The following is a 57,671-nucleotide window of genomic DNA, read 5'->3' as shown; positions in this document are numbered from 1 at the left end:
ATGGAAATCGAAATGAAGGCCAAAATACCGGCGTACCGGAGGCCTTCCGGAGGCTGACTGCGCCTGAAGTTGACCACAAAAAAAGGTAAGAAGCAGAACGGCAATAACTCTCATTGCTGACGTATTGGTTTGTATAGACAACGCCCGGACCACCCGGAACCTCACACCCTCTGTCAACAATTCGCGCTTACCCGATCAGACCCGGCTGCTATTCTAAAGCAAAATCGAGCCATAACTAACTATGCTTCAGCTGCTTATTTTTCCCGGAAAACAGAAAGTTTTTTTAACGAATCAGCGCCATAAACGGAGCGAGGTGGCACGACCCAACGGCATGCCACCTCGCTCCCCAGCGGATACGGTCGGTCACCTAATACTCCTGCTCCAGGGGGTGAACCATGAACTCGTCGATCACGACATGGGCGGGGCGGCTGATGATGAACAGCATCGACTCCGCCATGTCTTCGTTTTTGAGCCAGTTGGTCGAGGTTTCGTGACCGTGCCCTTTGGCGTGGAAGTGCGAATCGACCAGGCCCGAATAAACCCCTGACACTTTGATACCAAACGGACGAACTTCCTTCCGCAGTGCGCCCATGAACGCTTCCTGCGCGTACTTGCTGGCCGTATACAGCGATCCACCCGCAAACGTTCGCTTGGCCACATCGGACGCTACGATGACGATATGGCCCGATCCCTGCGCCTTCAGCGTAGGCAGAGCCGCTTTGGTCAGTACGAACGTGCCTTTTACGTTGGTAGCCATCAGCGCATCCCACTCCTCAACCGTCAGCTCGTCCACGTTTTTGAAGACACCGTACCCGGCGTTGTTGATCACCACATCGATCCGGCCGAACCGGTCGAGGGCAGTTTGTACAACGGCGGCCATGTCGGCCTCGCTGGCTACATCACCGGCAACGGCAACAATATTGGTATGTTCGGCTTCCAGCGTTTTCAGGTCATCGGCATTGCGGGCGGTTACGACTACGTTCGCGCCGTTTTTAGCAAGCAGCAGCGCCGTGGCCCGGCCAATACCGCGCGAGGCCCCCGACAGAATGATGGTTTTGTTTTCGACAGTCATACGTTAGAATTTTGACTGCAAAGAACGCAAAGGTTGGCGCAACCGTCGCAAAGAAGTTCGGGACTGACGACCTTTGTGGCCTAAACCAATCCTTCATCCGACCCCTATGCACGATTCCTTATCCGATAAACTCACGCAGCTGGAGCAAAAATTTGCGGCCATGGGGCAGGACATGAGCGCCTACCTCGAAGGCCTCCTCCAGGCCGATTACCTGACCTATTGGGATTATATACACCTCGACACGCTGCTATCGCTGCAAAACCCCAAAACGGCCTATCCGGATGAGCTGATCTTCGTGACCTACCACCAGATTACCGAACTGTACTTTAAGCTGATCCTGCACGAGATCGCGCAGATTGCCAATGCCGCCCCGCTGACGGCCGACTTTTTCACGGCACGCATCCAGCGCATCAACCGCTACTTCGGCCTGCTCGAAGAATCGTTTGGTGTCATGATTACGGGTATGGAACGCGAACAGTTTTTGAAGTTCCGCATGGCCCTGCTCCCCTCAAGCGGCTTTCAGTCGGTCCAGTTCCGCGAGATCGAGATTGTATCGACCACGTTCTGGAACCTGCTGATGGACCCACCCGCCAACGCTACCACCTTTAGCGAACAGTACGACGCTATCTACTGGAAACGGGGCGCCACCGAACTGGCTACGCAGCAAAAGACGCTGACACTAAAACAGTTCGATCAGCAATACAGCGGTCGGCTCATCCGGCTGGCCGAAGCCTATCAGTCGAGAAACCTGAACCAGCGCCTGCTCGATCTGGAACAGGCCGGCGACGCCACCGACGAGTTGCGGTCGGCCCTGCGCGAGTACGACCAGCGGGTGAACGTCCGCTGGAAACTGGCTCACCTGCGGTCGGCGGTGCAATACCTGCAGAAAGCCCCCGACGACATCCGGGCTACGGGCGGCACCAACTGGCAAACCTACCTGCCACCGGCGCAGCAGCAGCGCATGTTTTTCCCGACCTTGTGGCCGGCTGATGCGCTACAGACCTGGGGTAAGCACCTCCCTTGATCAGTCGTTGCGTAGCTTCTTGAAATACCGGACCATCTCGCCGTAGCCCAACCCCATCGACAGGCCCGTTACGGCCTGGGCAATGCGTTTGGTTTTGGTGTCGACAGTTTTAGCGTCCTCGATCCAGTTGCTGAAATAAGTCTGGTGGCCTTTGGGTAAGGTATTGAAGAACGCCAGGGCAGCTGGCTCATCGTCCAGGCAAGCCAGCAGGTCGGGCGAGAGCGGCATGGAGTCGGTATCCAGCGCCAGTTCGACCCGTACCGTAGCACCTTCTTCCTTGCGGATACCGCGTCGCATGTCGGCGTTGACGGGCATGATAAAAGCGCTGTCGGCACCGCCAGCCTGCCCCATTGGCAGCAGGGCGACGAATTTGATAACCAGCGCGTCGAGTGTGCCTTTCACCCGAAACGAGGTTCGCTGCCCCGGGCTGAGGGCGTCCGATACGTGGTTGGGGATCTCGATATAGGTCCAGCCGGTTTTTTCGCCTTTCTGCTCGAACCGCTGGAGCAGGGCGGTAAAGGTACAAGTCATAGAAAAATGGGGTGGGCAGCAGGGCCAACACCGATCACAAAAATAGGTCGCCAGCGCTACCACCCTACCCACTTCGGCGGTAAAGTGTCAGTAGTGTAAATGACTGACGGGGTTGATCCCGATGGCTGGCTGAAGAGCAGGCACCGGAATTAACCCCGTCAGTCGACGAAGCCAGTAAACCATACGATAGGCTACAGACCTGACCCGTCGGCCTTACCGCGCGATACGGCATAGGCGCCAATGTTTTTCCCGCAGATCAGCCCCGACTCACAGTCGGATCGAAAATGGATCATTCCATAAATACGCGACACGGAGGCTTCCTGCGCTTTGGCCATGAACTCGTTGGTTCGCTCCGGAAACACGTAGGAAAGCACCGCAGCCGCAGCCCCCGAAAAGGTCGAGTGGCCCGAGGTATAGCTGGGGAAGTTGGGTAATCCTACCGATGTTTTCACGCCAAACTGCTGCGGGCGGGGGGTGTAATAATAGAACTTGGTTTCCCAGCAGCACACGCCCGCATCCTGAAGCGCCGTACTGACCAGAGCCAGCGTTCGGGCCATCCGTATCTCACTGAAGCGTGCTTCGTGGGCCGCATCGGCAGCGGTGCGGGCCCAGTGACCGGGCGGAGTATAGCTACCGGCTCCGTCGGCCCAGAAGTTGGCGATGCGGGCCTGCTCACGCGTCTGGTTTTTCTGGATAGCCTGTAGCTCGGCCAGTTCTTTCTTGAACTGGTCGCTGCCCGGCAGCGGAGCCGGACCGGGCCGTAGCTTCACGAGCGTAGCGCGGTCAAAGTTCCAGAGCGATACAGCGCCGTAGTTGGGCAGCATCGGCGGCCGGGCCGGAGACTCCTGGCTGACCCATACGTCGGCCAGACCCCGTGCTTTGGCCGCTTCGATCATCGCAGCCGTTACGGTCTGGTTATTCGACGCACTCATGCCATCGGTCCGGGCGCGGGCCATTACCTTAGCACCCACCTGACTGCCGAGGTCAGCACCAGCGGCCAGGTCGCTCTGCACGTTCATGCCCGCCCACAGCCGACTCTCGCGGTGTTCGGCCAGTTTGGCATCCAGAAAAGGCCCTTCGCCCGGAAACATGGCCTTCAGAATAGTATAGGACGCCGTCGCCACAACCGCGTCTTCAGACGGGTAGGCAGGCAGCGCCGATACCGGCAGGGCTACCCGCACCGAAGCGTCTGTCTTCGAAGGGGCTGTCCGTTTAAAGGCGTATTTATAATGCCAGGCTGCTACCAGCGCGTCGTACTGGGCTACGCTCAGGTACGCCAGGGCGCGGGCTGTATAGGGCGGGTTGGCAAACGGAAATTTCGGATCGGCCAGCGGATTGGCTGCGTCCGGAATGGGATACTTACCGTCGGCGTTCGACGCGGGCGGCACGTTGTAGCGGGCCGCGAGTTCGCGGGCTATTTCGTTCCACCGGTATACCGCACCGGCGCCCCAGTATACTACCGCTTCCTGCTGCTGCCGGGTCAGGCTGGCTGATTTGGTTTTCAGATCATTCAGCTCGGCCAGATAGGCGGCCGACGAGGTAGAGGCCGGAGCCGCCACGGTAACGTCGGTTGGCGCGGTCAGGATGTATGTTTTCCAGCTACCCGCTTTGGCATCAACATCGGCAGGCGTGTAGGCCACCCGTTGTGGTTCTTCAATGGTTTTATCGCAGGAGGTCAGCACAGACGACAGTCCCAGCACCGACAGACCGGCTATCAATAGAATACGCGTACTAGATTTCATGATGTTTACTGTTAATTACTTACCGTTCAACTGAAAAAGGAGACCGAGCATGTAGCTGGTACTTTGGCCAGCGTTCAGGCCATCGGTGACGTAAGCCACCCGCGCGTTCACCCCGATGTTGCGCGGCTGAATTTTACCGTACCAGCCGACCTGTGTCATCTGCATCTTGTTGGTTGGGAAAGGCATGTCGTTCCGGCGAATGTTGTCGCCATTGACACAAGCGAACCGCTCGGCAAACACTTCTGTCTGCCAGGCCCGGCGTACTACCCCCAGCCGAACAGCGGCATCATAGGCGTTCGGCACGCTGACCTCATCGGTATTGTACACCCGGTTGTCGGCCTGGTAAGCGTCGCGGTCGATCCGGATGGTACCTCGCCAGATATACGAGCCATGCGTCGTTACGTACAGTCCCGTATGCGGATGGGTGTAGTTGAGCAGGAGCCGTCCCGTAACGCTGCGGGCCTGCATACCAATCGACATCGGCAAAAAGTCGGGTACGTAGTTACCGACCGGTATCGACCCACCGATAATGGGGTTGACCGATAAGCCTTTGTACTCGACAGCCTTAATCTTCAGCCAGGCCGACAGGTCCTGAAATCCCTTTTGCCCCATGAGGTTTCCGGCGCTGGTGCTGGTCCAGATATAAGGCAGATTCAGAATCAGGTTGACCCGGTTACTAACCCCAATGGCGGGCATGATGGCGGCCGTACGGGTGGTATGGCGACCAATATTCAGGTTTTCCCGTTTAAGCGTCCCTTCCCAGTATTCGGTCCAGGTGCTTTGTCCGTACATACCGGCAATACAGACGGTTTTCCGGGGCATGTAAATAGCGTCATGGGGCATCTGCGCCCAGATGGGTGCGCTCAGCAACGATAGCAAAGCGACTAGTATCAGGTAGGTAATTCGTTTCATACAGGAAGCTATTAAGCTAGTTTAGAACCAGCGGGATACGGTGAACGAGACCAGGTAATCGGCAAAGGCCGCGTCGCCATGCCGAACGCCGGTTGGGTCGAGCCGGTCGGCGTAGCTTTTGATTCGGTTGCGGTACAGCGCGACCGGCACCGTGAGGGCGGCTGACGTTTTGTGGCGCATATAGGCTAAACCCGGCTCAACGGATACGATATAACCCGGCCGCCGAAAGCCGCTGCTTCCGCCAAACGCGTCGATAGCGGGAACGCCTTCAACCCGCCCACCCAGCATCACGGCCAGTCCGGGTATGGCCGAAATCGACTGACTCAGCCCGACACGGGCGGCAAACTGATCGGCTACCGAGAACTCGCCAGCAACGAGGTCGATGGTCGTAGCCAGTGGATTGCGCCGAACACCGTTGGTTTCGCGGGGATTGAACAGGTAAAACCCGTTGCCATAGGCCGTCAGCCCCTTTGTCAGCTGCCAGTACCCCTGCAGTTCGACACTGGCGCCCACGCCCCCGTCGCCGAGCTGAATCGACTGGTCAACGGGCAGGGTAACGGTATAATCCTGTCCTTCTTTATTGAGCTTGTGGAAACTATCCGTGGCCCGGTAGTTACCGGTCGGCAGCTTCACCCCTACCCCAATGGATATGTTGGCTTTGGGCAGACTGACCGGGTTCACCAGCCAGTAGCTACCCGACAGCCGCAGATCGCCAATGCCTTTCGAACTCGTAGCGAAGCGTTTCTGAGCCGGGTTAGCCGTCAGGGCGTTGCCATAATGTTCGTAGAGCGAGGAGCGATCGTTGGTCTGCACCGGCAGGTTCACCGATACCGACCACCGCAGCGCAGGCATGTAGGTGATGCCCAGGTCGAGGGCATGCGATACGTTGATGACCTCGGTGCCCTGTTCGACGCGCTGCTTCTGTTCCTCGTCGCCCACGAAGTGTTTGTACGACCGGAAGAAGCGGTACCCGGCCGATACCTGCCAGTGGCCGGTGCGTTGTTTAAAAAAATCGGCCGAGTTGGTACCTGCCGGAGCCGCGCAGCTCATATGACGAACCGCCACGCAGCCCTGCGCCCGGGTAAGGGTTGTAGAAAATAGCGTGCAGGCAACTGCCAACACGATTGTATAAATCGGTTTCATAGAAACGAATAGCTGAGATTGGAGAATGGAAAACAGGCTTAGCCAATAGCCAGACAGGCGTACGTCGAAGGCCGAACCAGTCACTGATTATACCCCAGTCGTATGTCTGCGTATACACTGCATCGCAAAGCCGCGCTTCACGACCTGCGCAAGACAGTCAGACAGGTTATTTATACCAGAGCTTTATAGCTGAACACTCAGCCATCAAAGCCACCCGGTACAAAACAGGGAAATCAGTAAAACTGGCTCAGGCAATTGACGCATACAGCCTCAACAGCGAACCCATACGGGACGCTTGGCCATCGGTGAGCAATACTAGCGTAAGCACCTCAGCTTTCGGGCGGGGGAGAATGGATAGGCAGCGCGCGGGAAGTAATAACGAAGACCAGATCGGGAATCCGGATCGCATCGTGCCAGTTGGGAGGTAAGAATTCAAAACGAACCCGCGGAACGGGTGAGTACTCCTTCAGCAGCAGTTTCAGCAGCTGACTGGCTTTCTGGCGGGAGTTGGTAGCTCCGCTCACGTGATCGTTCAGGAACGAGAGCAGATCGCTGCTCCAGAACGAACGGCTCTCGGTTTCGAGGGCGGCAATGTGAAGCCGGTCGCCCCGCACTTCCATGCTGACAACATCGTAATAATGCCCTTTGTAGGTGAAGCCCTCGGACGTAGTGCGGGTCAGAGCAACCGCCCTTTGGGTGTCGTTCATCGGAATCTGAAATTCGACGATGCTATCGACAGAACGGTAAACGAGTAACTCTTTCGACAGGTCGTGTTCAGCCTGCCACCATGCCCCCACAGCCACCAGCACAGAGGCCAGCGTGTGGTAGAGGAGCAACCCAAAAAGACCAACCGATACAAGTTTCTTCACTATTCCCAGAAAAAGTAGACCTCAAAATTAAGCACAAAACAGAGACAAAAGCAAATCTCTACCGTAAGCCTGCAATTTTATTGCCAAAGTAACCTAAATAACCACCCTCATCTGTTTCCGTATCTGCTTTGGGAAACTGATAATCATGTTTTCGAAGCAAACAAACGGCTCATCAGGACGTATATAACCACAGCGAATCTCCGCCAAACAGACGTTTTCGGCCCGGATTGTCGACAACAGCTACCAATTATCTTTGGCCCTGTTTCAGGGTACGGCTGAGGTTCGGCCCTATACCTGACAGGTCGGGCCATCAACGAATAATGGCGTGGCCACCGATGGCGAAACTAGCTGGCGTAAAGATCAATTATGGGCTCACCGACTAGTATGCCAAACCAATTACTGGAAGCTGCAATCAAAATCGGTAGCTTTGTGTTAAGCTCGTACGTATGATTGTCGATAACCATAACCGCCCCATCACCTACCTTCGGCTAGCCGTAACGGACCGCTGTAACCTGCGGTGCTTCTATTGCATGCCTGAAGAAGGGATCAGGTACCTGCCCAAACAGCAGCTGCTGACTTACGAAGAAATGGAACGGCTGGTGCGGGTACTGGCACGGCTGGGTGTCAGTAAGGTCCGGATTACGGGCGGAGAGCCTTTTGTCCGCTCGGGACTGATGGCGTTCATGCATCGGCTGGCCGAGGTGCCGGGCCTGACCGATCTGTCAATGACGACGAACGGGGTGCTTACTGCCCCGCACGTAACGGCCCTGGCTGCGCTGGGGGTGAAATCGGTCAATCTGAGTATCGACACCCTCGACCGGGAGCGGTTCCGGCAGATTACCCGGCGCGATGAGCTACCCGCCGTGCTGCATACGCTGGATGCGCTGTTGGCGGCCGGTATACAAACCAAGCTCAATGCAGTCGTGATGGACGGGCAAAACACGCAGGACATTATTCCCCTGGCCGAACTGACCCGTCAGCTGCCCGTCGATGTGCGCTTTATAGAAGAAATGCCGTTCAACGGCGAAGGCAGCCACTACCCGGTGCTCCACTGGACCCACCGGCGTATCGTTGATCACCTCCTGAATCATTTTCCGGACCTGCAACGCCTGCCCGATTCGCCCTTCTCGACGGCCAGTACTTACCAGATTCCCGGTCATCAGGGCACGATCGGGGTAATTGCGGCCTTTAGCCGGACGTTCTGCGGCACCTGCAACCGCATCCGCCTGACCGCCCAGGGTACGCTGAAAACCTGCCTGTACGACAACGGCGTACTCGACGCACGGGCGCTGCTCCGCAGCGGGGCTACCGACGACGAACTGACGGCTGCTTTCCTGCAGGCTTTCTCGCACCGACCTGCCAACGGATTCGAAGCCGAATCCCGGCGCGACACCGTAACGGAGTCGATGTCGACCATCGGCGGTTGATGGTCGGGTAATTCTTGCTCGCAGCCGTACTTAGTTCGCGCAGAGCGAAGCCGCGGGCGGTAGGTCGGGCCATTCTTACCGGCGCCCATAATCCTGCCAAGGCTACACTATGAACATGATGCTTCTGACGGAGTTACGGGCAGCATCGGGCCACAAAGCCGCAACGGGTGCTTCTGGTAATGAATCGATGCTTACGACCTGAAATACCCGGTTTGATGGTTGCGACCCACCGGCCGGATCTGGGCAAGGGCCGCGGTAGCCGCTAGAGCTTTACGGCTTCGGGAACGCCTTCCAGATACGCATTGGTAAACAAGGTAGCCGCATCCACGCGCTGAATCAGTTCGCCATCGGCATCGGTCAGCAGGTGGTTCCGAATAAGCCAGTTGGCAAACGAAGCCCACACGTTGCGGTGCATATAGCCCCAGTGCCCATCGGCATCGAGGTAATACCCGGAAGCCGACAGCTGGCTCTGCTCCACGAAGTTGCGATTGGTTAGGGTCGGATGTTTCGAGGTATCGATCAGGAGCCGGGCCGCTTCGTCGGGGTTGTCGACTGCAAACCGGAATCCGGCGGCCGTAGCCGTCAGGAACCGATGCATCAGGTCGGCGTTTTGCTCGGCCCAGTCGCGGTTAGCGGCCAGTACGGGGCTGTAGCCGTAAGGAATCTCGTAGTCGTCGAGCAGGAATTGGTTCAGCTCGATACCGCGGATATCGGCCTCTACGCCCTCCCAGGGCAGAAAAATCCAGGTGGCATCGGCTTCGCCTGTCAGCAGCGAGTTCCAGATGTCGAGCCGGGCGGGCTGGTGTGATACAAACTGACCATTGCCGCCGTCGTTCTGAATCATCTGCCGGATAATGTCGTCTTCGTAGCGGGCAGCATAGGATGCATAAACCTTGCCGTCGAGCTGCCGGGGGCGGGTGATGCCGCTCTGGCGCAGCGTAACAACGGCACTGGCATCGCGGGCCAGCACGGCGGCTACGGCTACGAGGGGAACCCCCTTGGCCTGATAACTGAAAATACTTTCGGATGGCGTGATGGCGAGGTCGGCTTCACCCTGCGCCACCCGTTTGGCAGGAGTTGTCTCGTAATTATCCTGATCGGGTGTGCTGATTTCGACCGTCAGACCGGCCCGTTCGTAATCGCCCCGGGCCAGGGCTACGTAAAATCCGGTATGATTGGTATTGGGGGTCCAGTCCAGGGCTAAGCGAATGTGGCTGCTCATACAATTCGATGGAGATATGGCAAGCTTAACCCGCCACCGGACCGAAAGTTTTCGGCCCGCGCCAATCGTCCCGATATTTAGAATTGACTGCAATTTCTTACCGGAATCGTCCTAATCACATCAGGCGGGTACCCGCGCCGACACGGGCTTACGGGCGGGTTTGGCAGCCGCTTTCCGGGCCAGCTTCCGTTTATTCCACCAGATCAGAAAGCCCGACACGGGGAGCGACGCCGAAAACAGGCTCACCATAAAGGCCAGAAATTTACCCGGCAAGCCCAGCCAGCCCCCCGTATGAATATCGTAAGCGGCCCCGCGCGCCCTGTCGCCCCGCGAAAAATCCTGATACCGTTTGCCTTTCAGCACCGCGCCGGTATACTGGTCGAAGTTGTAAATGGTGTATTTCCGGTACAATGACCCTTCGTCGTACCGGACCTGCACCCGCAACGCCCCTACCGAATCGGCCGGAAAAATGACGTATGACTCAAACGCGTTCGGCTCCAGCGCCACGACCTGCGCGTAGGCCCGATCGACCGAGGCTGGACGAGCGTCGGGGCGGTAGACCGACTGTACTTTGGCACGGTCACGGGCGGGCGAGCCGGTGAGGGCATACAAGCCGTTTTCCCACCACTCGAACGACCAGATCAGCCCTGTCATAGGAATGAGCAGCAACAGCCAGGTCAGGTAAAATCCCCCCACGCTGTGCCAGTCGTAGTTGACTTTAGGCCAGCGGGCATCCCACTTCACGGTGAACTTCGACCGGATCATCCGCTTCGTCTGGGGCCACCACATAACCAGACCCGATACCATCATGAACAGGTAGATCAGCGCGGCCGTGCCGATAATGTAGCTGCCCGTTTTTCCCATCATCAGCGTCGTATGAATTTCGCGGTCGATGGCGAAAAAATCGCGCTTCAGGTCACGTATGCCGAGTACCGAGCCGGTATAGGGATTCACACTGACGAGCCGCTTGTCTTTAAGCAGTACCTGATAGGAGCGGTCAGCCTCGTGGCGCCGGAAAATACGCTGCAGCTTCGCCTTCGGAACGTCGCGCCGGACTACATCGGCCACCTGTCCAACGGTCAGTACAGGGCTCGTGCGCGGCTCCACAAACAGCTGATCCCGGTGAATAAGCGCCTGCAACTCTTCTTCAAAAACGAACAGACAACCTGTCAGACTACTAACGAACACAATCAGGCCCGATACCAGCCCAAGCCACAGGTGAAGTTTGCCGAACGTTTTTCTCATAAACCATCATGCGGGTAAGCACCCGGCCTTGTCAGTAAAAGGCGGGCACTTACCCGCATTACGGGCAAAGGTCTACGTACTTTAGAATTATTCCAAATTAAATCAATCAAAACTCCCGACCATATTCCGGTGCAGGGTGCGGGCGCTCCACTGTCCACCGGCAATGATCCGTCGAACGGTATAGAGCGGCATTTGATCGTCGCGTTTGTCGGCCAGGGTAAAAGCAGCTGCGTAGCCCCGCTTCTGCAGTTCGGGTAGGGCGGCTTTGTTCCAGAGCCCGAAGGGGTAGGCAAAGTACCGAACGGGTTTGCCCGTGATGCTTTGCAGTTTGGCATTGGGTTCGTCGATCTGAGTTTTCCAGTCGTCGCCCTGGTATTTCTTCACGTTATGGTGGTCCCAGGTATGGGCTCCGATCACGTGACCACGATCCGACAGATCTTTGATCTGGGTTTTATCCATGTAAGGCTGCTTACCCCGCCGGCCAATGGCTACAGTCATAATAAAAAACGTGCCTTTAAAGCCGTGTTTTTCCAGGATGGGCGTGGCCGTCTCGTACTGATCGAGGTCGCCATCGTCGAAGGTAAGCATGACCGGTTTGGGCGGCAGGGGCGCACCCGTGGTCAGGTAAGCGTAGAGCTGATCGGGCAGAATGGTATGGTAGCCGCTATCGGCCAGCATCTGCATCTGCTCCTGAAAAGCCGCCGTTGGGATGATGTAATCCCGAGCCGTTTTGGAATCCTTGGGCCGCCAGTCGCGAATCTGGTGGTAGCAGAGGATAGGCACCTGGGGCCGCGCCAGAATGGTAGCCGCATCGGCAATTTTGCCGGCCGGGATAGCGGTTGGGTCGGGCGCCGGACTGGCCGCAGGGGCAGCCGGTTTGGCCTCGGCAGCAGCCACCGGATGGTCGGTTGTAGCAGCTTCGTTCGTGTCGGAGCCTTTAGACTGGCAACCAGCCAAACCGGCAGCCACACATGCAGACAGGAAGAGGTTGGTTACGAGGGGTAAGTATTGACGAGTAAGCATAAAGAATTAGTATGTTCTCAAACATACGGAAAAGCGCCAGTGGAATATATACCCCATGGGGTTTTTAAGCAAAAAATCAATCCAACGCCCCACTTACCGCCTGCCTTCTTTTTCAACAATCTGATCATACAGAATCCGGGCGCGGTCGCGGGCGCGCTTGACCCGCATTTTTACCGCGCTGGCGGTGGTGTCGCGATCCAGGGCCATCTCTTTGAGTTTATTTCCCTGTTCGTATTTGATCAGTAGCAGATCGCGCTGGCGCTGGTTCAGCTGAGCCAGCACCCGGTTGGCCAGCAGCACCCGCCGATCTTCGGTATCGCCCGAAAAATCGTCCAGTTCGGCGCATTCGCGGGCGTAGTTATGGATATGCTGGCGGATACGCTGTTTTCGGCGGAGCTGGTCGATGCAGTAATTAACCGTCATGGTATGGAGCCAGGTCGAGAGCAGCGCTTCGCCTTTGTAGCCGTTGAGTTTCCGGCTCAGGCGCAAGAAAATCTCCTGCGCAAAGTCCTGCGCGTCGGCATGGTTTTCGGTGTACATCAGGCAGCGGTGGTAAACGCGCTGGTAATGTCGGGTATAAATTTCGGCAAAATAGAGGTTATGACCTGTTTGCAGATACAGGTCGACCAACTCCTGATCGGATACGTTTTTCATGGGTAGCGACGAGTACAAAAAAGCAGGGAGAACAACCGGCAGCCGTCCCTGGCGGGCGGGCGCAGCCGTAAAGCGGGCAAGGGGCACCGTATAGCGCTGCTAAGCAGCAGGCAATTATCGACCAGCTCATAGCTGTTGGCCTGTACCAGGGCTTCTGGGAAAACGGACTCTTGACGTAATACAATCTTGTTCTCGCCGGAGCAAACACCCAACCAGCACCGATAGAATATGCTGGTCAGTACGGCATACGACAGAATGATACGCCAGGGCATGTGCGAATCACGTTATAGTTGAGTAATTCTCCCTACTTAGTCAAATAGACAAAACAATATAGAGACAAAACCCAAAAAGAAAGCCCGGAGTTATTATTTGTGTGTAAACGGCATGACCACCTACCTGTTAAGGTCTGATCAGCATAGTGCGCTCGGCTACGGACTGAATCTTTTCCCGGGAGAAAAATACCGGAAAATACCCATTCTCGGCCCAGAGCGGAAAGAGGTCGCCGTAGTGCGGGCTATCGGGATCACCTGACTGACCGGGACTATTAATACCCAGCGTTTTGTCCCAATCTTCGGTATCGACCAGAATCCGGAACGAGGCTCCGTGGGTCTGGTTCAGGTCGTTGGCGGTAGCGTTGACGGTTTCGCCGTAGCCACCCCGCGCTACCGGCCCCAGGTTAATCCGCTGCTGCATAGCTTTGTCGACCAGATCGCTGAGCGGGTGGGTAATGGTGATGTGCTTGTTTTTACGCTGACCGTAGCTCCAGTCGTCCATGTCGTTGCCCAGGCGGGCGGTCAATTCGGCCACAGCCCGGTCGAGGCTGGTGAGCAACAAACTGTCGCGGGCGGGGGTCGGCACCAGCAACGCATCAATGATCCGTTTTGAGGGCAGGCTCCGCAGGTAGGGCCGCGCGTTCTGGGGCACCTGCGCTTCGTAGACGGCTTTTTTCAGTTGACCTTCCCAGGCTACGTAAATAGCGGCTGCCACCGACTCGGGGTTGAGTCGAAAATCCCATTTGCGGAGGTAGCTCAGGGCCTGCTCCGTGCGGTTTTCGGACGAAGCCAGATGGGTTAGCAGCGGCACCAGCGTACGGGCCGGAATGGACAGGTAATCGGCCTGGAGCGCCATAAAATCGACCAGGTTCTGCCGCTTGCCTTCGCCCAGCACCTCTTCGATCCGGTGGGCACGGCTGGGGGCGGCCCAGGTCCAGCCAATGGCGTTCCGGTTTGGAAAGTTGACCGGGGTCAGGTTGTTATTAGCCGTTACCACATAGCCTTCGGGCGGGTTGAGTTTGTTGGGCAGTTGCTGAATGGGCAGGTACCCGCCCCACTCGAACCGGCCGTCGCCTGGTACGGGCACCAGCCCGCTGAAGTTTTTCCGGATGGGCGATAGGCCTACGGCCTGCCAGCCAATGGTTCCGTTGGGTTCAGTTGCTTTACCGGCCAGAGGACGACCCGCCCAGATCATGTTCTCGCCCGGAATCCGGCTGTAGGTACAGGCCTGCCGGAACTCGGCCCACGACCGCGACTGGTTCATCCGCAGACTGGCCAGGTAAGGCGCACATCCCCGCTCGAGCCAGCCCGCCCGGATGGCGTAGGCCTTATGGGCGGCTTTGTCTTCGAACACCACCGGGCCGTGGCGCGTATATTTCAGCTCGACCGTAACGGGGGCTCCGCCTTTGACCGGAATCGTTTCGGTCCGGATCGTCAGGGGTGCCCACTTGCCTTTGTAGCGGTATTGATTGGGGTTCTTCGGATTGGTTTCGTACACCAGCAGGTCTTCGTTATCGGTTTCGAAGATGGTCAGTCCCCAGGCACCGTAGTCGTTATGACCGATCGACACGCCCGGCAGGGTTGGCTCGCCCGCGCCGATTACGTTCCAGCCCGGCGCGTGCAGATGCACCCAATACCGCAGCGAGGGCGTACTTTGGGCGCGGTGAGGGTCGTTGGCCAGCATGGGATATCCGCTAGACGATTTATTACCCGCCAGTACCCAGTTGTTCGAGCCAACGTATTGTTTTTCGGTGTCGAAATAGGCGTCTGTCTGCGCTTCGTCTTCGTCGGCTTTGGTAGCCCGCCCCTGAAACTTGAGCGGTAGCCGAAACGCTTCGTACAGACCCAGTATTGGTTGAAAGAGTTCATCGCCGTTCACGTGCAGCGTCAGATCAGGCTCGGCGGGGCTGGCCACCGGATGAAACCACTGGAGACTACGCAGCTTTTCGGGCCCGATCAGTTTGACCAGCCGCCCGTAGTTCAACTCGTCGCGAACATTTCCCAGCAGGCCCTGGTGACGGCTGATGACCACCTCAGGCGTCCAGAAACCGGGTTTGGTATTGAGCACCCGAAACTCGAACGGCAGCTTTTCGGGCGTTTTCAGGATCTCGGCAATGTAGGCGTTGATGCCTTCAACAAACGCCCGCACAATTTGCGGGCCGCGCGGGTGGTAATGGCTCAGCTCCTGGTCGAGCGTACCGTTTGCTCCGCCCGTGCGGTACCGGAACAGCCGCGTACCGATGTCGCGCTTTACTTCCTGCGGACCAAGCAGCTCGGCCACCGTTCCCGTTGCCTGCCGACGCCACATTTCCAGCTGAAAAAGCCGATCCTGCGCGGCCAGGTACCCCTGCGCAAAAAACAGATCGTGTTCGTTGCGGGCATAGATGTGGTTAACGCCCCAGCGGTCTTTGATTACCTCGACCGGTAGTTGAACCCGCTGCGCTGACAGCGGATGCAGCAAGGCCGTTGCGCAGAGAAACAGCAGTACAAATCGACGCATGTGTATAGGTTTGTAAGGCAAGATACCAAATCAACTGATTAGTTCAGTAACCAATATAACAGGCCAGTGCCCCACAGCGGACCACTCTTTTCTACAATTTCTATATCCTTAAACTAATAATCTAACAATCAGCACAGACTCAATACGTAGCTGTTTAGAGCGGCTCACAAGCCCTCGACCGAGAAAACGTCCAGGGTTTGCTGGCGGAAGTTGCGCACGCGGGCAAATACGGCCGTCCCGTTGGGCGAACCGGTCTGGTTGGTGTTACCCTCAACGGTCGAAAAGACGCCATCCCCTACGGCCGTGATGATACCGGTATGAAACCAGTCGGGCTTACTCTGAACGGTCCTACGTAGCAGAAACAGATCGCCGGGGCGCACCTGGGCGGGGTTTTGCCGAACCACTATGCTGCTCAGCAACCGGCCGCTGTCCTGGCCCGCCCGCGCTACTACATCGCAGCTGAGCGAGCGGGGCATCAGGCTCGTAAACACCCGCCCCACAGCCGACGCGGCCTGATCGAGTATGGCTTGCGCAAATCCCATGCACCACAGTATATCGGCCCCTTCCAGTCCCTCGCAGTAGCTGCGTACCCAGGGTCCCAGATTAGTCGTACGCGTACTGGTTTGCAGCTCGGCCGCGAACTGGCTCCGGTGCCGGGCCGCTGCTGCTACGATCAGCTCCCGCACCGACTGCCCTGGCGGGGGCTCGGCCATCGTGAAAGCGGTACGGAGTGGCCGGGTCAGCCGGTTGAATACCGCCGGGGTAACCACGCCCGTTGGCGATAGCTGCACCCGTTTTTGAAACCGTTTGACCGCCTGTTCGGTAGCGGGTCCGAAGTCATTGTCGATCGTTACGGCCAGGGCTACTGTCGGAAAAAAGGGGGCGTTCAGACAAAGCCACTCCTGCACCCGCCGGACATCGGCCCCTGTATGGCCCCGTTTTACCGGAGCGGGCGGTATCAGCTCCGTCTGAAAAGTTGTCTTCAACATGATCGGTTCGTTCTGGCTGGAAAGGAGATTATAGGAAGCGCTGGCGCGGATGGTGTTACTTATACAGGAGGGGCCAGGGCGGTGGCAAGGTGCAAAAAAATAGCACACCCCCTGCGCATCAGAAGCACCCGGTAATGAGCGGTTTGTCTGATCCCGACAGGCGCTTCCCGCCGAACGATCTACTGGCAGACTACCCTGTCGGCAACCGGACTGTATACGGGGAGCAGGCGGAAAAACGTATCTTCCGGCCCGAAACCGATGCCTTTACCCATGCGATTCCTGCCCGTTCTTTTATTTTTGCTTGTAGCTGTAGCTACTCACGCTCAACCGTTTCAGGCCCTCTGGCTCACCACCTCAACCGCCGACTCAACGGCTCCCAATAGCTGGCATTGCTATCGGCAAACGACCAGCCTGCGGGCCGTGCCCAACCAGGTCATAGCCCGAATTGCGGTCGATAGTAAGTACTGGTTGTGGGTCAATGGTCGGCAGGTGGTTTACGAGGGCGGGCTGAAACGCGGGCCTAATCCGCGCGACACCTACTACGACGAAATCAATCTGGCTCCTTACCTGAAACCCGGCTCCAACACCATAGCAGTACTGGTCTGGTTCTGGGGCGGCAAAGGCTTCTCCCACCGCAACAGCGGCCGTACCGGTCTGCTCTTCGACTGCGAGACCAGCGCCGGGCCTTTCCTCAACCGCTTCGGCTGGAAAGCCCGGCCCCACCCGGCCTACGAGCCTTCACAGCTATCGAAGCCCAACTTCCGGCTGTCGGAACCCAACATCCGCTTCAACGCCCAGAATGACCTGCCCGGCTGGTACACAGCCGACTACGACGATAGCGCATGGCCGCGCGCGTTTATTGTAGGGCGGGCGGGTAACGCGCCCTGGGGGCAGCTCACCAAACGCCCGATTCCGTTGTTTAAAGATCATGGGCTGAAAAACTACGTACGCACCCAGCGACGCATCGGCAAGGCTAACAAGCCTGACACGCTGGTCGGTACGTTGCCTTACGATTGCCATGTTTCGCCGGTGCTGACCGTTAAAGCTCCCGCTGGCCAGCGCATCATGATCGGCTCCGACACCTATTTCATGGGCGCATCGGGCAGCGACTCGCTGTACACCAACGGGGCCGAATACATTACCCGGGCGGGCCAGCAAACCTATGAATCGCTCGGCTGGTTGTCGGGGCACGAAATCCGGTACGCACTTCCCAAAAGCGTAACGGTCGTGACGGTGCAATACCGGGAAACGGGCTACAACAGCGCCTTTGCCGGGTCATTCCGATGCAATGACCCCATGCTGAACAAACTCTGGGACAAAGCCCAGCGAACACTCTATCTCAACATGCGCGATAACTTCATGGACTGCCCCGACCGCGAACGGGCCCAGTGGGCGGGCGACGCAGCCCTGCAGATGGGCCAGACGTTCTACGCCCTGGACTCGAACAGTACGGCGCTGGGGCGTAAGTTGTTCCTGAACCTGGCCGACTGGCAGCGCCCCGACAGTATCATCTACAATCCGGTGCCCGAAACCAACTGGAAACAGGAACTCCCGGCCCAGTCGCTGATGTCGATGGCCGAAAGCTGGCGGTACTTCCGGCATACGCACGACACCGCTACGATCCGGCATATCTACCCCGCCCTGCGCCGGTATCTGGCTCTCTGGAAAACCGACTCAACGGGCCAGCTCAACTACCGCAAGGGCGGCTGGGACTGGGGCGACTGGGGTACCAACCAGGATCAGGTACTGATTCAGCACGGCTGGTACGCCATTGCCCTGCAAACGGCCATCCGCATCGCCAGCCTGACCCGGCAACCCGACCACGCCCAACAGTACCAGCAGCGACTCGACAGCCTGCGTACGTTTCTCAACAGCCCCGTTTGCTGGAACGGCAGCGCTTACCGGCATGCGCAGTATACCCAGAAAACCGACGACCGCGCCAACGCGCTGATGGTACTGGCCGGTATAGCCGACTCTACCAAATACGACGCAATCGTACAGGTATTTTCGACCCAGCAGCACGCCAGTCCGTATATGGAAAAGTTCGTGCTCGAAAGCCTGATCCGGATGAATCGGTTGCCCATGGCCCTGGCCCGCATCAAAACCCGCTACCGCCCTATGATCACCAGCCGACTCTCTACGCTGTGGGAGTTATGGGCCTACGACGATCGGCCTGGTGTGGCGCATGGCAACAGTGGCTACAACCACGGCTGGTCGGGTGGGCCGCTACTGCTGATGGCCGAATACGTAGCGGGCATGCAACCGGGCGACCGGCTGGGCCAGTACCGGATTTTTCCGCAGCTGGCATCCCTGACCAGTATCGCGGCCTCCATGCCTACGGCGGGCGGCCCCCTGTCGGTGCAGATCGCCAAATTACCGGCGGCTCTCAACATGACCGTTACCATTCCGCCCAGGCAGTCGGCAACGGTTGGCCTGCCACTGACCGGAACGCCAGCAAAACGGGTGCTGTGCAACGGGAAACCGGTTGCGCAGGTGAGCGGCCTTCGGTTTGTCGAAAAAAACAGCCGGTACTACGTAGTCGAAGTACCGGCCGGAACCTATCGGTTTTCGGTCAATTAATCGTCGTCGTCATCATCGTCGGCTTTGGCTACGTTCAGGAAAGCGCCCCGGCGCGGAGCGGGCATAACGGCATGTTCACCCCTGACGGCCTTCCAGATGATTTCGTTGAACAGCCGGTCGTCGATTTTGTCGGCATAGCGCAAGTCGATTTTTTCCGACTGGCGGGCTGGTTCGGTCATGGCCGTGTTTTTGGCTTCGAGGTCTATGTTGGCCGGTTTGTGCTGGTATGGCGTCAGGTTGGGGGTGTTTGTAAAGCAGGCGAACATCGGTGTTGCGGCTGCGTCGTACTGGCTCATTGGCGGCAGGCCCAGAATCAGTTCCATAGTGCGGAGCATGCCCGAGGTCGAATACATACTGTGTTCTATGTGGTTTCGCTTCGTATAGGGGCTGATGACGAGCGCGGGGGAGCGGTGGGCGTCTACATGGTCGGCTCCGTTCTGCGCGTCATCTTCGAGCACAAACACGGCCGACTCTTTCCAGATTGGACTTTTGGACAGATGTTCGACAAAACGGCCCAGGGCCAGGTCATTGTCGGCCACGTGAGCCGCCGGGGTAGGCGCTCCGATACGGGCGCCACTAGTATGGTCGTTACCCAACCGGATGCTGCTGAAATGCGGCACCGCATCGAGGGCAATCAGCGAATCGAGGTCGCGCTTCCAGATCTCGACCCGTTCGATATCCTTGATCTTCAAGTCATAATCGGGATAGTTCGGTACAAACCGACCGTCTAGCGCCGAGCCTTTCCGTTTGGAGTAGGCTTCAAATTCGCCGTAGCTGCGGTATCGTAACCCGGCTCGCTGGCAGTAATCCCAGATAAATCCTTTTTTGGGATACGCAATGGGGCGGCTTCCTTCGTAGTCATAAGTACCGCCCCGCCCGCCGTAGCTGGTGGGCCACGTCTTTTCAACGTAGTCGTTAGCGTAGGCGGCCGTGCTCCAGTTATGCCCGTCGGCGCTCACCTCAGCATCGACATAGAAGTTGTCCAGCAGCACAAACTCCCGGGCCAGCGCGTGGTGGTTAGGAGTAACTTTCTCCGGAAAGATGCACAAAGACGTATCGCCATTGCCCTCGGGCATATCGCCAAATAGCTGATCGTAGGTGCGGTTTTCCTTGATGATGTAGAACACGTATTTAATCTGGGCCGACTTCTCTCCTACCCGCTTCGGAATGGGCGAGTTGGCTTCGCCGGCCGCCAGCTTCTCTTTTTCTTTGGTATAGGGCGTATTCTGGTAAACCTGTTTCGAGAGCGTTGCCATCGCTTTGGAAGCGGGCAGGGTAAAGATCGACAGGGTGCCTTTGAACAGACCGGCTATATATTCAGTACCCGACTCACGACGTTTATACGGGTTGGGTCCGTTGGGATTGGCCTTCGAGGAGAACCCTTTACCATTGGCTACCAGCACTTTCTTACCCACCACCTTCACGGCTGTTGGGTACCAGCCCGTTGGAATGAATCCCAGCGACCGGCTCCGCCCCGGCTTCGACACGTCGAACACCGCCAGACAGTTGTTATCGGCATTGGCTACCAGCAGCGTTTTACCGTCGGGGGTCAGCGCCAGTCCGTTGGGCGTACTGCCCGCCGGGGCATCGGGATAGAGCGCCGTCGTTACGGTTTCGAGCACCCGGCGCGTTTTCAGGTCAATGACTGATACGGCATTATCGTTAGCGTTGGCCACAAACAGATACTTGCCGTCGCGGCTGAAAGTCAGATCGTTCGGACGGCTTCCTACGGCTATCTCGCCGGTCAGCTTCTGCTGGCTGGGGTCGTAGATCAGCACCTTATCAGCGCCCCAGGCCGTAATATAAAGTTCATCCGAGACGGGAGACCGCTGGCAGGTATAGGCTTCAGCGGGCAGTTTAATGCGGCTGGTAATTTGCTTCGTGGCCAGGTTGCAGACGTACAGCATACTATCGTCTTTAGTGACGGCATAGAGCGTTTTGCCGCTCCGATCCGTCTCGACACCCGCCACCGAAATCCGGACCGGCCAGGGTTTTCCTAGTACGACCGAGTCGGTTTTGACCAGCTTATTGTCCGACACGTCGTAGATCAGTACCCGGTTGTCGTTCCCTCCCGACGCCAGCAGCCGTTTTCCATCGGGGGTGAAACGCAGACCGACCCACGACTTGGCGATCTCGACTTCGCTCAGCAGTTTTTCGCCCGCGATATCGATCAGCTGAATCGTTTGGGTACTCTGTCCGTTGTTGGTCACCGCCAGCCGTCGACCATCGGCCGAAACCGCCAGATTCAACGGCAGATCACCCAGCGGTAGTGAGCGACCATAGGGTGTCAGGCTCCAGCCGTTGGGCAGCGTCAAGCGCTGGGCTGATTGGGCAGTAGCCGCGTACATACCGAAGAGTGTACAACTGATAAGAAGCAGAAGTCGACGCATAAGAAAGACGTTTTCGTAAAAGTAGACGCAAATAATCACGGCCCTGTTACGCTTCTGTTAAGGTCTCGCCAACCGCTTATTGCTTCAGAAACATAAGCACCGCCTGCGCGAAAGCGGGCGTACTCATGGTCGTATTATGAGTACCCGGCACCGTAACCAGCCGCGCCCCCGGTACAATATCGATCAGCGACTGCGGATCGCCGTTGTCGTGATCCTGATCGCCGTTAACGACCAGCAGCGGCACCGTAATTCGCCCCAGTTCGGCCCGGCTGGCCGTCGGCTGAAACTCCTGCAGCCGGGCCAGCGCGAGGGTATCGGCTCCGCTCCGTTTGGCGTAGGCAACGGCCTCCTGCAACTCCGGATGCGAGCCGGGCTTGGTCAGCGCTTCGAAAAAGTTTTTGCGCCGGTACCAGTTGGGGTCGGTAAAGTCGGCACTCATGCCCCCCATAACCGCCCGCCGTACGGGGGCTTTCATCGTCAGCAGCTTAGCCGTCAGGATGGCCCCGCGCGAATAGCCGACCACATCGTAATTTGTCAGACCGAGGTGTTTCATCAGCGCCATGACGTCTTTCAGTTCGGCGTCGTACTGATAAGCCTCCGCCGTATGGGGGCGGTCGGAGCGGCCGTTACCCCGCAGGTCGAGCGTAACGACCCGAAACCCCGCGTCGGCCAGCGCCTGCCGAACGGGCGCGCGTTTCCAGCTTTCGCCATTGGTGATGAAGCCGTGCAGCAGCACAACGGGCTGGCCCGCGCCGATCACGTCGTAATGAATACGGGTTCCGTCGAAGGAAGTAAACAGCGGCTCACGGTCAGCCTGGGCATACAACCAGCCGGGCAGGAGTCCGCCAATGAGCATAAGAACGAATTTCATCACATGCAAGAGTCAGAAAATGAAATACATAGATCGATAAGTCTAACCTTTCCAGGTTCTACCGGGTTATTCAGCAAAGAACCATACTCAACGACCATGAATACATTAATCGACCATCTTACCCCCGGCGACGGCGATACCGAACTCATCGGCTCGCGCATCGGTCGCATCGATCCCGAGAACTTCCGTAACCAGAGTGGCGCAGCCATCGACGATGACGACGATGGCGATACTGAAGATGCAGCCCTGACCGACGATGAACCCGTTGATGAAGACGGCGACCCGACCGGCGAACACGATCACCACCAGGACGACAACTACGCCCTCGGCGGCCACGTAACCCGGTCCGGTAGCGTATAGAGCCTGCACCCGGAGTGAATAAGGTATTTAAAAAGTATATGCCTCTCCCACTGTCGGGGTCTGCGACCACCGACAAAAGGTAAAAAATCAAACCAACTACGCGATGAACCCCAACGACAACCAATCCTACAACCCTGCCGACGACGATAACCAGGGCGTAGCTCAACTGCTGGCGCAGGCTCAGGAAGCCAACACGGGCGAACCCCAGGCCGGGGGCATCAACCCCGTGCGGGACCAGGGACCGTTACCCATCAAAGAAGAAGTCAACGAGTCAGACGCCGATGCCAACGGAGTCAACGACGACCTGCTGGCCGAAGAAGATGTCGAAGCCGGACAGGTTGACATCGAGTACGAAGAAGGCGACAACTAAACCCGCTCCAATCCCCGACCAGACAGGCCTATCTCCATGACCAATACGCAGCTTGCTCAACTTGTTATTCGTTTAGGACTGGGCATCAACATGCTTATGCACGGTCTGGTGCGCATCCCTAAACTCAGCGCGTTCGTCACTAAAACCGGCGCCGGCTTCGCCAGTACCATTCTGCCTGCGATATTGACCAATGCCTTCCTGTACACGCTTCCTTTCGTGGAGTTTGCCAGTGGCGTGCTGATCCTGCTGGGCGGGCAGTTTAGTCGCTGGGGATACTTCATCGGCGGGCTTACGATTGCCGCTCTTCTGTTTGGTACAACTCTGAAAGAAGACTGGCAGAGCGCCGGTACCCAGCTCATCTACGTCATCGCCTTTTACCTGGCCCTGCGCGGCCTCGACGATCGGGGTCGACGGTAACCGCATGAACACAGTTACGCCATAGAGGCCCCAACCGAATACGATTTCAGCGGGCTGGGTTGATTCGGATACAGGCCCGGAATCGACCCAGCCCGCTGGTTTCTGGTCACGAACGCAGCGCCGGTCCGATCGTGCGCCGAGGCCGCATCGGCATTGAGCTCAACCGATTAGCGAAAGAAACCGGCCAACCACGACCCTCTTTTGGGCCAGACAGCAACCCGACTGGCCTAGGCCATCGGCTTACGCATTCCGCAATCAGACCGGCGTATAACGGGCTGAGTAGGCATATTCAGGGAAACTTTCCGATATTTGTTCTGTTTGCCCGGAACGCACCTACCCAACTGATTGTTAAAATTATACCGTAAGGACGCAACAAACTACGCGACCAACCGACACTATGAGCAAGGACGCTGCGATTTTAGAAAGCATCACTACTTCTGAGTATAAATACGGATTTGAGACTATCATTGAAGCCGACGAGGCTCCTGTAGGTCTCGATGAAAGTACCATCCGGTTTATCTCGGCCAAGAAGAACGAACCCGACTGGCTGCTCGAAAAGCGGCTCCAGGCGTTTCGGCTCTGGCAGGAGATGACTGAACCCCACTGGCCCAATGTCAAATACCCCAAAATCGACTACCAGGCCATCAAATATTACTCGGCTCCCAAGCAGAAGAAAACCGTAGGCAGCCTCGACGAGATCGACCCGGAACTGCTCGACACCTTTAATAAACTGGGCATCTCGCTCAGCGAACAGAAGCGGCTGGCCGGCGTTATCGACGAACCCCAGGGCGAACGGCCTCAAGTAGCCGTCGACGCCGTGATGGACTCGGTTTCGGTAGCCACCACGTTCAAGAAAGACCTGGCTGAGCGGGGCATTATTTTCTGCTCTATCTCCGAAGCGGTTCACGAGCATCCCGAGCTGGTGAAAAAATACATGGGCTCGGTAGTACCCGCCAAAGACAACTACTTCGCAGCGCTGAATGCAGCGGTGTTTACCGACGGTTCGTTCTGCTACATTCCGAAAGGGGTTCGCTGCCCAATGGAGCTGTCGACCTACTTCCGTATCAACGCAGCCGGAACGGGCCAGTTTGAACGGACGCTCATCATTGCTGACGAAGGATCGTACGTAAGCTACCTGGAAGGCTGCACGGCCCCCATGCGCGATGAAAATCAGCTCCACGCAGCCGTTGTTGAACTGATTGCGATGGGGAACGCCGAAATCAAATACTCGACCGTACAGAACTGGTATCCCGGCGACAAGGACGGCAAAGGCGGTATCTATAACTTCGTTACCAAACGCGGTATCTGCGACGGCCCGAACGCCAAAATCTCCTGGACTCAGGTTGAAACCGGTTCGGCCATTACCTGGAAATATCCCTCGGTTATCCTGAAAGGCGATAACTCAATCGGGGAGTTTTACTCGGTAGCCGTTACCAACAACATGCAGCAGGCCGATACAGGCACCAAGATGGTTCACATCGGTAAGAATACGAAGAGCCGCATTGTATCGAAAGGAATCTCGGCCGGCAAGAGCCAGAACTCATACCGCGGGCTGGTGCAGGTACTAAAGCGGGCCGAGAACGCCCGTAACTACTCGCAGTGCGACTCGCTGCTGCTGGGCGACAAATGTGGTGCGCATACGTTCCCGTATCTGGAAGTAAACAACCCATCGGCCACGGTCGAGCACGAGGCTACTACCTCAAAAATCGGAGAAGATCAGCTGTTCTATTGCAACCAGCGCGGCATCCCGACCGAGCAGGCCGTGGCGCTCATCATCAACGGGTACGCCAAAGAGGTGCTGAATCAGTTGCCCATGGAGTTTGCTGTGGAAGCGCAAAAGCTGCTCGCCATCAGCCTCGAAGGCAGCGTTGGGTAAACCAATTTGACGTTTTTTTATATCTTGAAGCCCCTGCCAAAACGCAGGGGCTTTTTTAATTCCAATCCATCCACCAAACTTGGAGAAAAACAAAGACTATTATGAGCAGTTTCTTCGTCAGAAAGAAACAGACGTTCTCGATTCAGTCGGCGACATCCTGCAAATAGAATTGCTTTTGTTCGATCTACGAAAACTTTATTTAAGAGCAGTGGATTTACGAGAAGAAGGCAACGAAGTGGCTCAACAGTTACGGAATCAAGATACAAGGCTACGGCAATTGCTTTCTGTTGAACAGGCCCGGCTCGCCGATTTGGAATTGGATGTGGCGCACGCTAAATTTATGTTGGACTTACTAAACCGCAACTTATGACATCCGCCGATAAACAGCAGCAGGCTCAGCAGTTAGCCACAGAAGGGCAGCAGTTGATCAGTCAGGCTGAAACGTTGCTGAAACGGGTGGTGCTGCGGAACACCCACCTGAGTCAGGAGCTCAGGCAGGTACGGCTAGAGCTGGAAGAGAAGCTGGCCTCCCAAAAGAAGTAACTTAAAACGTTATATCCTGAAGCCCCTGCCAAAACGCGGGGGCTTTTTTTCAGCTACGCTTATGAAACGATTCGAATACCTGACCCTCGAAGTAGACACCAGTGGTTTCTGGAACAATAAAATTGACTCCCAGCAACTGAACGACAAGCTGAACAAACTGGGCCGTGAGGGCTGGGAAGTCACCTCCACCGTTGATTTGAACTGGCAGCAGGGGGCCACCAAAGGACTGCTGGTTATCCTGAAACGGGAGATCGGCTAAGTAGTAAGCAGACCCAGTACCGCCAGGGCAATAACCAGCCCGCCCAGCATCAGGGCCACCAGTTCGCGGGGGGTAAAAGGCGGATGGTACGTATCCGGATTGGCCTGCTCGTAGATGTAGTTGAGCTGCTTTACGGTGGGCACCAGCCATACAAACGGCAGCAGGAGCAGATAAATCAGCACAACGTAGTTTGGCATGGTTCGATTCAGCACGCGCTGCAGGATCTCGAAAATCACGTAACCGGTTGCGTACCCGTTACTGCTGATGCCGGGATGCCCTTTCTCCACAGCCAGATCGTTAATGTGCTCCAGTAGCGTATGGACAAAAAATACGTTGAACACAGCGCGCCAGAATGGGTAAATATCCCACTCGTAGACATCCCTGAAGAAGCACCAGTTTCGATATAGCCAGTACATCGTGTACAGGCCAAACGTAAAAAAGGAGAGCAGGCAAAACACCCAGACTGGCTGTTTCCGTACGTATTGAACCTGCGAGTCTGGTTGATATCTATTGTCCATACCGGGGCGTGGCCATTGTAAAAAATGGCAATGTAAGCCCAGGTTCACACCAGGCTATTGCTATTCCTGCAAAAATAGGGCTAAGCTGATCACGGCACCGAAAATGCCTCTGTATCGCTTGTCGGTATTACCGGAAACAACCTTGCTATCACGGCCGTTTTTGCGTAAATTAGCCAGCGTTCTACAACGCTACGAATGAACTTCGAATTAACCTCTGAATTTCAGCCCACCGGCGATCAGCCAAAGGCGATTGAGCAACTGATTAAGGGTATACAGGAAGGCGAACCCGCGCAGGTGTTGCTGGGTGTTACCGGATCTGGAAAAACGTTTACTATAGCTAACCTGATTGCCCGGACCAACCGGCCAACGCTGGTGCTGAGCCACAACAAAACGCTGGCTGCCCAGCTGTATGGTGAGTTCAAGCAGTTTTTCCCCAACAATGCCGTCGAGTATTTTATCTCCTACTACGACTATTACCAGCCCGAAGCCTACATCGCCACGACCGGCACCTATATTGAGAAAGACCTGGCCATTAACGAGGAGATCGACAAGCTCCGGCTCTCGGCCACGTCGGCTCTGATGAGCGGTCGGCGCGATGTGATCGTAGTGGCCTCGGTATCGTGCATCTACGGTATGGGCAATCCCGATGAGTTTAAGCGCAACGTCGTTAACATCGGGGTTGGCGAGCAGATGAGCCGCAACGCGTTTCTTCACAAGCTGGTCGAGATTCTGTACAGCCGCACCGAAGGCGAGTTTCAGCGCGGCAACTTCCGCGTCAAAGGCGATACGGTCGATCTCTACGTGGCCTATGCCGACTTTGCTTACCGGGTCATTTTCTTCGGCGATGAAATCGAATCCATTCAGCGAATCGACCCCTCGACCGGCAAGAAAATTTCGAACGAGAACCTGGTGACTATCTTCCCGGCCAACCTGTTCGTGACAGGCCGCGATACGCTCAACAACGCCATCTATGAAATTCAGGACGATCTGGTCTCGCAGGTTCGCTACTTCGAGTCGGAGTTTCGCGAGCAGGAAGCGACCCGCATCAAGGAACGGACCGAGTTTGATCTTGAAATGATGCGCGAGCTGGGCTACTGCTCCGGTATCGAGAACTATTCGCGCTACTTCGACCGGCGCAAACCCGGCCAGCGCCCGTTCTGTCTGCTCGACTATTTTCCGGACGATTACCTGCTGGTTGTCGACGAGAGCCACGTAACGATTCCGCAGATTCGGGCCATGTGGGGAGGTGACCGATCCCGAAAAACGGCCCTGGTCGACTACGGATTCCGACTTCCCAGCGCCATGGACAACCGGCCCCTTACCTTCCAGGAATTCGAAGACCTGTCGGGCCAGACGATTTACGTATCGGCCACGCCGTCGGACTACGAACTCCGCAAAGCCGAAGGAGTTGTTGTGGAGCAGCTGATCCGCCCAACGGGTCTGCTCGACCCCGAAATTGACGTCCGGCCGAGCCTGAACCAGATCGACGACCTGCTCGAATCCATCGACGCCCGCGTTAAAGCCGGCGAGCGGGTACTGGTTACGACGCTGACCAAGCGCATGGCCGAAGAGCTGACCAAATACCTCGAACGGGTGGGCATCAAAACCCGATACATCCACTCCGAAGTAAAAACCCTCGATCGGGTGGAGATCCTGCGCGACCTGCGGCTTGGTAACTTCGACGTGCTCGTGGGCGTGAACCTGCTCCGCGAAGGTCTCGACTTACCCGAGGTATCGCTGGTGGCGATCATGGATGCCGACAAAGAAGGTTTTCTGCGCGACATCCGCTCGCTCATCCAGACCATTGGCCGGGCTGCCCGGAATGCGAACGGCAAGGTGATTATGTACGCCGATACCATTACGGGTTCCATGCAAAAGGCGATCGACGAGACGAACCGGCGCCGGGCCATCCAGATCGAGTACAATACCGACCACGGCATCACGCCAACAACGGTGCTGAAATCGCGCGAGTCAATTATGGGGCAGACCAAAGTGGCCGACTCAAAAGTCCGTCAGTTTTATGTCGAGCCCGAAGAGATTCGGATTGCCGCCGATCCTGTGGTTCAGTACATGGGCAAAAACGATCTCGAAAAGGTTATCAACGAAACCCAGTCCAAAATGGAGCGGGCCGCCAAAGACCTCGACTTCCTCGAAGCCGCCCGGCTCCGCGACGAGCTATTCCAGCTCCGCGACCGGCTGAAGAAAGAGACAGCGTAACGACCTGACCGGCCATGAACGAACCGGCAGTTACTATCTATAACCGTTTCGCACTGCCAGAATTATCGTTTTATTTTTTTGTTATGCTGCCGCCGAAAGCAACCATAAGATTTATAGCCCGGACGCTTTCGGCGGCAGCGTAACAAAATCATGTACAGAAGGGGCGTCAGATCAGCCTGTCTCGCCTACTTCAGGGGTCCCCACCGGTCGTATCGACTTCAAGAGCTCAGCAGGGCATAGTCGGGATGATCATGTCAAGTTAAAGATTACCACTAACTTGCGCGCATTCCGTTAAAAACCACCCTAACTATCATGAAACGCATTGGGATTATTCTGGCTATCATTGGGGCCGTGCTGCTCGTAGCCTTCTTTGCCCTGCGCACCTTTACCAAATCGGCCAGCCCCGAAGCCGTCGCTCAGTTCGATCAGAACGGCTTCACGCTGAAAGTCGATTATTGCCGCCCCGCCCGCAAAGGCCGACCAATCTTCGGCGGGCTGGTTCCCTACGGTGAGGTATGGCGCACCGGCGCGAACGAAGCAACCGTTATTCACCTGGGGCAGGACGTTATTCTGGCGGGGCAGTCGCTCAAGGCCGGCGACTACTCGCTCTGGACCATTCCGTCGCCACAGGGCTGGACGGTTATCATCAATGGCGAAACCGGGCAGTGGGGTACCAACTACGACCAAAAGCAGGACGTGATGCGCGTGCAGGTGAACACACGCCCGCATACCCCGCCGATGGAGCAGTTTCTGATCAGTTTTGTACCGGCCAGCAACGGCGCCGATATGCTGCTGACCTGGGATCAGACCGAAGCGATCGTGCCCATCCGCCAACCCTAGGGCCATAAAAAAAGGCCTTCAGGAAAGGCCTTTTCGGTGTACAACTCCATTCGGTTATTCTCGCTGAAAACTCCGCGCTATGAACGACAGAGCATCGGGCAAACCGGTTCGCCAGTAGGTCCAGGTATGGGCTCCGTCGCGGACGCGGTATTCGTGCGGAATTTTGCGCTTGAGCAGTTCGATATGGAGTTGTGCGTTGGCCGCACTCAGAAAGTCATCGTCGCCACAATCCATGTACCAGCGCACTTTTTTCAGATCGTTTTCGGGAGCCGAGCGGGCCAGGGTAAGTGGGCTGTTGCGTTTGAAATGGGTCGTGATCCGCTCTTCGCCTTTGACCGGACCGCTAAACAGGGCCGCAAATACCTGGTCATACTGCTCGTCGGGCGTAGTGGCAATGCCTTCTTCGGTAAAGACAGCCGCGCTGAGAGCTGCACACGAGCCAAACAGATCGGGATGATGCATGGCCAGCAGCAGCGACCCATGTCCGCCCATCGACAAGCCCGAAACGGCCCGATACTCGCGCTGGGTCCGGGTGCGGTACATGGAGTCGATGTGCGGAATAAACTCCTGAACAAACATATCTTCGTAGCGCACCTTGCCCAGGTAGTCGTTCATATACCACGTTACGCCCGCGTCGGGCATGACAATAATCATGGGTGGCAGCTCGCCCGACCTGATTTTTTCGTCGACGATGCGATTGGCTTCACCAAATTGTACCCAACCCGTTTCGTTGTCGGTATAGCCGTGGAGCAAATAAACGACCGGGTAGCGCCGGTTGGAAACGTAATAGTCGGGCGGCAGGTAGATTGAGTATTTGACGGCCTGGTTCAGCAACGAACTGTTCAGCCGCAAACTCTCGAGCAGGTGAGCTTCCGGTGCCGACACTACCGGTACCGGACCGTTGTTCTGCGGGGCCGTCAGTTGCGACCGCCGACGCGACTGCGCCTGGGCCGTTAGCACCCAGAGCAAAAACAGGGCACTCAGAAACAGACTACGTAGTTTCATAAGTAGTGAAACGAAATAAAATGGTTAAGTGAATATAGGGTTGCGGCTATTGGGTATCAGCCACCAGTAGCCTGTTTATTTACGGGTTGACTGGCGTACCCTTGTTCTGGTAACGAAAAAACACTCCTCCTATGCACAAACGTCTGCTATTCGCGCTTGTTTTATCGATTGGTACCACCCACGCGGGTTGGGCACAGACCCTGCCTGACTGGGAAGATCCACAGGTTATCAGCCGAAACACCGAGAAACCCCATGCCAACCTGATCCCGTTTGCCACCGAGCAACAGGCCCTGGCCACCCGCGACTGGCGCAGTTCGCCGTATGTCAGCCTGCTGAACGGCAGCTGGAAGTTTCGCTGGGTAAAGCACCCCAGCCAGGTACCCGCCGACTTTTATCAGCCCGCGCTGAATGACAACACCTGGGATAACATGCCGGTGCCCTCCAACTGGCAGGTTGTGGGTGCCCGCGAAGGTCGCCCCTACGACCGGCCCATTTTCACCAACATCAAACACCCGTTTCCGGCAACGCCCCCGCGCATCACCGCCGATACCAACGCGACCGGCCTCTACCGGCTGCGTTTTACCGTACCGGCCAACTTTCAGGGTCGGCATGTATTCCTGCATTTTGCGGGCGTACAGTCAACCTGCCGCGTATTTCTGAACGGGCAACCGGTGGGGTATCACGAAGACAGCATGACCCCGGCCGAGTTCATGATTACCGATAAGCTGAAGCCGGGCGAGAATCTGCTGGCTGTTGAAGTCATCAACTGGTCAGACGGCAGCTACCTCGAAGATCAGGATTTCTGGCGCCTGTCGGGCATTTTTCGGGATGTGTTCCTCTACGCGACGCCCAAAACGTACCTGCGCGATCTGTACGTCGTAACCGACCTCGACGAGCAGTACCGCGATGCCACCCTGAAAGTGACCGCCAACGTTCGGAACCTATCGGGCGAGTCGGCTCCGTATCGGCTCCGGCTAACGCTGTACGACCCGAAACAAACGGCAATTTTCACGGAAACGATCAACGCCAGCGATGCCGTCGAAACCGATCAGGAACGAATCTTCCGACTCACTAAAGCCATCAAAGCCCCGGCGCTCTGGAGTGCCGAAAGCCCGGCCCTTTATACCCTAACGGCCCAGCTGATTGGCTCCGACGGTCAACCCACCGAGGCTATTAGTCAGCGCCTTGGCTTTCGGGAAATGAACCTGACCGGTGGTCTGCTCCTGGTTAACGGGAAACCGGTTACCTACAAAGGCGTCAACCGCCACGAGTTCGACCCAGCAACAGGCCGGGTTGTTGACCGGGCCACGATGGAGAAAGATATCCGGCTCATGAAGCAGTTCAACATCAACGCCGTACGCACGTCGCACTATCCGAACGTCACCGACTGGTACGACCTCTGCGACGAATACGGCCTGTACGTCATCGACGAAGCGAACATCGAAAGCCACGAACTCTGGCAGAAAGGCCAGACTCCAGCCGCCCGACCCGAATGGCGCAATGCGTTCGTAGCCCGCGGCCGGGCTATGGTTGAGCGGGACAAAAACCACCCGAGTATCGTCATCTGGTCGCTGGGCAACGAGACTGACATGGGCCAGAACTTCGTAGACATGGCCAACATCATCCGGCTTGTCGACCCAACCCGCCCTATTCATTACGAAGGCCGCAACAATTACAACACCGATTTCGCATCGGCCACGCAGCCGCTTACCCAGTTCGACATCATATCGACCATGTATCCGTCCGTGGCCGGCATGGTGGCGCTCATGGAAAAAGACCCCTCACGTCCGCTCATCGTCTGCGAGTATGCCCATTCGATGGGTAACAGCGTCGGCAATCTGAAAGAATACTGGGCCGGCATCGACAAATATCCCCGCATGCAGGGTGGTTTTATCTGGGACTGGGTCGATCAGGGCCTGCAGCTCCGCAACAAGGCCGGGCAGCCGTTCATGGCGCATATCAACTACATCGACGGAGCCAACGCGGGCGACGGCCTCGTCAACGCCGACCGTACGCCCCAGCCTGAGCTAAACGAGGTTAAGCTGGTGTACCAGTATGTGAAGCTGACGGTACCCACCGCGCTATCGGTAGGCAGTCCGGCCCGGGTCAACGTGCGCAACACCTACGACTTCCAAACACTCGAACCATTCCGGCTGGTCTGGTCACTGATCCGAAACGGCGCGGTCGTTCAGCAGGGTGCGGAGACGAACCTGGTCGCCAAACCCGGCCAGACGCAGGTGCTCACCCTGCCCGTTACGTACCCCGGCTTTAACCCGACCGACGACGCCGAGTATTTCCTGAACGTAAGCGTCCGGCTCAAACAACCGGCCAGCTGGGCAGCCGCCGGTCATGAAGTAGCCTCGGCCCAGTTTCCGATAGCCGTCAGCGCAGGCGGTTTGGCAACAGCGGGGGTGCCGCCGGTTCCACCCGTTAAAGTGGCTTCAACGCCGACGGAGGTAACGATTCGCAGCAAAGACGTGGCGGTCGTTTTTGACAAACGCATCGGCGGGTTGAGCCAGCTTTTTTACCGGGGTCGCAACCTGCTGACCCAACCCCTGCAACCCAGCCTGTGGCGGGTACCGACTGACAATGACGAAGGCGGAGGAGACCAGTCGTACGCGGCCCGCTGGCGTCAGGCCGGTCTCGACACCGCCAAAGCCCGACCCGTCAGCCTGACGGTCAACGCCCGCCCGCAGCGCGTACTGGTCAGCTGCATCAATGAACTGAGCCTGAACGGCGGCAGCATCCGGCAGCAGACCGACTACCTCGTATACGGCACTGGCGACATTCAGGTAACGACCACCTACACGCCCAGCGGCAGTCTGCCCCCTCTGGCCCGAATCGGTCTCCAGCTGCACCTGCCCGCCAGCTTGAGGCAGCTAAAGTGGTACGGACGTGGTCCCTTCGAGAGCTATGCCGACCGGAAAGATGCCGCGCCGGTTGGGCTGTACGAAGCCCGCGTAGCCGACCAGTATTTCCCCTACCTGATGGCCCAGGAAAACGGCAACAAAACCGACGTCCGCTGGGCTGAACTGACCGATGATTCAGGCGTTGGCCTCCTCATCATTGGCGATAAAACTGCGGCTGGCCTGCTCAATATCAACGCCCGTGACTATACCGATGCCGCTTTACTAAAGGCAAAGCATCCGTATTCGCAGCAGCCCGAACGCGGACAAACTACGGTTGTTAACATCGATCTGGCGCAGATGGGGCTGGGGGGCGATGACAGCTGGACACCCCGGGTTCACGCTGAATACCAACTGCCCGCTACCAGACCTTATACGTATTCGTTCCGGCTCCGACCGGTTGATGGACGCACTGATGTTACGCGTGTTCTGAGCCTGCACTTACCCCGTTGAACCAGCCTGTCTGGATGGCTGTTCTGACAGAGTCTGCTAAAAATTAGCGATACGTTCTTGCGGTTAGTGGTATAAAACCTCTATTTTCGCCCAGGACCAACCCTTTAGTAAAAACCCACCCTGATTGTATGGCCAAGTTGATTATCGTGGACGACGAAAAACCAATTCGGGCGGCTCTGCGCGATATCTTAGAGTACGAAGGTTATGACGTGGACGAAGCGAAAGATGGTGAAGAAGGGTTAGATATGATTATGCGAACGAGTTACGACGTAGCTCTGTGCGATATTCGAATGCCCAAGCTCAACGGGCTTGAGCTCCTTCAGAAAGCCAACGAAGCCAGTCGTAGCACTCAGTTTGTAATGATTTCGGCCTTTGGTAATGTTGAGAACGCGGTAGAAGCAACCAAACGTGGCGCGTTCGATTTTATCACCAAACCACCCGATCTAAACCGCCTGCTGATTACGGTCCGTAACGCCATCGAACGGTCCAAACTGGTTCAGGAAACCAAAACCCTGAAAAAGAGAATTTACAAACTCAACGAGATTGTAGGCGAGTCGGAGCCAATCCGTAAGGTGAAGGATACCATCAACCGCGTGGCTGCTACCGAAGCCCGGGTTCTTATTACCGGGGCCAACGGTTCCGGTAAAGAGATGGTAGCCAAACAGATTCACGAAAAAGGCAGCCGTGCTTCCATGCCGCTCGTTGAGGTAAACTGCGCGGCCATTCCGAGTGAGCTGATCGAGAGCGAACTCTTCGGCCATGAAAAAGGCGCCTTCACGGGTGCTGCGGCCAAACGCGTCGGTAAGTTCGAACAAGCCGACGGCGGCACGCTCTTCCTCGACGAGATCGGCGACATGAGCCTGTCGGCCCAGGCCAAAGTGCTGCGGGCGTTGCAGGAAAACAAAATTACCCGCGTCGGTGGCGACAAGGAGATCAAAGTCAACGTGCGGGTTATTGCGGCTACCAACAAAGACCTGCGCCAGGAAATTGTTAACGGCAACTTCCGCGAAGACTTGTTCCACCGGCTCAGCGTAATCGTGATTCACGTTCCGCCCCTGGCCGAACGACGTATGGACATCCCGCTCCTGACCGACAAGTTCCTGCACGACATCGCTACCGAGTACGGCTCTACGCCGAAAGAGTTTACACCCGACGGTATGGCCTATCTGCAGTCGCTGCCCTGGACCGGTAATGTTCGGGAACTGCGCAACGTCATCGAACGCCTTATTATCATGTGTGGCGATGAGATCACGCTGGACGACGTGAAGCTGTACGCTTAAATCTGACGAACGACACATCGAGCCAGGCGCCCCCGGGAGTTGCCTGGCTCTTTTTATGGTCAGAGAACCATCAGATTACAGCCCCGCACGTCAGAATTGTCGAACCGGCCAATTACCCGGAAATGACCATCTGCACCGACGTACTGGCCCAGGTCCTGGGTCTCCAGAAACGAACAGGAGTCCAGGTTGGCCAAATCGATAACGTTGATACCGCCCGACTGCCGCGCCCCAGGGCCGGCCGGAGATGCGGCCGGATAGATCGTGAAGGGGTCATTGATGTCGCGCAGCAGCACACGCAGCGTTGGGCTCGGTCTAAACACCCCCTGCCCCAGCGAGTAGGCCTGCGACAGTAGCTCGGTCATGCCATATTCGGAGTGAACGATGGGTACCCCGGTTCGGCTCGTCAGTATGTCGTGGACTTCCTCGCGCAACAGCTCCTTCCGGCGCCCTTTCATGCCCCCCGTCTCCATCAGGATTAGATTCGGATAATCTGCCAGCGAAACATCCGTCCGCGACTCGGCCCAGTCGAGCAATCCGAACGTTACGCCGATCAGCAGGGTCTTATGCACAGAGCGTTGCAGCAGCTGATACAACCGGGTAGACAGGGCGTCGAAATCATTTAGAAAAAAACCACTCTGCGCCGAGTCAGCCTGCGCCATAAATCGCTGAACCATGTACACTAATGACGAGTTATTTCGTTCAAGGTACGAGGGTAACAGCGCCAGAATAGTGACGTTTTGGAGCGGTCCGTAGAGCTGCTCGAAAATTCGGGTACTGACGGCATCATACAGCGCCGGATCGGGTACATAATGACGGCTGGTAGCGGCTCCGGTCGTGCCGCTGCTGGCAAAGGTAAGCGTGTTGGCCAGCAGCTCGGGGCGGGGGTCAACGCCGGTCAGAATGGTATGGTTCCTGAAAAACCCGATCGGCATGAAGGGAACCTCGCGCAGGCTGGAGATCTGCTCGGGCCGAACGTGCAGATAATGCAGATATTGCCGGTAAATAGGGTTATGTTCGGCCTGGTATCGAAAAACGGCCAGCGCCAGCGACTCAAATGATGCCGGGGTTACGGTCAGGATCTGCTGCCTGAGCCTCGCGCGCCGGGTAGCCACATCGGCCGGAAGTGTTGATAAAAGAGACAAAACAAGAGCGTTTATTGCACAACGAGTACAACAGTATGCAGCGGCAACAAATTCAACCATACCTCCTTGTATTGGGCCTGGCCCTCACTCTGTCGAGTTGTTTTACCGAACCCAACTACTCTAATGTTCCCGAGATATCGTTCGAGCGCGTGGATCGGTACTCCATAGCAGGCGGGCAGGGAGTAGGTCGCTCCCGACGCGATTCGGTCATCGTGGTCATTAATTTCAAGGATGGCGACGGCAATCTGGGCAACGATATTCCCATCTCGAAACCAGACTCGGCCCGCTATGCATCCAACGGCGGCTGGGGCAACTACCGCATCCGTACGTTCCGGCTCATTAACCGCCAGTACGTTGAAGTGCCGCTGACTGTTAACCGGACCCTGTACTTCCCCGATCTGGCCAAAGGAAAACCCAGCGGAGCCATTGAGGGGCCGCTTGAATTCGATCAGATATTCCAGTACGGGACCAGTTTCCAGATCTACCCGACCAAATTTCAGATTCAGATTCGCGACCGCGACCTCAACGAGAGTAATGTCATCGAAACGGATACCGTCTGGCTGCCGTACCCAAGATGATCAGCTGTTATTCAGCACAATACGAAAGGTCGTTCCTTTGCCTACCTCCGAGCTTTTTACGTACAGGCGTCCGTTGTGATACTCTTCAACGATGCGCTTGGCCAGCGTCAGGCCGAGGCCCCAGCCGCGCTTCTTGGTGCTGAACCCGGGGTTGAACACCTTCTGCATGTTCTTCTTGGAAATGCCTTTGCCCGTATCGGCAATGTCGATGGCTACGCTTCGGTTGGGTAATGTCTGCATCGTGAGCCGCAGTTCCCCGGTGCCTTTCATGGCATCGACGGCGTTTTTGCAGATATTCTCGATGACCCACTCAAACAGAAGTCGGTTGATTTTAACGGTCTGTCCGGCCGGCAGCTGGCTGGCCACGCTCATTTTTACCTTCGTTGAGATGCGTTTCGAGAGGTAATCGGTAAACTGACGAACTACCTCGTTCAGGTTTTCTTCCTTCAGCGTCGGCACCGACCCAATGCTGGAAAAACGGGCCGTTATGGTTTCGAGCCGACGTACATCTTTCTCGATCTCGTCGGTTATCGATCCGTCGTACTGGTCCGGATCGGAACGCATATACTCTACCCAGGCCATCAGCGACGACATGGGCGTACCCAGCTGGTGAGCGGTTTCCTTCGCCAGCCCCACCCAGACCCGGTTCTGCTCCGCCCGGCGCGACGCACTAAACGACAGGTAAGCCAGTACCCCCAGGGCCGTCAGTATGGCCAGCAGCGCGTACGGGAAATAGGTCAGTTGCCGCAGCAGGCTCGAGTTTGCGTAATAGACCAGCCCCCGCTCATTATTACCCAGATCAACTACCAGGGGCGGGTGCCGATCCCGCATCTCGACAATCCGCTGACGAAGTAGTTTTTCGCGTTGCTCGGCATTGTACTCTTCCGGTATGTCAACATTGAGCGCCCCGCCCAGCTGGCCTTCCGGATCGACGTAAATGGCCGGAATTGTTTTGTTCGCTTTCAGGATTTCGTCGGTCACGAATGTCAGATCACCCGCGTTGGCCTGGCTGCTGCCAAACAGGTAACCGATACTTTTGGCGTAGAGCTGAACGTACTGTTCCTCGCGGGCTTCGAGCCGGGTAATTAGCCGGTTCGTGTACAGCAGCGAGCCCGTTCCAACCAGTAGCAGGTTCAGCGCTACAATAATCTTCAGAATATTATTCTGATTATATATATCGAATGACTTGAGCATGGATAATGAATTCCCCTTCGACTAAACGAAAAATTGCAAATGATGGTACAAAAGAGAACGTCTGCCGGGCCGGTTCTGTTTCTATTTAAATAGGACTCAAGAAAGAAGTTGGCCTACTTATCTGGACACATTCTAAATAAATAAACCGATTACGAAAGCTGTTTCAAGGTCCGGCGATTGTGTCGTAATTTTGTGTTGACCCGTGGTCATATAGCGTGTTTTTTCGGCAATGTTAGATACTTTCAACTCAATTAGTTTATCGCACAAAACGGCACCGCTTCATGTGCGCGAATTAATTGCACTCAGCGAAGAAGAAGCCAAGCGGCTCATGCTGCGGCTGCGCGACTTCTTCGGTTTGTCAGACCTGCTTATCATCTCAACCTGCAACCGCACCGAGGTTTACTACGCATCGGAGCAGGGCGGAGCGAACCTGAACGCCGACATTGTCAGGCTGTTGCTGATTGAGAAAGGACTGACCGATACAGATCAGTATTTGCCTTATTTTCAGTTTTTTGCCCGGCATGAGGAGGCCGTTCGGCATCTGTTCGAGGTATGCGTAGGGCTCCACTCGCAGGTGGTGGGCGACATGCAGATTCCGAATCAGGTGAAGCAGGCGTACCAGTGGTCGGCCGATCTGGACATGGCCGGCCCTTTCCTGCACCGGCTGATGCATACCATCTTCTTCACCAACAAGCGCGTGGCGCAGGAAACGGCCTTCCGCGATGGAGCCGCTTCAGTATCCTACGCAGCGGTTGAACTGATCGACGAACTGGTAGGCGACCGGCAGGACCCCAACGTACTCGTTATCGGCCTGGGCGAAATCGGTACCGACGTTTGCCGGAACCTGGCCGACCGGAACGTGAAGAACATTACGCTCTGCAACCGCACCCAGGCTAAAACGGAAGTGCTGGCCGAACAGTACGGGTTTCGCATTGCCGACTTCGCCAACCTGACCGACGAGATTCGCCAGGCCGATGTGATTATTTCGTCCGTCATGCGCGACGAGCCGCTCATTACGCCCACGCTGCTGCAGGGCGTAACGGTGCTTACCTACAAATACTTCCTCGATTTATCGGTTCCCCGCAGCGTCGATACCGCTGTTGAGCAGATTCCGGGTGTGCTGGTTTATAACATAGATCACATCCGCAACCGGGCCGACGAGGCTCTGAACCAGCGGCTGGCGGCCATCCCGAAAGTAGAAGCCATCATTGATCAGGCCGTAACCGAATTCGGCGACTGGTCGAAAGAAATGATCGTTTCGCCAACGATCAACAAACTGAAAAATGCCCTGGAGCAGATTCGCAAGGACGAAATTGCCCGCCACCTGAAGCACCTCACGCCCGACGAGTCGGAGAAGGTTGAAAAAATTACCCGGGGTATCATGCAGAAGATTATCAAGCTGCCGGTACTTCAGCTCAAAGCCGCCTGCAAACGCGGTGAGGCCGAGACCCTCATCGACGTGCTGAACGACTTGTTCGATCTGGAAAATCATACGGCCGACGAGCCGAGTCGGCTTCAGTAAGCCATATGTACCATTACCTAAACTCCCAGATCGGCAACGGTTTGGGAGTTTCCTTTTTCGAGCCAGCCAGGTGCTCTTTCCCTCACTACAGCGTACCGATCAGGCCAAGCCCACGCATACGCTTAACCCGCTTTACACTATGAAAACCATTCTTCGCCTGTTTGTTTTTGTTCTGTTGGTAGCGGGTCTGATCGCCGTCTGGGAGCAGATTCGCGGCAGTAGCGCGTTGAGCCGGTTTCGCCGGGGCGATCAGGCTACGCAAAGCATTGTCCTGAAAGAGGTAACAGCCCTGGGCAAGCTGGAGCTTGTGCGCTACACCTTCAAAGACATAATCGAATACGAGCAGCCCAATACGTTTTTGCCCAACGCCAACGCGGTTTTGATCGTCGAGGGCGAGGCCGTCGGCTGCATCGACCTCAGCCGGGTGGGTCCGTCCGACATCCTGACCAGCGAGGACTCTGTAACCATCCGGTTGCCTAAGCCCGAACTATGTGGCTGGAAAATCAACCATGACCGGTCGCGGGTCTACGATACCCGGTTTTCGTTTCTTGACCAGTCGCAGCTGGTGAGCGATGCGTACCGCAAAGCCGAACGGCAGATCCGGCAGTCGGCCCTGGACGGAGGCATACTGACTCAAACCCGCGAAAACGCCGACCGGATGCTGCGTCCCTTACTTACCCAGCTGTCGGGCCGGAGCGTAGGCATTACCTTTCACGACTAAGCGGGCCCGCTGCGAGTCGGGTTAGCCCGGCGCCTGCCGTATGGTAATCAAAAATGTTGATCGTTTTTACCCAATACGTTTATTTTTGAGTAACATAGGCCACTTTCCCGTCGTTTAGAGGATAAACCCCGTTAACGCACCAACTGCCTATGAACGCCAATATACCGTCTGTCGCCAACGGAAATCTCCTCATTGCCGAGCCTTTTATGGGCGATACAAACTTCGAGCGGAGCGTAGTACTGGTTTGCGAACATAGCCCGGCCGGTACGTTTGGACTCGTGCTGAATCAGCCCACCGATATTCACCTCAGCGATGTAATCGAAGACATTTCGGTCGACCTGCCTTTGTTTGTCGGCGGCCCTGTTCAGCACAACACCCTGCATTTCATCCATCGTCGACCCGACCTGATTGAGAACTCCATTCGGGTACTGAGCGGCCTGTACTGGAGTGGCGACTTTGAGCAGGTAAAGCAGGCCGTTAATCTGGGTACCCTCACCGATCGCGACGCCCGTTTCTTTATTGGCTACTCGGGCTGGAGCGAAGGTCAGCTGGATGCTGAGCTGAACCAGAAAGCCTGGATCGTCAGCCGTACTGATGCCGACTTCCTCTTCGACACACCCGCCAGCGAGTTCTGGCGGGGGGTTCTTAAGCGGATGGGGGGCGAGTATAAGTCGATTGCGCACTACCCCGTTGATCCCCGTCTGAATTAAGCGGCCTGATCTTAACTTTTTTTAACCAATTTTGTGGCCTGATCAACCGTTATAGGGTGGTTATACTCCATCCTCATTCCTGTATGCGCACGTACCGATTACTTTTTTTTGCTTTCACACTGCTCCTCCCCGCTCTTTCTCAGGCCCAAAGTAATAACCCCGTTGGCGGTCATTTCGGGCTCAAGGTAGGGGCTTCGTTAACGCGTGTCAACGTATCAGGAATCAGCGCCAATATTCCGAAACAGGCGTTACAGCCTCATTTCGGCGTCATGTATCGGTATCGGTATCAGCGGTTTGTGATTCAGCCCGAAGCGCTGCTGGCCATCAAAGGAGGCACTTTTCAAATCGAGCGGGTGGGCGGACGGTCAACCAGCCGCGCCCAGTACTACTACGCCAGCGTGCCAATTCTGCTGGGGTATATCCCAACCGAAGGTCTGACGCTTCAGGCCGGTCCTGAGTTCAGCTATGCCCTCAGCACCAACACCACAACCGGCCCCGGCCCCCGTAATGACCTGGGCCTTGTGGTCGGTGCTCACTACGATTTTCTGGACATGCTCGACAAGTTCAGCCTGCACGTTCGCTACGTCTACGGCCTGAGCGACGTATCGCCCGAGCCCCTGGCTACGTACCGGAACCGGAATCTTCAGGTGGCTATAGTGTATAATCTCTACAACAAGAAGAAAAAATAAGGGTCGATCATTGGCTTCGCGGCAACGCAGCCAGTCTTTCCAACCTGACCACATCGCCAACCGTCCGTTACTCTCCCTGCCATGCTCTCTGACTTCGGTGTGCTGCTGCTGTTCATCCTGGGTGCGTTTGCGTTCATAGCCGTTGTGCTGTTTGCGGCCCGGCTTCTTCGCCCGAACCGCCCGAACGTGGAGAAAAACAGCACCTACGAATCGGGCGAAGAACCCATCGGCAATGCGAATGTGCAGTTCAACATCCGGTTCTACGTGGTGGCGCTGGTTTTTGTACTATTCGATGTGGAACTGGTCTTTCTGTTTCCGTGGGCAACGGTATTCGGGCAGGCGAGCCTGATCCGGGCTTCTGGTGGGCTCTGGGGCTGGTTTGCACTCACCGAAGCGTTTCTGTTCGTGGCAATTCTGGGGCTGGGCCTTGCCTATGTCTGGGCCAAAGGGTATCTCGACTGGGTCAAACCCCAGCCTAAACTACCTACCGCCCCCACGCATATACCCCCGCATCTGTACGACCGGGTGAACGACAAGTACCGGTCGGCCTCGGCTCCCTCGCAGGCCTGACCAGCTCACCAACCGATCTCTAACCGATATGAGCGATAAATCCGGCGAAGCGAGTGTCATTCTGATGCACTCCGAAGAGCTCCTGAACTGGTCGCGCGAGAAATCGCTCTGGCCTATGAGTTTCGGGCTGGCCTGCTGCGCCATCGAGATGATGCAGGCGTTTGCGGCCAACTACGACCTCGACCGTTTTGGCATATTTCCGCGCCCGTCTCCCCGCCAGTCTGACATCATGATCGTGTCGGGAACGGTTACCTATAAAATGGCGGATCGGATCCGGCGTCTGTACGAACAGATGCCCGAACCCCGGTATGTACTCTCAATGGGCTCCTGCTCGAACTGTGGCGGTCCCTACTGGCAACACGGCTACCACGTCGTTAAAGGCGTAGACCGGATCATACCGGTCGATGTGTACATACCGGGCTGCCCACCCCGCCCCGAAGCACTGATCGACGGGTTTTTGAAGCTGCAGGAGAAAATCAGGACCGAGCACCCGCTGTCGGAGCCGAAATAAATGTACTTTTAGTTCAGATTAATTGCCCAATACCGGGTTGGCCGACGAACCGATTGCGGCTGGCCCGTTTACGCTTAACCTGAACCATTCGTGAACGCTTTACTCCTGTCGCTCCGCCACCTGCTCCGGTCGACCCGGCTCATCGGGTTGCTGTACGGCATTACGCTCGTGCTGGGGCTGCTGGTCGCCCTGCCGTTTTATAGTACCCTTCAGGCCGAAGATCAGGACTCGCGTGCCTTTCTAAACCTGCTCGACGGTTTCGATTATACCGTTTATGCTGATTTCATGCAGCGCAGCGAGCGGGTCATCGATCCACTATTGAGCGTTGGCCGCTGGCTTGGGGTTTTGTTTGTCTTTCTCAGCGTTTTTCTGGCGGGCGGCATCCTGAACATCTTTGCGCAGCCCTCGCGCCGGTTCGACGCCGGTCTGTTCTGGCAGGTATGTACGGCCTATTTTGGTCGTTTTCTACAGCTGCTGGGCGTAACAACCCTGTTTCTGCTGGTGGGGGCGGGCCTCTGGCTGGTTGCCGGTCTGCTGGTCGGCATCGTGCTCAGCGATACGCTGACTGAGCGGGGCTTATTCTGGGTAGGCCTGGGTTTCTTCAGCCTGTTTGCCCTCACCGCCACCCTGCTGTTCTGCATAGGCGATTATGCCAAAGTGATTATGTTCCGCGACGATGAGCCGAACGCGTTCCGGGCGTTTGGCCGGGCGGGGCGGCTGGTCATGCGGAACCTGCCCCGTACCTACGGTTTGTACTGGCTGTTTATTGGTATAGGGGCCGCGCTGTTCGGGCTCTACTTTTTGATCGATGGGCTAATTCCTATGCGGAATACGCCTACTATTCTGCTGATGTTTCTGGTACAGCAGGCGCTCGTGCTGGCCCGAACCGCGCTGAAGGCCTGGGCACTCGGTACCGCTTACCAGGTGTATCTGTCCCTCCCAGCACCGGTACGGACCGTTCTGCCGAGCCAGGCTGACCTGACCGTGATCCAGCCCGGCCAGCCTGATCCGTATTAGTACCGTGTTCCGAACCTGTCATCTGCCACCTAATCCAATTCTTACGAACCTGCCTTTCGGGCTTCTCGTCCTGCTATGAGGTAGTTGTCTGACATAGGCACCCCAGTCCGGATCAAGACGCGTGGAGTCGACTTATAACTACGACAAGGGGCGCATTATGGGAGGGCTCAACTCGTATCAGACTGGACAAACCGTAAGTCGGCTCTCCCACCCTCATTATCATCTATTTGCCAATACTGCCAGCAGGCGTTAATCTTCTTTGGCCATTTCGTATTATTGCAGAATCAATCTCTCTGCTTTCGCCGTATGGCTGTTCCAACCCTTCCTAAAGAAACGCAGGCTGCTCCGGCAGGCCTCTTCAGTCTACCCGTCATCGTTGCTGCCCTCGGTTACTTCGTTGACATTTATGACCTGCTACTATTCGGCATTGTTCGCGTGCCCAGCCTGAAAGACCTTGGCCTAACTCCAGATGAAATCTCGACGGTTGGCGCCAGTATTCTGAACTGGCAGATGGGTGGTTTATTACTAGGCGGCATCCTGTGGGGCGTACTGGGCGACAAACGGGGGCGGCTGTCGGTCTTGTTCGGCAGTATCATTACCTACTCTATTGCCAACGTAGCCTGCGGATTTGTCGATAACGTCACCTTCATGGAGCCGACGCTGTATTATGCACTCATGCGGTTCATTGCCGGCATCGGCCTGGCGGGCGAACTGGGCGCGGGCATCACCCTGGTCAGTGAGGTGCTTCCGAAAGAAAAACGCGCGATCGGTACGTCGCTGGTGGCCGGCATTGGCCTCTTTGGGGCCGTAGTAGCCTACTTTACGGTTAAACTGTTCGACTGGCAAACAGCCTTCTTCGTGGGGGGGGGCCTGGGGTTCGGGCTGCTACTGCTGCGGGTAGGTGTTGTGGAGTCGGGTATGTTCACTACTGTTACGGAGCAGACGCACGTAAACCGGGGCGATTTTCTGTCGTTTTTCACAAACGCCAACCGGCTCAGCCGCTACCTGAAATGCATCGGTATTGGACTGCCCACCTGGTTTGTCATCGGTATTCTGGCTACGTTCAGCAACGAATTCGGGAAAGCATTCGGCATAGCGGAAGAAATACAGCCGGGGCTGGCCATCATGTGGTGTTATGTGGGTCTGGCGGCCGGCGATCTGGCCAGCGGCTTCATCAGTCAGGCGCTGGCATCCCGCAAAAAAGGGGTTGCGCTGCTGATGGGCATAGCGCTGCTGTTCAGCCTGGTTTATCTCTACACCGGCATCACGTCGGCAACGGCCCTGTATGGGCTCTGCCTGGCCATGGGGTTCGGCATTGGTTACTGGGCCATGTTCGTGACTATTGGCGCCGAACAGTTTGGTACGAACTTGCGGGCCACGGCGGCCACGACGGTTCCCAATATGGTGCGTGGTCTGGTTATTCCGATGACACTTACCTACCAGGCCCTGAAGCCTTCGCTGGAGACGATCAACGCGGGGGCCGTTGTCGGGCTGATCAGCTTCGTGATTGGGTTCTATTCCATCCTGACCATTCCGGAGACGCACGGTAAAGACCTCGATTACCTGGAGGAGTAACGGCCTGCCCGAACGATACCCACCTTATGCAAACGCTCACGCCCCTGCCCGCAGCGCGCCCGTCGCTGCGGCCCTTACTGGCATTACCGGTCATTGTATCGGCCCTCGGCTTCTTCGTCGACGTCTATGACATGCTGATTTTCAGCATCGTGCGGGTGCCGAGTCTGCAATCGTTAGGGCTGACCGAAGGCGCCGTATCAACGGCAGGAACGTTCATCCTCAACTGCCAGCAGGCCGGTCTGGTGCTGGGCGGTATCCTGTGGGGCGTACTGGGCGACAAACGAGGTCGTATGTCGGTCTTATTTGGCAGCATTGTTACCTACTCCCTGACCAACATTGCCTGTGGATTCGTACAGGATGTCAACACATACGCGGTGCTGCGCTTTCTGGCGGGTATCGGCCTGTCGGGCGAGATCGGGGCGGCTATGGTGCTGGTAGCCGAAATACTACCGAAAGAAATTCGGGGCTACGGCTCGGCGGTTGTGGCCGGTATCGGCTACCTTGGCGCGGGCGTGGCGTACCTAACCGTTGAGTACTTCAACTGGCGAACGGCCTTCTTCGTAGGGGGCGGCATGGGCCTGGCGCTGCTGCTGCTGCGGGTCAGTGTTTTCGAATCGGGACTGTTCAGCCGCTTCAAAGCTGAGCACAAAGGCGTTAGTCGGGGCAATTTTGGGCAGTTTTTTCGAACATGGGCCTCTACCCGCAAATACCTCCAGTGCGTAGCGGTTGGCATGCCTACCTGGTTCGTTGTCGGTATTCTGGCCACGTTTGCCAACGAATTTGGTCAGGCACTGGGACTGACAGAACTGGTCAAGCCCGGCCGCTGCGTTATGCTGCTCTACGTGGGGCTGGCCGGTGGCGACCTGCTAAGCGGTCCGCTGAGCCAGTGGCTTCGGTCGCGTATAAAGGCTATTACGAGTCTGCTCCTGCTCAGCATGACCCTCTGCGGAATTCTGCTGTTCGGCGGCATTGACACAGCCGAGGGGGTGTATACCGTTTTTCTGCTGGCGGGTTTCTGCACCGGCTACATTGCTATGTACCTCACTACGGTAGCCGAACGGTACGGAACCAACCTCCGCAACACAGCCACGACGTCCGTACCGAGCGTGGTACGCGGTACGCTGATTCCGATGACCCTCGCGTTTCAGGCCATCAAGCCCGCCGTTGGTACGCTGGTGGGGGCCGGCCTGCTCGGCCTCGTTGTGTATGGACTGGCGTTTTGGTCGCTGAGCCGTCTGGACGAAACGTTCGGCAAAGACCTCGATTTTGTCGAGTAAGCTGCGCTGCTGCCATTCATCCTTTTTCTAAGCCGCTGCTCCAGAACCGCAGCGGCCCGGCCGTCTGCCTGCATCATTGGGTTGATTATTCACTTAATCCATTCGACTCAATGAAAACTCGCATCACCCTGATTGTCAGCCTAATATTGCTGACACTGACCGCATCGATATCGCTTGCGGAAACGATCCAGACCGGCAATCCAGAGAAGAGAGCTTTCCAGGCCGCTATGTATCCGGCCGCGGCCTCTTCCAAAGTGTGGCTCGCTCTGGAAAAATCATTACCCCAGTTTAAGGTAAACGTAGAACTGATCGATCAGAAAGGCAATGTTCTGTTCCGGGAGACTCTGCCGGGTAAGGGCGGCAAAAGCAACCGGTTCAGACAGATGTTCGACCTGAGCGATGTAGAAGATGGAAACTACACCTTCCGGGTCTATACGGCCGGATTTCAGTCCGAGGAGTTCTCGTTCCGCCTGTCGACGCCAACCGTTACCCAGCGGCTACCGACCCGACTTGTTTCCATGAAATGATAGTTGTTTTATCCGCTTTATAGGGGCACAAAGCATGACTTTGTGCCTTTTCTGTTATTTGTGCAATGATTTTATGTAAACGATAAAGCCTATTTCAAGAATAAATTGCTTTTTTACGCGCTAATCAGCTAACCCTTTTCACTGCGTGCCGTAATGAACCAGCTAAACCAGTTAGATTACATTATCTTCCTCCTGTACTTCATTGGTGTCTCCTCCTACGGATACTGGATTTACAAGCGAAAACAAAAGACCAATCTCGACACCAAAGACTTTTTCCTGGCCGAAGGGTCCCTCACCTGGTGGGCCATTGGCGCGTCATTAATCGCATCGAACATCTCGGCCGAGCAGTTTATCGGGATGTCGGGAAACGGCTTCCAGTTCGGGGTGGCCATTGCCGTATACGAGTGGCTGGCCGCCATCTCGCTGATTATTGTGGCAGTCTGGTTCATGCCCATCTACCTCAAGAATCATATCTACACCATGCCGCAGTTTCTGAAGACGCGGTATAATGAAACGGTCTCCCTGATCATGGCCGTTTTCTGGTTGTTCCTGTACATTTTCGTTAACCTGACCTCTATTCTGTTCCTGGGCGCGCTGGCCATCAGCACGCTGGTCGGTGCCGATTACTTCCATGCTATCATTATTGGCCTGTGTTTGTTCGCGCTGGTTATCACCCTGGGTGGTATGAAGGTGATCGGGTATACTGACGTTATCCAGGTAGTAGTCTTGATCATTGGTGGGCTGGTTACGACCTACCTGGCGCTGACGCTGGTAAGCCAGAAGTTCGGCCTGGGCAACGACGTACTGGCGGGTTTCGGCGCCATGATGCGCGACGCGGATGACCACTTCCACCTGATCTTCGAGAAGCCGGGCCCCAACGCGTCGCAGGTAGAGATCAACAAGTACCTGACCCTCCCAGGTATTGCCATGTATTTTGCCGGTCAGTGGATCGTAAACCTGAACTACTGGGGTTGTAACCAGTACATCACACAGCGCGCGCTCGGCGCTGACCTGCACACCGCCCGCACCGGTATCCTGTTTGCTGCGCTGCTGAAAATTTTCATGCCGCTGATCGTTATGCTGCCGGGTATTGCGGCCTACGTCCTTTATAAGAACGGCAGTCTACAAAGCGAGATGGCTCCGGGTGGCCGGCTCCTGGCCGACAACGCCTACTCGGCTATTCTGTCTTTTCTGCCTAACGGGCTGAAAGGACTATCGATGGCGGCTCTGACCGCAGCTATCGTAGCCTCCCTGGCCGGTAAAGCCAACTCCATTTCGACTATTTTCACCCTGGATATCTACCAGAAGTACATCAAGAAAGACGCCAACGAAGGGCAGCTGGTCTGGGTAGGCCGTATCGCTATTTTCATGGCTATGGCGCTGGCTATTGCCCTGACCTGGCAGGATACGCTCGGTATCGGTCGCGAAGGTGGCTTTACATTTATCCAGAAGTATACGGGTTACATCAGCCCCGGTATCTTTGCCGTCTTCCTGCTGGGCTTCTTCTGGAAACGGACAACGGGTACGGCAGCGGTGGTCGGTATTCTGCTGGGTTTTGCCCTGGCCGTATTCTTTAACCACTACGCGCCTACGGTACTAGGCAACGAAACGCTGATCTACACGGCTTTCCCGAACGGAAACGGCGGCTACGAGATCCCATTCCTGATCTGTATGGGCTGGTCGTTCTTCTTTACGGTAGTGGTCATGGTTGCTATCAGCCTGGCCGGTCCGGCCGTTAGCCCGAAAGCGTTCGAGATCGACTCCAAAATGTTCCGCCTGGCTCCGTCGACTACAGCCCTGATCGCGGTTATTGTGCTGCTGATTTCAGCCATTTACGTCCGGTTCTGGTAATCCTTTTCGGCAGGTAGCGTGGTCCGTCGTGACGACACAGCGAGTAAAGAGGTAACTATTGTTTTCTCTGTGCTTTTTGTGTCATCAGGACGGACCACGCTTCGTTTTGATGGCAATAGATGCTGACCCACCCTCCCCTATGACGACTACTCCACCTTCTCCTGTTTCGCTCCGCCCCCTGTTCACCCTGCCGGTCATTGTGGCTGCGCTGGGGTATTTTGTCGATGTATATGACCTGCTGTTGTTCAACATTGTCCGGGTGCCCAGCCTGAAGGATCTGGGGCTGTCGGAAACCGAAATTTCGCTGACGGGTGGCCAGATTCTGAACGTGCAACAGGCGGGGTTGCTGCTGGGTGGCATTCTGTGGGGTATTCTCGGCGACAAACGCGGTCGGTTGTCGGTCCTGTTCGGCAGCATCCTCACCTACTCATTGGCCAACATAGCCTGCGGATTCGTTGAAAGCCCCACCACCTACGCTCTTCTCCGGTTTGTGGCGGGGCTGGGCCTGGCGGGGGAGCTGGGGGCGGGCATTACGCTCGTCAGCGAAATTCTGCCCAAAGAACTGCGGGGTTATGGCTCGTCGCTGGTAGCCGGTGTGGGACTGCTGGGTGCCGTAGTCGCTTATTTCACGGTAACGCTGTTCGACTGGCGTACGACCTACTTCATCGGTGGAGCATTAGGACTAGGACTGTTGATTTTGCGGGTGAGCGCACTGGAGTCGGGTATGTTCCGGCGCGTGCAGCAAACGGGCGTAAGCCGTGGCAACTTCTGGGCGCTGTTCAGCCATAGTGAGCGCTTGTCGCGCTACATCCGCTGTATGGGCCTGGCCGTACCGACCTACCTGGTCATTGGCATCCTGGCGACGTTTGCCAACGAGTTTGGGAAGGCGCTGGGCATTGCCGAACCAATCCAGCCCGGTCAGTGCGTCATGTTCACCTACGTCGGTATGGTTGTGGGGGATTTGTTCAGTGGACCGCTCAGCCAGTGGCTGAAATCCCGTCGCCAGGCTATCGGGCTCATGATGGGTCTGAACTTTCTGTTCGTGGGCATCTATCTGTTTGGCGGGTTACGTAGTGCGGATGCCTTTTATTCGGTTTGCGTCGGCATGGGGTTCAGCATCGGGTATATAGCCATGTTCCTGACCGTCACTGCCGAAACGTTCGGCACCAACCTCCGGGCTACGGCAACTACCTCCGTAGCCAACAACGTGCGGGCCACAACGCTGCTGACCATTCCGGCATTCCAGCTGCTGAAGCCCAGCCTGGGCGTAATCGGCTCGGCAGCCGTAGTAGCCGCCGTCTGTTTCGCCCTCGGCTTCTGGGCCGTTCTCACCATCGACGAAACATTCGGCAAAGACCTCGATTACGCCGAGTAGAGACGCAACCCATTGCGTCTCACATGCGCCAGCCATTGCGTCTCACATGCGCCAGCCATTACCTCTCACATGCGCCAGCAGAAAGTCCACACTACCCGGCCATTGCGTCTCTACAGGGGAGGCCGTTTCATGAACCAGGGCTGGGCCTGTTCGAGCTGCCCCGCCAGCCTGAAGAGGGTGGCCTCGTCGCCGAGCCGGGCCGCCAGCATAACGCCGACCGGTAACCCATCGGCCGACCAGTGCAACGGCACCGACATAGACGGCTGCCCGGTCATATTTGTGATGACAGTGTACGAAATATAACCCAGCGAGCGTTCGGCGAGATCGTCGATGGTTCTGCTGCCTTTCAGGTATTTCAGCCCTCCCACGGCGTCGACCAGCTTCAGGAGTCGCTCTTCTGACGCCCTATTCTGAAACGTACCGATTTCGATGGGCAGCCGGGGCAGCGTTGGCGTCAGAAACAGGTCATACGTTTCGTGCAGCTGCCCCATAGCCCGGTTCAGCGTATTCCAGCGTCGTTTCTGGTAAGCGACATCAGCGGCCGAAAACCCGTCTGCCAGGCGGGCCAGCGCCCAGGTGTTCAGCTCTACATCGCCCGACCGAACCGGCCGACCCAGGTAACTACTCAGTTCGCGCAGGGTAGCTGCCGTCTCGCTCAGCACCGACACAAAGAACGCTTCAGTCAGGATGGTTTTCTCGTACGGCAGGGGCACCTCCTCTACCGTATGGCCAAGTCGTTCGAGCAGGCGTACCGTTTCCTGAACCGCTTTGATACATTCCGGGTCAATCGTCATCGAGGGCATGAGCGAGGCTGCGGAGAAAGCAATACGAAGCCGACCCGGATCGCGACCCACTTCATCGGCAAACGGACGTTCGGGCGGGGTAATCAGGTACGGATCGCCCGCCATAGGGCCTGCTACCGCATCCAGCAGTCCCGCACTGTCGCGCACAGAGCGGGTCAGCGCGTGCCCAATTACGGCCCCGTTCCAAAGCTCACCATAGCGCGGCCCGAGCGTCATCCGTCCGCGCGATGGCTTCAGCCCAAACAACCCACAGCAGGAGGCCGGAATCCGGATCGAGCCCCCCCCGTCGGAGGCCGTGGCTGCCGGTACGATACCAGCCGCTACCGCTACCGCCGACCCACCGCTGCTGCCACCGGGCGAATGCGTCGGTTTCCAGGGATTTCGGGCCGGGCCATATAGCTTCGATTCGGTATACGGCGTCAGGCCAAACTCCGGCGTGTTGGTTTTGCCGAAGAACACCAAACCGGCCGCCTTCAGGCGGCTGATCACCTCACTGTCTATCGGGGATACGTAGCTGGCGTAGGCCCGGCAGCCCGACTTCATCGGGGTACCGGCCCATTCCAGCTCCAGATCCTTGATCAAAAACGGGACACCCCGAAACGGTCCAGCTTCAGGAAGCCGACTGGTCAGGGTGCGCCCCTGCTCATACAGGGGTGTTACGATAGCATTGAGGGACGGATTGACCGCTTCAGCGCGGGCAATTGCTGTCTCCAGCAGTTCGACGGGTGACACCTCGGACCGACGGACCAGCTCGGCCAGTCCCGTGGCGTCGTATCGGGCGTAATCGCTGAATGGTATAGATTGGGTTGCGGGAGTGGGCATAGCCATGATTCATTTCGTCAAATATAGTACGGTTCCGGACCCAACCAATTCCGCTCATCCGCAAACACTTACCCCACATGACGGTTAGTTTCCTGATTACTCAGCCATATGCATCGTACCTTCCAGATTCAGCTCCCTGCCGATAAAACAACCGCCCTGATGGCCGACCTCCTCCAGTTCGATGAGGTAATCGGCGTGGCGCTCTACCCCGACAACTCCCACAAACCCGTTGGCGACGCTCTTTCCGTTCAACTGCTCAACAAAGGGTCGGACCGAGTTTTAAAAGCCATTGCCAACCGCTGTGGCGATGCCCCCTACCTGGTCAGCACGTCGCTTACCGAGAGTATCATCGAACCTGATCAGGCCGACAAACTCGAAAATGATGCCGACGAAGCCATTTGGGAAGAAATAGAGACTGGCATGCGGCACCAGGGACGGATAACCCCCAACTTTGTCCTGCTCATGGCGCTGGGGGGCGTTATGGCAACCATCGGCCTCGTATCGGCACCAACGCGTCAGATCATGCCATTTGTAGCAGCCGCCGTTATCGCCCCGGGTTTCGAGCCACTGGCTGGTATTGCCCTGTCGGTCGTGCTGCGCCGATGGCAGGTGCTCTGGCGGGCTATTCAATCGTCGGTAGTTGGCTACATAACCCTGATTCTGACTTCAGCACTTACCTACTGGTTCCTGCAAACTACCGGCGAGGTCAGCTTAACCGATTTTACCCGCAGTGAAGAGGTCTATCACCTGGCGAACCCCAGCACGAGCGACACCCTGCTGTCTGTGTGCGGAACCCTGGCCGGGGCTATCATTATGTCTTCGTTCCGGAAGAGTATTATTGCCGGTGCTCTTATTGCTATGGTTATCATCAACGCAGCGGCAATGATCGGGATCGGGCTGGCTAGTGGCCGGTATGATCTGGCGGAACAGGGACTTCAGCGGTTCGGCTTCGATATTCTGTTGATTCTGGTCTCGTGCCTGCTGGTTTTCGGCAGCAAACAGCGTTTTTTCCACCACCGCCGACCGGTAGCCTGACCCCCTGGCTACTGCTCCGCTACGGCTACCCCGATCTTGGAATCAGCCGTGCCGTAATACAGAAACCACCGCCCCCGAAACGGCACCATCCCTTCCAGAAAAACCACCTGGTTGACCTGTCCTTCGAGTTCGTAGGGTTGATCGGGACGGATGAAGTACGTCTCCGAGCGATCGATCAGCCGGGCCGGGTCGCTGGCGTCGAACAGCAGCTGACCGCCGGTATACGCATGATCGGGCAGGTTGGGATCGCCGGTTTTGGGTTCGTTCATACCATTGTAGATCAGCAGGATGCCAGCTGGCGTCAGCAGGGCGTACGGGCCGGGTTCGATCAGGCGGGCGTCGTAGGTACCCCGGCGCGACTCGGCGGCTGGTATCGGTTTCCCCTGCCTGTTCTCGAGCGGTGTCCAGTGAAGGAGATCCGTCGATACGGCCAGGCGCAGGTCGGGCTGGTCGCCCCAGTACATCCAGTAGGTTCCGTTGATTCGCTGGGCCACGATCCGGTCTCCAACGCGTTTGCACACGATAGCGCCCGACTTCGACCAGGCATTGCGGTATTTTCCGTTGGCATACTGATCGAAGGCCAATCCGTGTTTTTTCCAGCTTAGCAGGTCTTTCGAGGTAGCCACGCAGAGCCGGGCTTTGTCGCCGTCGTAGGCCGTATAGGTCATCACGTAAACGCCGTTGGGGCTTTCAACGACCCTCGGGTCTTCGCAGCCCCCGGCCCATTCGTAGGTTTTCATCGCGTCCTGATCGGGATAAAATACCGGCTTCGGCAGCCGTTTAAAATGCAGCCCATCCCGGCTGACGGCCAGCCCCAGCCGCGAGGTTCCGCCCACCCGCCGAACCGTATCTTCGGCCCGGTAGAGCATATATACCCGCTTGTTGCGCACGACAGTAGCCGGGTTATACACGTCTTTTTCTTCCCAGCGTACCGTTTTTCGGGAGACGGGGCAGAGAAAGGTAGTCGTAGCCTGAGCATTCAGAATCGGGTTAACGGCATTCTGTTTGACGAAAGGGCCCAGCATCCACGGCTTTTCGGGCACCGACTGCGCCCCAGCCAGCGCAGATAATCCCCACATAACGAGGACAATGGCAACAAAACGACAATGGTAAGTCAACACCATAGATGAGTAGATTTGGCCCGGCAGGACAGTTTGATCAGCAATGCAATCCGGTAAAGAAAGCAGCAGGTGGTTGGTTTGTACTGACGCAGTCTGCTCACTACATTGTTCGCATGCGTATCCTGCCCCTTTCGCCTACCGCTGCCTGGTCTGACGCCATGCCCGCCCTGTTTGGTCGCATGGCAACGCTGAACGTAGGCGTCATCGGCGATTTTGCGCTCGACCTGTATTACCAGCTCAACACCGAAACGGGCGAGTACTCACTCGAAACCAACCGGCCGGTTTACTGGGGCAGTCGGCCCAAAGCGTCGCTCGGAGCCGCGGGCAATGTTATACAGAACCTGCTGGCGCTGGGCGTCGGCCAGGTCTGGGCCGTCGGTGTAGTTGGCGCCGATCTGTTTGGCCATGCCATGCGACAGCTGATGCAGGAACGGGGTGTCAACACCGATCACCTGCTGACGGCCCCGACCGGCTGGGATACCTGTGTGTATACGAAGCCGATGCAGCAACAGGCTGAAGCGAACCGGATCGATTTTGGCAGCCAGAACAAACTACCTGACCATGACTTCGACCAGCTGCTCAACGGCCTGGCTCAGCTCCTGCCCCAGCTCGATGTGCTGGTCATCAACCAGCAGTTTCCGTGTCCGCTCCTGACCGAAGCCCGGCTTCCGGCTCTGAATGAACGCATTCGTCAGCACCCGGCGGTGTGTTGTCTGGCCGATCTGCGGCATTCGGGACTGCTGATTCGGGGAGCCACGCTCAAAGTAAATACGGCCGAGCTGGCCCGTTGCCGAAAGGTGACTCTCCCCAGCCATCCCGACCTCGACTGGTGTATTGAACACGCCCGGCTACTAAACCAGGAGTTGGGCGGACCGCTGGTCGTTACGCGGGGCGAGGCCGGTATGCTCTACGTCCGGGATGACGACATCTGGTCGATCGACGGCCTTGAGGTATCGGGTCCGCTCGATACGGTGGGAGCGGGCGATACGGTTGTAGCGGCTCTGGCGGCCAGCCTGAGCGCCGGTGCGCTCCCCCCGCAGGCCCTGACTATCGCTAACCTGGCCGCAGCCGTTACCGTACAGAAACTCGGCCAGACCGGCACCGCTACACCCGACGAATTGTATCAACTGGCCACGACCTACACGCCCCATGAACCGCCAATCCCTTCAGCAGCATCGTCAGGAACTGCATCATCACCTGACCCATCAACTTCTTCCGTTCTGGGTAAGCCGTAGCGCCGACCGCGTGAACGGCGGTTTTATCACCCACTTCGATCAGCATGGGCACGACACCGGCACTGACGAGAAATCGCTGATTTCGCAAACCCGTTCGATCTATACCTACGCGTCGGCCCATCGGGCGGGCTACGGCGGACCCGAACTGGCCGAGCTCGCGCGACATGGTGTCGACTACCTTATCAATCGGATGTGGGACGCGCAGTATGGTGGTTTCTACTGGATGACCAATCGGCAGGGTGACGTGCTCAACGACCAGAAAATCGCCTATGGACAGAGTTTCGCCATCTACTGCCTGAGCGAATATACGCTCGCCACCGGCGACCCGCGGGGGCTGGACTACGCCCAACGGGTGTTCGACCTGCTGCAAATCCACGCGGCCGATACGCATTATGGCGGCTATTTCGAGATGTTTTCCCGCGACTGGACGCTGAAAGGCCCCGGCCCCGGCGGTGGGGATCGCAAAACCCTCGACGTACACATGCACCTGATGGAGGCTTTTACTACGCTCTACGAAGCCAGCCAGCATCCTCTGCACCGTCGAAAGCTGCTCGAAGTAATCGATCTGCTTGTTCAGCGGATCTTGCACCCCGCCTACGGAACGGGTCTGCCGCAGTTCTGGGCCGACTGGCGGGTAGCGCCCCAAATTAAATTCGACGTGATCTGGGGCTGGGACCGGTTTGCCGAAGGCGGCATCAAACAAACGGCCGACGATAACACCAACTATGGCCATAACGGCGAGTTCGGCTGGCTGCTGCTACACGCCCTCGACGTTCTGCAGTTGCCCTACGATACCTACCGCGCTGTCTTCGAAAAAGCCCTGAGCCACGCCCTGAACTACGGGGTAGACTGGGAATATGGCGGTGTTTTTGTAGAAGGCTCACACAGTGGAACCGTTTATGACCGCGAAAAAGAATTCTGGCAGCAGGCCGAACTACTGATTGGCTTTCTTGACGCCTACCGGATTACGGAGAATCACGACTACTGGCGGGCCTACGAGAACGTGCATCGTTTCGTGCTCGACAAAATGGTAAACGCTGAAGTAGGCGAATGGTGGCCGCTCATGACCCGCGAAGGACAACCCATCTGGACGCACATGGGTCATTCCTGGAAGATCAATTACCATACCGTACGCGCGGTTATCCAGTCTATGGCCCGGCTCGATCGGCTGCTAGCCCAATTCACCTAACTCTGGCGGTTGTTCTTTTACCTGGCAACCACGTTCTTGCCAATCGTTTTCTCGTCAATTATGCCTTCATGCCGCTCGTCGGTAAGCGGGCCGCCAAACCAGCGGGTCCGTTGGCCGGTTCCGGCAGCATCGTCCAGCTCCATCAGCCGGATGCCGCCCGGGTGGTCGGGCAGGCCGGGCGGCTCGTCAATCAGCTGCAAACCTACCCAGGCCAGGTACTCGTTTAGCTTCGCGTCGAGCGGTTCGTTACCGAAAATGCATAGGTCGTAGTACCAGTCCAGCGATTCGCCCGCTACGGCTTCGGTGATGGCCCGATAATCGGCCAGGGTATATCCCACAAACGGCCGGCCGAACCGCTCCCACAGCTGGCGCATCACGTCATCCAGCGAACGGGCATGATCGGATAGCCGACGGATATGCAAATCCAGCATCAGCGCGGCAATGGCTCCTTTATGATAAACCGACACCTTTCGATCGGGGACACCTTTCTCGTAGCCGTCGAGCCACAAATCCCACGACGACTCGACCAGCGACTGGGCCGCCTGACCATTGTTTTCGAAATGGCGCTTCAGCAACACCTGCAACTCTTTCAGGTACGCTTCGTCGTCGAACACGCCCGACCGGCGCAGCATCAGGTCGCCATAATAGGTAGTGACGCCTTCCGCAACGAAACAGGTTGTGAAGTAGTTTTCGCGGG

At 56.8% G+C, this 57,671-nt stretch carries 52 protein-coding genes (2 of these 52 only partly in view); 30 read left to right on the top strand and 22 right to left on the bottom strand.

Annotation, left to right across the window (positions count from 1 at the left end; translation table 11 throughout):
- On the bottom strand, positions 1-114 hold the 5' end (the start) of the coding sequence (locus FBR45_RS03205; protein WP_138499263.1) for a type 1 glutamine amidotransferase family protein. It extends 1,899 nt beyond the left edge of the window; only the first 114 of its 2,013 coding nucleotides appear in the window; it begins with the start codon at positions 112-114; the stop codon falls past the left edge of the window.
- 253 nt (positions 115-367) lie between these two features.
- Positions 368-1,072, bottom strand: coding sequence for an SDR family oxidoreductase (locus tag FBR45_RS03200; protein WP_138499261.1), 705 nt, complete (start codon positions 1,070-1,072; stop codon positions 368-370).
- 106 nt (positions 1,073-1,178) lie between these two features.
- Here FBR45_RS03200 and FBR45_RS03195 point away from each other — a divergent pair, with 106 nt between their 5' ends.
- Positions 1,179-2,096 (top strand): tryptophan 2,3-dioxygenase family protein, encoded by a 918-nt coding sequence (locus FBR45_RS03195; protein WP_138499259.1) that lies wholly within the window; start codon positions 1,179-1,181, stop codon positions 2,094-2,096.
- Here FBR45_RS03195 and FBR45_RS03190 read toward each other — a convergent pair whose 3' ends face one another.
- The 5 genes from FBR45_RS03190 to FBR45_RS03170 form a co-directional block, all read right to left on the bottom strand.
- Positions 2,097-2,627: a YdeI/OmpD-associated family protein gene (locus FBR45_RS03190; RefSeq protein WP_138499257.1), complete on the bottom strand. Its 531-nt coding sequence runs from the start codon at positions 2,625-2,627 to the stop codon at positions 2,097-2,099.
- A 191-nt stretch (positions 2,628-2,818) separates the two neighbouring features.
- Positions 2,819-4,369 carry a phosphatase PAP2 family protein gene (locus tag FBR45_RS03185; RefSeq protein ID WP_138499255.1) on the bottom strand — a complete coding sequence of 517 codons (1,551 nt, stop codon included), beginning with the start codon at positions 4,367-4,369 and terminating at the stop codon, positions 2,819-2,821.
- Positions 4,370-4,384: 15 nt separating this feature from the next.
- On the bottom strand, positions 4,385-5,281 hold the full coding sequence (locus FBR45_RS03180; RefSeq protein ID WP_138499253.1) for a hypothetical protein: 897 nt from the start codon (positions 5,279-5,281) through the stop codon (positions 4,385-4,387).
- 21 nt (positions 5,282-5,302) lie between these two features.
- Positions 5,303-6,424, bottom strand: coding sequence for a hypothetical protein (locus FBR45_RS03175; RefSeq protein WP_138499251.1), 1,122 nt, complete (start codon positions 6,422-6,424; stop codon positions 5,303-5,305).
- A gap of 329 nt (positions 6,425-6,753) precedes the next feature.
- The gene (locus FBR45_RS03170; protein ID WP_138499249.1) at positions 6,754-7,293 is read right to left on the bottom strand and encodes a hypothetical protein; all 540 of its coding nucleotides are present in this window, start codon (positions 7,291-7,293) and stop codon (positions 6,754-6,756) included.
- 446 nt (positions 7,294-7,739) lie between these two features.
- Between FBR45_RS03170 and moaA the strand changes: the two genes are divergently transcribed.
- Positions 7,740-8,720: a GTP 3',8-cyclase MoaA gene (gene moaA, locus FBR45_RS03165; RefSeq protein ID WP_138499247.1), complete on the top strand. Its 981-nt coding sequence runs from the start codon at positions 7,740-7,742 to the stop codon at positions 8,718-8,720.
- Between the two features lie 262 nt (positions 8,721-8,982).
- Here the strand turns inward: moaA and FBR45_RS03160 are convergent, their stop codons facing one another.
- The 6 genes from FBR45_RS03160 to FBR45_RS03135 all read right to left on the bottom strand — a co-directional run bounded on the left by FBR45_RS03160 (position 8,983) and on the right by FBR45_RS03135 (position 16,625).
- Entirely contained in the window at positions 8,983-9,942 is a 960-nt protein-coding gene (locus FBR45_RS03160) for an ABC transporter substrate-binding protein (protein WP_138499245.1), read from the bottom strand.
- A 120-nt stretch (positions 9,943-10,062) separates the two neighbouring features.
- Positions 10,063-11,187, bottom strand: coding sequence for a PepSY-associated TM helix domain-containing protein (locus FBR45_RS03155; protein WP_138499243.1), 1,125 nt, complete (start codon positions 11,185-11,187; stop codon positions 10,063-10,065).
- Between the two features lie 102 nt (positions 11,188-11,289).
- On the bottom strand, positions 11,290-12,210 hold the full coding sequence (locus FBR45_RS03150) for a polysaccharide deacetylase family protein (RefSeq protein WP_138499239.1): 921 nt from the start codon (positions 12,208-12,210) through the stop codon (positions 11,290-11,292).
- A gap of 93 nt (positions 12,211-12,303) precedes the next feature.
- Entirely contained in the window at positions 12,304-12,864 is a 561-nt protein-coding gene (locus tag FBR45_RS03145) for an RNA polymerase sigma factor (protein WP_138499237.1), read from the bottom strand.
- Between the two features lie 399 nt (positions 12,865-13,263).
- Positions 13,264-15,636: a penicillin acylase family protein gene (locus FBR45_RS03140; protein ID WP_138499235.1), complete on the bottom strand. Its 2,373-nt coding sequence runs from the start codon at positions 15,634-15,636 to the stop codon at positions 13,264-13,266.
- 164 nt (positions 15,637-15,800) lie between these two features.
- Positions 15,801-16,625: a peptidoglycan-binding protein gene (locus FBR45_RS03135; RefSeq protein WP_138499233.1), complete on the bottom strand. Its 825-nt coding sequence runs from the start codon at positions 16,623-16,625 to the stop codon at positions 15,801-15,803.
- A 258-nt stretch (positions 16,626-16,883) separates the two neighbouring features.
- Between FBR45_RS03135 and FBR45_RS03130 the strand changes: the two genes are divergently transcribed.
- The gene (locus FBR45_RS03130) at positions 16,884-19,205 is read left to right on the top strand and encodes an alpha-L-rhamnosidase-related protein (RefSeq protein ID WP_138499231.1); all 2,322 of its coding nucleotides are present in this window, start codon (positions 16,884-16,886) and stop codon (positions 19,203-19,205) included.
- Here FBR45_RS03130 and FBR45_RS03125 read toward each other — a convergent pair.
- Entirely contained in the window at positions 19,202-21,595 is a 2,394-nt protein-coding gene (locus FBR45_RS03125) for a beta-propeller fold lactonase family protein (RefSeq protein ID WP_138499228.1), read from the bottom strand. The genes FBR45_RS03130 and FBR45_RS03125 overlap by 4 nt on opposite strands.
- A gap of 76 nt (positions 21,596-21,671) precedes the next feature.
- Positions 21,672-22,466, bottom strand: a complete 795-nt coding sequence (locus FBR45_RS03120; protein ID WP_138499226.1) for an alpha/beta fold hydrolase — start codon at positions 22,464-22,466, stop codon at positions 21,672-21,674.
- A gap of 96 nt (positions 22,467-22,562) precedes the next feature.
- On the opposite strand from FBR45_RS03120, the gene FBR45_RS03115 reads away from it, so the two are divergent.
- The 7 genes from FBR45_RS03115 (at position 22,563) to FBR45_RS03090 (ending at position 26,291) form a co-directional block, all read left to right on the top strand.
- Positions 22,563-22,826 carry a hypothetical protein gene (locus FBR45_RS03115; protein WP_138499224.1) on the top strand — a complete coding sequence of 88 codons (264 nt, stop codon included), beginning with the start codon at positions 22,563-22,565 and terminating at the stop codon, positions 22,824-22,826.
- Between the two features lie 103 nt (positions 22,827-22,929).
- Entirely contained in the window at positions 22,930-23,196 is a 267-nt protein-coding gene (locus tag FBR45_RS03110; RefSeq protein WP_138499222.1) for a hypothetical protein, read from the top strand.
- Between the two features lie 36 nt (positions 23,197-23,232).
- A complete protein-coding gene (locus FBR45_RS03105) occupies positions 23,233-23,613 on the top strand; it encodes a DoxX family protein (RefSeq protein ID WP_138499220.1) in 381 nt (126 codons plus the stop codon).
- A 397-nt stretch (positions 23,614-24,010) separates the two neighbouring features.
- Positions 24,011-25,489, top strand: a complete 1,479-nt coding sequence (gene sufB, locus FBR45_RS03100; protein WP_077920852.1) for a Fe-S cluster assembly protein SufB — start codon at positions 24,011-24,013, stop codon at positions 25,487-25,489.
- A 79-nt stretch (positions 25,490-25,568) separates the two neighbouring features.
- Positions 25,569-25,859, top strand: a complete 291-nt coding sequence (locus FBR45_RS03095; protein ID WP_138499218.1) for a hypothetical protein — start codon at positions 25,569-25,571, stop codon at positions 25,857-25,859.
- Complete coding sequence (locus tag FBR45_RS26305) at positions 25,856-26,032, top strand: hypothetical protein (protein ID WP_171044823.1); 177 nt, start codon at positions 25,856-25,858, stop codon at positions 26,030-26,032. The genes FBR45_RS03095 and FBR45_RS26305 overlap by 4 nt, the downstream gene beginning before the upstream one ends.
- 61 nt (positions 26,033-26,093) lie before the next feature.
- Positions 26,094-26,291, top strand: a complete 198-nt coding sequence (locus FBR45_RS03090; protein ID WP_138499217.1) for a DUF4177 domain-containing protein — start codon at positions 26,094-26,096, stop codon at positions 26,289-26,291.
- On the opposite strand, the gene FBR45_RS03085 is transcribed toward FBR45_RS03090, so the two are convergent.
- Positions 26,288-26,809 carry a hypothetical protein gene (locus tag FBR45_RS03085; protein ID WP_138499215.1) on the bottom strand — a complete coding sequence of 174 codons (522 nt, stop codon included), beginning with the start codon at positions 26,807-26,809 and terminating at the stop codon, positions 26,288-26,290. The genes FBR45_RS03090 and FBR45_RS03085 overlap by 4 nt on opposite strands.
- A gap of 195 nt (positions 26,810-27,004) precedes the next feature.
- Here FBR45_RS03085 and uvrB point away from each other — a divergent pair, with 195 nt between their 5' ends.
- Both uvrB and FBR45_RS03075 read left to right on the top strand, forming a co-directional pair.
- Entirely contained in the window at positions 27,005-29,026 is a 2,022-nt protein-coding gene (gene uvrB, locus FBR45_RS03080; protein ID WP_138499213.1) for an excinuclease ABC subunit UvrB, read from the top strand.
- 312 nt (positions 29,027-29,338) lie between these two features.
- A complete protein-coding gene (locus FBR45_RS03075; protein WP_138499211.1) occupies positions 29,339-29,866 on the top strand; it encodes a DUF2911 domain-containing protein in 528 nt (175 codons plus the stop codon).
- 54 nt (positions 29,867-29,920) lie between these two features.
- Here FBR45_RS03075 and FBR45_RS03070 read toward each other — a convergent pair whose 3' ends face one another.
- The gene (locus tag FBR45_RS03070) at positions 29,921-30,871 is read right to left on the bottom strand and encodes an alpha/beta hydrolase (RefSeq protein WP_138499209.1); all 951 of its coding nucleotides are present in this window, start codon (positions 30,869-30,871) and stop codon (positions 29,921-29,923) included.
- A 131-nt stretch (positions 30,872-31,002) separates the two neighbouring features.
- On the opposite strand from FBR45_RS03070, the gene FBR45_RS03065 reads away from it, so the two are divergent.
- Positions 31,003-34,230, top strand: a complete 3,228-nt coding sequence (locus FBR45_RS03065; protein WP_138499207.1) for a glycoside hydrolase family 2 TIM barrel-domain containing protein — start codon at positions 31,003-31,005, stop codon at positions 34,228-34,230.
- A 128-nt stretch (positions 34,231-34,358) separates the two neighbouring features.
- On the top strand, positions 34,359-35,510 hold the full coding sequence (locus FBR45_RS03060; protein ID WP_077920846.1) for a sigma-54-dependent transcriptional regulator: 1,152 nt from the start codon (positions 34,359-34,361) through the stop codon (positions 35,508-35,510).
- Between the two features lie 59 nt (positions 35,511-35,569).
- On the opposite strand, the gene FBR45_RS03055 is transcribed toward FBR45_RS03060, so the two are convergent.
- Positions 35,570-36,652, bottom strand: a complete 1,083-nt coding sequence (locus FBR45_RS03055) for an acyl transferase (RefSeq protein ID WP_138499205.1) — start codon at positions 36,650-36,652, stop codon at positions 35,570-35,572.
- Between the two features lie 35 nt (positions 36,653-36,687).
- Here FBR45_RS03055 and FBR45_RS03050 point away from each other — a divergent pair, with 35 nt between their 5' ends.
- Entirely contained in the window at positions 36,688-37,230 is a 543-nt protein-coding gene (locus FBR45_RS03050; protein WP_138499203.1) for a hypothetical protein, read from the top strand.
- Here FBR45_RS03050 and FBR45_RS03045 read toward each other — a convergent pair whose 3' ends face one another.
- Positions 37,231-38,424, bottom strand: coding sequence for a sensor histidine kinase (locus FBR45_RS03045; RefSeq protein ID WP_138499201.1), 1,194 nt, complete (start codon positions 38,422-38,424; stop codon positions 37,231-37,233).
- A gap of 229 nt (positions 38,425-38,653) precedes the next feature.
- On the opposite strand from FBR45_RS03045, the gene hemA reads away from it, so the two are divergent.
- The 12 genes from hemA to FBR45_RS02985 all read left to right on the top strand — a co-directional run bounded on the left by hemA (position 38,654) and on the right by FBR45_RS02985 (position 50,769).
- Positions 38,654-39,946: a glutamyl-tRNA reductase gene (hemA, locus tag FBR45_RS03040; protein ID WP_138499198.1), complete on the top strand. Its 1,293-nt coding sequence runs from the start codon at positions 38,654-38,656 to the stop codon at positions 39,944-39,946.
- Between the two features lie 139 nt (positions 39,947-40,085).
- Entirely contained in the window at positions 40,086-40,667 is a 582-nt protein-coding gene (locus FBR45_RS03035; RefSeq protein WP_138499196.1) for a DUF4230 domain-containing protein, read from the top strand.
- Between the two features lie 149 nt (positions 40,668-40,816).
- Positions 40,817-41,377, top strand: coding sequence for a YqgE/AlgH family protein (locus FBR45_RS03030; RefSeq protein ID WP_170315644.1), 561 nt, complete (start codon positions 40,817-40,819; stop codon positions 41,375-41,377).
- 83 nt (positions 41,378-41,460) lie between these two features.
- Positions 41,461-42,066: a porin family protein gene (locus tag FBR45_RS03025; protein WP_138499194.1), complete on the top strand. Its 606-nt coding sequence runs from the start codon at positions 41,461-41,463 to the stop codon at positions 42,064-42,066.
- A gap of 81 nt (positions 42,067-42,147) precedes the next feature.
- Entirely contained in the window at positions 42,148-42,636 is a 489-nt protein-coding gene (locus FBR45_RS03020; protein ID WP_138499192.1) for an NADH-quinone oxidoreductase subunit A, read from the top strand.
- A gap of 28 nt (positions 42,637-42,664) precedes the next feature.
- Positions 42,665-43,147 carry an NADH-quinone oxidoreductase subunit B gene (locus tag FBR45_RS03015; RefSeq protein ID WP_077920840.1) on the top strand — a complete coding sequence of 161 codons (483 nt, stop codon included), beginning with the start codon at positions 42,665-42,667 and terminating at the stop codon, positions 43,145-43,147.
- Between the two features lie 90 nt (positions 43,148-43,237).
- On the top strand, positions 43,238-44,164 hold the full coding sequence (locus FBR45_RS03010) for a hypothetical protein (RefSeq protein WP_246082090.1): 927 nt from the start codon (positions 43,238-43,240) through the stop codon (positions 44,162-44,164).
- A 306-nt stretch (positions 44,165-44,470) separates the two neighbouring features.
- Positions 44,471-45,739 (top strand): MFS transporter, encoded by a 1,269-nt coding sequence (locus FBR45_RS03005; RefSeq protein ID WP_138499190.1) that lies wholly within the window; start codon positions 44,471-44,473, stop codon positions 45,737-45,739.
- Positions 45,740-45,765: 26 nt separating this feature from the next.
- Positions 45,766-47,016 (top strand): MFS transporter, encoded by a 1,251-nt coding sequence (locus tag FBR45_RS03000; protein ID WP_138499188.1) that lies wholly within the window; start codon positions 45,766-45,768, stop codon positions 47,014-47,016.
- Positions 47,017-47,126: 110 nt separating this feature from the next.
- Positions 47,127-47,543 carry a hypothetical protein gene (locus tag FBR45_RS02995; RefSeq protein WP_138499186.1) on the top strand — a complete coding sequence of 139 codons (417 nt, stop codon included), beginning with the start codon at positions 47,127-47,129 and terminating at the stop codon, positions 47,541-47,543.
- Positions 47,544-47,696: 153 nt separating this feature from the next.
- A complete protein-coding gene (locus FBR45_RS02990; protein WP_138499184.1) occupies positions 47,697-49,394 on the top strand; it encodes a sodium:solute symporter family transporter in 1,698 nt (565 codons plus the stop codon).
- A gap of 139 nt (positions 49,395-49,533) precedes the next feature.
- Complete coding sequence (locus FBR45_RS02985; protein ID WP_138499182.1) at positions 49,534-50,769, top strand: MFS transporter; 1,236 nt, start codon at positions 49,534-49,536, stop codon at positions 50,767-50,769.
- A 110-nt stretch (positions 50,770-50,879) separates the two neighbouring features.
- Here FBR45_RS02985 and FBR45_RS02980 read toward each other — a convergent pair whose 3' ends face one another.
- Complete coding sequence (locus FBR45_RS02980; RefSeq protein WP_138499180.1) at positions 50,880-52,394, bottom strand: amidase; 1,515 nt, start codon at positions 52,392-52,394, stop codon at positions 50,880-50,882.
- 108 nt (positions 52,395-52,502) lie between these two features.
- Here FBR45_RS02980 and FBR45_RS02975 point away from each other — a divergent pair, with 108 nt between their 5' ends.
- Complete coding sequence (locus FBR45_RS02975) at positions 52,503-53,429, top strand: DUF389 domain-containing protein (RefSeq protein ID WP_138499178.1); 927 nt, start codon at positions 52,503-52,505, stop codon at positions 53,427-53,429.
- An 8-nt stretch (positions 53,430-53,437) separates the two neighbouring features.
- On the opposite strand, the gene FBR45_RS02970 is transcribed toward FBR45_RS02975, so the two are convergent.
- A complete protein-coding gene (locus tag FBR45_RS02970; RefSeq protein WP_246082089.1) occupies positions 53,438-54,508 on the bottom strand; it encodes a glycoside hydrolase family 130 protein in 1,071 nt (356 codons plus the stop codon).
- Between the two features lie 155 nt (positions 54,509-54,663).
- On the opposite strand from FBR45_RS02970, the gene FBR45_RS02965 reads away from it, so the two are divergent.
- Both FBR45_RS02965 and FBR45_RS02960 read left to right on the top strand, forming a co-directional pair.
- Complete coding sequence (locus tag FBR45_RS02965) at positions 54,664-55,785, top strand: bifunctional heptose 7-phosphate kinase/heptose 1-phosphate adenyltransferase (RefSeq protein WP_138499174.1); 1,122 nt, start codon at positions 54,664-54,666, stop codon at positions 55,783-55,785.
- Complete coding sequence (locus FBR45_RS02960; protein ID WP_138499172.1) at positions 55,700-56,974, top strand: AGE family epimerase/isomerase; 1,275 nt, start codon at positions 55,700-55,702, stop codon at positions 56,972-56,974. The genes FBR45_RS02965 and FBR45_RS02960 overlap by 86 nt, the downstream gene beginning before the upstream one ends.
- Before the next feature lie 17 nt (positions 56,975-56,991).
- On the opposite strand, the gene FBR45_RS02955 is transcribed toward FBR45_RS02960, so the two are convergent.
- Positions 56,992-57,671 carry the 3' end of a M61 family metallopeptidase gene (locus tag FBR45_RS02955; RefSeq protein ID WP_138499170.1) on the bottom strand. It continues 904 nt past the right edge of the window, so only the last 680 of its 1,584 coding nucleotides appear in the window; its start codon lies off the right edge, out of view — the gene reads right to left on this strand; its stop codon occupies positions 56,992-56,994.

Origin of the sequence: Spirosoma lacussanchae (genome assembly GCF_005870035.1) — a bacterium.
Classification (GTDB): domain Bacteria; phylum Bacteroidota; class Bacteroidia; order Cytophagales; family Spirosomataceae; genus Spirosoma; species Spirosoma lacussanchae.
This window is presented reverse-complemented; position numbering and strand designations above follow the sequence as displayed.

Coding starts and splice junctions, on each gene's coding strand:
- FBR45_RS03200 (WP_138499261.1), bottom strand. CDS start 1,072: ATGACTGTCGAAAACAAAACCATCATTCTGTCGGGGGCCTCGCGCGGT.
- FBR45_RS03195 (WP_138499259.1), top strand. CDS start 1,179: ATGCACGATTCCTTATCCGATAAACTCACGCAGCTGGAGCAAAAATTT.
- FBR45_RS03190 (WP_138499257.1), bottom strand. CDS start 2,627: ATGACTTGTACCTTTACCGCCCTGCTCCAGCGGTTCGAGCAGAAAGGC.
- FBR45_RS03185 (WP_138499255.1), bottom strand. CDS start 4,369: ATGAAATCTAGTACGCGTATTCTATTGATAGCCGGTCTGTCGGTGCTG.
- FBR45_RS03180 (WP_138499253.1), bottom strand. CDS start 5,281: ATGAAACGAATTACCTACCTGATACTAGTCGCTTTGCTATCGTTGCTG.
- FBR45_RS03175 (WP_138499251.1), bottom strand. CDS start 6,424: ATGAAACCGATTTATACAATCGTGTTGGCAGTTGCCTGCACGCTATTT.
- moaA (WP_138499247.1), top strand. CDS start 7,740: ATGATTGTCGATAACCATAACCGCCCCATCACCTACCTTCGGCTAGCC.
- FBR45_RS03160 (WP_138499245.1), bottom strand. CDS start 9,942: ATGAGCAGCCACATTCGCTTAGCCCTGGACTGGACCCCCAATACCAAT.
- FBR45_RS03155 (WP_138499243.1), bottom strand. CDS start 11,187: ATGAGAAAAACGTTCGGCAAACTTCACCTGTGGCTTGGGCTGGTATCG.
- FBR45_RS03150 (WP_138499239.1), bottom strand. CDS start 12,210: ATGCTTACTCGTCAATACTTACCCCTCGTAACCAACCTCTTCCTGTCT.
- FBR45_RS03145 (WP_138499237.1), bottom strand. CDS start 12,864: ATGAAAAACGTATCCGATCAGGAGTTGGTCGACCTGTATCTGCAAACA.
- FBR45_RS03140 (WP_138499235.1), bottom strand. CDS start 15,636: ATGCGTCGATTTGTACTGCTGTTTCTCTGCGCAACGGCCTTGCTGCAT.
- FBR45_RS03135 (WP_138499233.1), bottom strand. CDS start 16,625: ATGTTGAAGACAACTTTTCAGACGGAGCTGATACCGCCCGCTCCGGTA.
- FBR45_RS03130 (WP_138499231.1), top strand. CDS start 16,884: ATGCCTTTACCCATGCGATTCCTGCCCGTTCTTTTATTTTTGCTTGTA.
- FBR45_RS03125 (WP_138499228.1), bottom strand. CDS start 21,595: ATGCGTCGACTTCTGCTTCTTATCAGTTGTACACTCTTCGGTATGTAC.
- FBR45_RS03120 (WP_138499226.1), bottom strand. CDS start 22,466: ATGAAATTCGTTCTTATGCTCATTGGCGGACTCCTGCCCGGCTGGTTG.
- FBR45_RS03115 (WP_138499224.1), top strand. CDS start 22,563: ATGAATACATTAATCGACCATCTTACCCCCGGCGACGGCGATACCGAA.
- FBR45_RS03110 (WP_138499222.1), top strand. CDS start 22,930: ATGAACCCCAACGACAACCAATCCTACAACCCTGCCGACGACGATAAC.
- FBR45_RS03105 (WP_138499220.1), top strand. CDS start 23,233: ATGACCAATACGCAGCTTGCTCAACTTGTTATTCGTTTAGGACTGGGC.
- sufB (WP_077920852.1), top strand. CDS start 24,011: ATGAGCAAGGACGCTGCGATTTTAGAAAGCATCACTACTTCTGAGTAT.
- FBR45_RS26305 (WP_171044823.1), top strand. CDS start 25,856: ATGACATCCGCCGATAAACAGCAGCAGGCTCAGCAGTTAGCCACAGAA.
- FBR45_RS03090 (WP_138499217.1), top strand. CDS start 26,094: ATGAAACGATTCGAATACCTGACCCTCGAAGTAGACACCAGTGGTTTC.
- FBR45_RS03085 (WP_138499215.1), bottom strand. CDS start 26,809: ATGGACAATAGATATCAACCAGACTCGCAGGTTCAATACGTACGGAAA.
- uvrB (WP_138499213.1), top strand. CDS start 27,005: ATGAACTTCGAATTAACCTCTGAATTTCAGCCCACCGGCGATCAGCCA.
- FBR45_RS03075 (WP_138499211.1), top strand. CDS start 29,339: ATGAAACGCATTGGGATTATTCTGGCTATCATTGGGGCCGTGCTGCTC.
- FBR45_RS03070 (WP_138499209.1), bottom strand. CDS start 30,871: ATGAAACTACGTAGTCTGTTTCTGAGTGCCCTGTTTTTGCTCTGGGTG.
- FBR45_RS03065 (WP_138499207.1), top strand. CDS start 31,003: ATGCACAAACGTCTGCTATTCGCGCTTGTTTTATCGATTGGTACCACC.
- FBR45_RS03060 (WP_077920846.1), top strand. CDS start 34,359: ATGGCCAAGTTGATTATCGTGGACGACGAAAAACCAATTCGGGCGGCT.
- FBR45_RS03050 (WP_138499203.1), top strand. CDS start 36,688: ATGCAGCGGCAACAAATTCAACCATACCTCCTTGTATTGGGCCTGGCC.
- FBR45_RS03045 (WP_138499201.1), bottom strand. CDS start 38,424: ATGCTCAAGTCATTCGATATATATAATCAGAATAATATTCTGAAGATT.
- hemA (WP_138499198.1), top strand. CDS start 38,654: ATGTTAGATACTTTCAACTCAATTAGTTTATCGCACAAAACGGCACCG.
- FBR45_RS03035 (WP_138499196.1), top strand. CDS start 40,086: ATGAAAACCATTCTTCGCCTGTTTGTTTTTGTTCTGTTGGTAGCGGGT.
- FBR45_RS03030 (WP_170315644.1), top strand. CDS start 40,817: ATGAACGCCAATATACCGTCTGTCGCCAACGGAAATCTCCTCATTGCC.
- FBR45_RS03025 (WP_138499194.1), top strand. CDS start 41,461: ATGCGCACGTACCGATTACTTTTTTTTGCTTTCACACTGCTCCTCCCC.
- FBR45_RS03020 (WP_138499192.1), top strand. CDS start 42,148: ATGCTCTCTGACTTCGGTGTGCTGCTGCTGTTCATCCTGGGTGCGTTT.
- FBR45_RS03015 (WP_077920840.1), top strand. CDS start 42,665: ATGAGCGATAAATCCGGCGAAGCGAGTGTCATTCTGATGCACTCCGAA.
- FBR45_RS03005 (WP_138499190.1), top strand. CDS start 44,471: ATGGCTGTTCCAACCCTTCCTAAAGAAACGCAGGCTGCTCCGGCAGGC.
- FBR45_RS03000 (WP_138499188.1), top strand. CDS start 45,766: ATGCAAACGCTCACGCCCCTGCCCGCAGCGCGCCCGTCGCTGCGGCCC.
- FBR45_RS02995 (WP_138499186.1), top strand. CDS start 47,127: ATGAAAACTCGCATCACCCTGATTGTCAGCCTAATATTGCTGACACTG.
- FBR45_RS02990 (WP_138499184.1), top strand. CDS start 47,697: ATGAACCAGCTAAACCAGTTAGATTACATTATCTTCCTCCTGTACTTC.
- FBR45_RS02985 (WP_138499182.1), top strand. CDS start 49,534: ATGACGACTACTCCACCTTCTCCTGTTTCGCTCCGCCCCCTGTTCACC.
- FBR45_RS02980 (WP_138499180.1), bottom strand. CDS start 52,394: ATGCCCACTCCCGCAACCCAATCTATACCATTCAGCGATTACGCCCGA.
- FBR45_RS02975 (WP_138499178.1), top strand. CDS start 52,503: ATGCATCGTACCTTCCAGATTCAGCTCCCTGCCGATAAAACAACCGCC.
- FBR45_RS02970 (WP_246082089.1), bottom strand. CDS start 54,508: ATGTGGGGATTATCTGCGCTGGCTGGGGCGCAGTCGGTGCCCGAAAAG.
- FBR45_RS02965 (WP_138499174.1), top strand. CDS start 54,664: ATGCGTATCCTGCCCCTTTCGCCTACCGCTGCCTGGTCTGACGCCATG.
- FBR45_RS02960 (WP_138499172.1), top strand. CDS start 55,700: ATGAACCGCCAATCCCTTCAGCAGCATCGTCAGGAACTGCATCATCAC.